Below are 56071 nucleotides of genomic sequence, written 5' to 3'. Positions count from 1 at the left end.
GGCGCCGGGCCACTATTCGGCGGTTCGGCCCGCCTTCTCCTCCAGGCCCGAGGTGCCGAAGCGGCGCGCCAGTTCGGTCCACACCGCCTCCGGCGCCACCCCGGCCTGCGCCCACAGCACCGCGAGGTGATACAACAGGTCGGCGCTCTCGGTGACCACGGCGTCGGGGCCTTCGGCCAGCGAGGCCACCACCACCTCGGTGGCCTCCTCGCCCAGCTTCTGGGCAATCTTGGCGGGGCCGCGCGCGAACAGCTTGGCGGTGTACGACTCCGCCGGGTCCGCGCCCTTGCGGCTATCCACCACCCGACTCAGGTGGTCGAGCACGCGCCCATCGGGCGGCGCCGCGGCGCCGTCAGCTTCGGGGGCTGCCATGATCGTCCTCCCGCACCGCGATGCCGGCGGCGCGCATGTGGGCCTTGGCGTCGGCGATCGAGTGTTCGCCGAAATGGAAGATCGACGCCGCCAGGACGGCTGTCGCGTGGCCGTCACGGATGCCCTCGACCAGGTGGTCGAGCGTCCCGACCCCGCCCGACGCGATGACCGGCACGCGCACGGCATCGGCCACCGCCCGGGTCAGCGGGATGTCGAAGCCCTGGCGGGTGCCGTCGCGGTCCATGCTGGTGAGCAGGATCTCGCCCGCGCCCAGCTCCACCATGCGCTGCGCCCAACCGATGGCCTCGATGCCGGTCGGCTCGCGGCCGCCGTGGGTGAAGATCTCGAAGCGGTCGGGGCCGACCCGCTTGGCGTCCACCGCCACCACGATGCACTGGGTGCCGAACTTCTCGGCGGCCTCGCGCACGAAGTCGGGATTGCGCACGGCGGCGGTGTTGATGGACACCTTGTCCGCCCCGGCGAGCAGCAGCCGGCGCACGTCGTCCACGGTGCGCACGCCGCCGCCCACGGTGAGCGGCATGAAACAGCGGTCGGCGGTGCGGGCGACCACGTCGTAAAGGGTCTCGCGGTTGTCACTGCTGGCGGTGATATCGAGGAAGCACAGCTCGTCCGCGCCGGCGGCGTCGTAGACCGTGGCCTGCTCCACCGGGTCGCCGGCGTCGCGCAGGTTGACGAAGTTCACACCCTTGACGACGCGACCGTCCTTGACGTCCAGGCAGGGAATGACCCGCATCTTCAGCATGGCGCGGCCCCGTTGCCGTCGGTGTCGGCCAGCACCCGCAGCGCCGCCGCCAGGTCGAGGCGGCCGTCATACAGGGCGCGGCCGCTGATGACGCCGACCAGGCCGCTGGCCCGCCGCCGCGCCACCGCGCGCACGTCGTCCAGCGACGCGATGCCGCCGGACAGGATCACCGGCGTGGTCAGGCGCGCGGCCAGGGCGGCGGTGGCCTCCAGGTTGGGCCCCTGCATGACGCCGTCGCGGTCGATGTCGGTGTGGATGATGGCGTCAACGCCCGCGTCCTCGAACCGCAGTGCCAGATCCAGCGCGGTCACGGTGGAGGTCTCGGCCCAGCCCTCGACCGCCACGCGGCCGTCGCGGGCGTCGATGCCGACCGCGATCCGGCCCGGGAACTCGGCGCAGGCCTTGCGCACAAGCGCCGGGTCGCGCAGCGCCACGGTGCCCAGGATGACGCGGGCGACCCCCTTCTCCAGCCAGAACTCGATGGTCGACAGGTCGCGGATGCCGCCGCCGAGCTGCACCGGCACATCACGGTGGCCGGCCGCGGCGAGGATGGCCTCCACCGGCGCCTCGTTGACGGGGTGGCCGGTGAAGGCACCGTTCAGGTCGACGACATGCAGCCAACGGCAGCCGGCATCGACGAACAGCCGGGCCTGGGCGCCGGGGCTGTCGTTGAACACGGTGGCGCGGTCCATGTCGCCCTTGAGCAGGCGCACACACTGACCGTCCTTCAGGTCGATGGCGGGAAACAGGATCATCGCGTCACGGCGTCCAGCGCAGGAAGTTGGCGATCAGCCGCAGCCCGGTGGCCTGGCTCTTCTCGGGATGGAATTGCGTGCCGACCATGGTGTCCCGGCCCACCATGGCGGTGATCGGTCCGCCGTAGTCGGTGGTCGCCAGGGCCTGATCCGGCGCGTCCAGCACCACGGCATAGGAGTGCACGAAATAGGTATGCTGACCGCTGTGCACCCCCGCCAGCACCGGGTGATCGGGCTGTGTCAGGGTCAGCGTGTTCCAGCCCATGTGGGGCACCTTCAGGGCCGGATCGGCCGGCCGGATGGGATCCACCACGCCGTCGATCCAGCCCAGGCCGGGGTGGGTGCCGTGTTCGTGGCCCTCGCGGGCCATGAGCTGCATGCCCACGCAGATGCCGAGGAACGGACGGCCGCGGTCACGGACCGCCTCGGTCAGGGCCTCGGCCATGCCGGCGACCGCGTCCAGGCCGCGCTTGCAGTCGCCGAACGCGCCCACGCCGGGCAGCACCACACGATCAGCCCGGCGCACGTCGTCGGGCCGGCTGGTGACGACGATGCGGGCCGCGGACTTGCTTTCCAGCGCCGCGCGCTCGAACGCTTTGGCGGCGGAGCGCAGGTTTCCGGAGCCATAGTCGATGATGGCGACGCTCATGACGGGACCGTGGACCCTCCGGGCGGGAGACGAACAGCGCCCTGCTTGTATCAGGATGCCGGGGCGGGAGAAAGCCCCTCGCCGGAACGCTGGGATGACGCGACGGACGCCGCGACAATGCCTTGCTCAGGGCGAGTGTAGCCCGCAAAGGGCGTGACAGATGCCATGTTTTGCGTGTACGATAAAAGTCGTATCACCAAAAGGTGCATCTTGGGGGTGCCAATGGGGGTGGATGTGCGCGAGCCGCGCATGTCGCGCGCGCCGAGAGCGGCCGACCGGCGGCGCACCGCGGCCTCCCGGGGGACCTGCCAACGGCGCCCGGGCCGGGTCGGCGCGGTGCTGCTCGTGGTCGGCACCGTCGGCCTGACGGCCTGTGGCGGCGGCTCCGCGGTGCGGGACGCCGGCCCGGCCCCCGACGTGCCCCCGCTGACCCCGGCCCAGGTCGCCGCCGCCGGGACCCTGGCGCTGTCCCACGTGGTGCAGGGCCGGCGCGCCGTCAGCCGGACCTACCGGTCCTCCCTGGTCTGTGCGGCGCCCCGCCAGCCCCCCTCCGACCCCGCCGAGGCCCGCGACGTCACAGCCGCCGTGCGCGGCGCCTTCGTCGATGTCCTGGGCGATGCCCTGGGGTTCCCGCTGGCGGGCCGCCGCGACTCCCTGTTCGACGCGTCGGCCGGGGACGCCGAGTTCGCGCTGGCCGCCCGGATCACGACGCTGCGCTACGCGCTGTGCCGCCACATGACGCTCGCCGGTCGCCACGCCGGCACCAGCGGGCGTGCCGACGCCGACCTCACCGTCGAGGTCCAGGACCGGATCGCCCGGGAGGTCGTCTTCACCGGCACCGTCAGCGCGACCGCGAGGCTGGACGACCCTGTCCCCGGCACCGCCGAAGACGCCCTGCTGGCCCGCCTCTTCACCGATGCGCTGGCGCAGTTGGCGGCCGACAACACGTTCCGGCGCGCGATCGTCACCGGCATTCCCAAGGGCGAAACCCTGCGCCGAGCGGATGCCGACGCCTTCGCCGTCGGCGCCGCGGCGCTCATCCCCGCGGCGGCGTCCCCGGGCGGCGCGGGCCGGCTGACCCTCACCGGACCGGCCCTGTTCCGCGCCCCCATGACCCTGAATGTCGACCGCCTCCGCGCCGCCACGGTCACCGTGCTGGGGCTGTCCGGCCACGGCAGCGGCTTCTTCGTGGCCCCCGATGGCTGGCTGCTGACCAACGCCCACGTGGTCGAGGGCGGAGAGGTGTTCCGGGTCCGCCTTTCCGACGACCGCGAGCTGTGGGCGCGCGTCGAACGGCGCCATCCGGTTCGCGACGTCGCCTTGCTGAAGGTGGCCGGCCGCGGCTTCGAGGCGCTGCCGATCCGCCCCACCCTGGCGCAGGTCTCCGAGACGACCTACGCCATCGGCACGCCGGCCTCGCGCGCCCTCGGCCAGACCGTCAGCCAAGGCATCGTCAGCGCCTACCGGCGCGGCGCGCATAAGGGCCTGGACGTCTACCAGGCCACGACGCCGATCCACGCCGGCAATAGCGGCGGCCCCCTGGTGGACGCGTGGGGCAACGTGGTGGCCGTCTCGGTGGCGATCATCAGCGAGGGGTCGCGCAGGCTGGGCGCGGGCCTCGGGTTCTTCATCCCGATCCACGATGCCCTGGCCCATGTGGGCGTCGAGGTCGCCCCGCAGGCCCCGGCCCCCGCGCCGGCGCCGACGGCATGGCAGGCCTGGGCACACCCGGCCCAGGGTCCGGCCCCGGCGCCCGTGCCGACGTGGGCCTACGGCGCCGCCGCACCCGGCGGTGTCGCCCCGGCCCCGTGGACAGCGGCCCCGCCAGCCCTGGCCGGTCCGTGGCCCGGCCGTCCGGCCGCACCCCCGTCCCCGACACCGCCGGCAGCCGGGGCACCGCCGTACCCCTCTGCGCCGACTTCTGCTGCTCCCCACGCCGGATACACCGATGGACACGCCCCCGGACACGCACCATGGCCCCCCTCCCCGACGCCGCGCCTGTGAGGTCCGCGCGACGGCGGCAGCCGCGCGCGCTACATCGAGCCGCCCAAGACCCCCTTGGTGGAGGGCACGGCATCGGCCTTGCGCGGGTCGATCTCGGTGGCGCGGCGCAGCGCCCGGGCCAGCGCCTTGTAGCAGCTCTCCGCCATGTGATGGGTGTTCTCGCCGTACAGGGTCTCGACATGCAGGGTCGCCCCCGCCGTCTGCGCGAAGGCCTGGAACCACTCCTTGAACAGCTCGGTGTCAAAGTCGCCGAGCTTGGCGCGCGGGAACGCCACCCGCCACACCAGATAGGGCCGGTTCGACAGGTCGATGGCCACGCGCGTCAGGGTCTCGTCCATGGGCACCAGCGCATCCCCGTAGCGCTGGATGCCGGTGCGCTGTCCGAGCGCCTGGGACACCGCCGTTCCGATCGCCAGCGCGCTGTCCTCGGTGGTGTGGTGAAAGTCGATGTGGGTGTCGCCCTCGGCCCGTACGGTCAGGTCCATCAGGCTGTGCCGCGCCAGTTGCTCCAGCATGTGGTCGAGGAACCCGACCCCCGTGGCCACGTCATACTCCCCCGACCCATCAAGATTGACGGTGACGGCGATCCGCGTTTCCTTCGTGACCCGTTCGAGGCTGGCCTGGCGCATGCTGATATCCTGTCTGCTGCTGTCCCGCGTGCCGGCGTCCGACGCATCCGAGCACGTGAGCGCCGTTCTACCAAAGCCCCACCCGTTCCACCAGCGCGCTCAATTCGCTTGTGGGTAGCGCCCCCGAAACGGCAAGAATAAGATGCATGAGACAAGGTCGCTCAACACTTCTTCCTGAGCGGGCATCATGGCCACAATACGTCCTTAGCGGGTTTTGCGACCGCCATGCCGGGACGTCGCGCAGGCGCCATGGAGAGGGGATGGACTTGTGACGGAACAGACCTTTGACGACCCGGGCGGGCGTCGCACGGAGGCGGATCCCGTGGATGTCTACGTCGGCCGCCGGCTGCGCCAGCGACGGCAGCTCCTGAAGATGAGCCAGGAGCAGTTGGCGCGGGCCATCGGCGTGACCTTCCAGCAGATCCAGAAGTACGAACGCGGCGCCAACCGGATCAGCGCAAGCCGCCTCTACGACATCGCCCAGGTCATGGGCGTGCCCATCAACTTTTTCTTCGACTTCATCGAGGAAGAGATCGAGGAGCGCGAGGGGCCGCGCGGCCTCGGCCAGCCCACCGAGCCCGCCCCGCACGACGACCGCTCCACCCACCCCGAGTCCATCATGCTGGTCACCGCCTATTGGCGTCTGCCCAGCGACGACATCCGCCGCAAGTCGCTGTCGCTGCTGCGCTCCATGTCCGGGCTCAAGGACAAGAAGGGCGAGCCGCTGCCGGACGACGACGACCTGCCCGACCTGGAAGGGGTTGATTAGCGACCGACCCCATGCGAAAGCGAGAGTGTCGGTCCGGGGGCGCCGGCCACCGGGACCCGCCGGTCTCGTATCGGGCGGCGGCGTCTCCGCCGGAATGCCCCCAGGCGCCGAGCGAGTCGTGCAGCCAAGCAAGAGGTCGCGCCGCAATGTCTCCTGTTGGCATGCCCCCTGTCGCCACACCCTCCGAACGTTGGCTCGACGGCATCGTCCATGTCATCAGCGTCGCCCTGGCGCTGGCGGCCGTCACCACGCTGCTGGTCCGTGCCGTGCCGATCGGGGACGGCGCCGTGATCGCGGCCGTCACGATCTATGGGCTTGGGCTGTTGGCGAGCTTCGGCCTGTCGGCCGCCTACAACATCACCTGGGCGCCGGCCTGGAAGGCGCGTTTGCGTCGGCTCGACCACGCCGCCATCTTCCTGTTGATCGCCGGGACCTACACGCCGTTCGCCCTGGTCAGCCTGGCCGGTCCGGTCGGCTACACCCTGCTCGCGGTGGTGTGGACGGTCGCGGTCGGTGGCCTGGCGCTGAAGCTCGCGCGCCCGGGCCGATACGAGCGCCTGTCGCTCGCCCTGTACCTCGCGCTCGGCTGGACCGGCCTGGCCGCCGCCGGTTCCCTGGTGGCGGCGCTGCCGCCCGCCGCGCTCGGCCTGCTGCTGGCGGGCGGGATCCTGTACAGCGCGGGCGTGCTGTTCTATGTGGCCAAGCGCCTGCGCTTCAACCGCGCCATCTGGCACACCTTCGTGCTGGCGGCGGCGGTGTGCCACTACGTGGCGGTCAGCGAGTCCGTGTTCGCCGGGTAGAGCGGACCGCGCGACAGCCGACCCACCCGGTCCGGTGCCCGCGCCGATCCGCGCGGCCTTAGCGCCGATCGCTCGAAATCGGAACCACGATGTGGTTCGGATTGATCGCGTGACTCCGCGCGACCTCTATGATTCTCAGCCGATTTTTGCGGCAAACCGAAATCGCGCCGCGAGTCCGGTTTGTCGCAATCGGCTGTATGGCGCGATCTGCCCTAGCTCTTCGGTCGCAGGTCCACGACCCGCTTGGCCTTGCCCATCGAGCGTTCGATGCCGCCGTCCTCGACGACCTTGACGCGCGTGCTGATGCCGATGAACGACTTGATATGGTGTTGCAGGTCACGCGCCGCGGCATCCCGGGCGCTCTCGTCCGCCAGGCCGGGCCGGGTCTCGACGTTGACCGTGACGTGGTCGAGGTGGTTTTCGCGCGTCACCTCGATCTGATAGTGCGGCGACAGGCGCGCGTCCTTCAGGATCATCTCCTCGATCTGCGTCGGGAAGACGTTGACGCCGCGGATGATGAGCATGTCGTCCGAGCGCCCGGTGATCTTGCCCATGCGCCGCATCGAGCGCGCGGTGCCCGGCATCAGGCGGGTCAGGTCGCGGGTGCGGTAGCGGATGACCGGCATGGCTTCCTTGGTCAGGCTGGTGAACACCAGTTCGCCCAGTTCCCCGTCCGGCAGCACCGCGCCCGTCTCGGGGTCGATGATCTCCGGGTAGAAGTGGTCCTCCCAGATGTGCAGGCCGTCCTTGCTCTCGATGCACTCCTGCGCCACCCCGGGACCGATGACCTCCGACAGGCCATAGATGTCGATGGCGTCGATGCCGAGACGGGTCTCCAGCGCGCCCCGCATCTGGCCGGTCCAGGGCTCCGCCCCGAAGATGCCGATGCGCAGCGAGCAGTCGCGCGGGTCCATGCCCTGGCGCTCCATCTCGTCGGCGATCACCAGCATGTAGGACGGGGTGACCATGATGATGTCGGGTTCGAAATCCTTGATGAGCTGGACCTGCTTCTCGGTCTGGCCGCCCGACATGGGGATGACGGTGGCGCCCAGCTTCTCGGCGCCGTAGTGCGCGCCCAGTCCGCCCGTGAACAGCCCGTAGCCGTAGGAAACCAGGACCCGGCTGTTGTGCCGCCCCCCGGCGGCGCGGATCGAGCGCGCCATCACCGTCGCCCACATGTCGATGTCGGCGCGGGTGTAGCCCACCACGGTGGGCTTGCCGGTGGTGCCGGAGGAGGCATGGATCCGCACCACCTCGCTCATCGGCACGGCGAAGCTGTTGAACGGATAGGTCTCGCGCAGATCCTGCTTGGTCGTGAACGGGAAGCGGGCCAGGTCCGAGAGGTCCTTGAAGTCGCGCGGATGCACGCCGTGGGCGTCGCACTTGGCCCGGAAATGCGGCACGTTCTCGTAGGCGTGGCGCAGGCTCCAGGCCATGCGGCGGGTCTGCACGGCGGCGATCTGATCGCGCGTGGCCAGCTCGATCGGGTCCAGTTCGTGTTCGAGCGGGCGCTTGGTCAGGTCCATGGTCTCCTCCCGGAAACGTGCTGTGTTCGTGGCCCGGAGGTCCGGGCGGGTCTGCTGGCGGGCGATGGGGGACGGTCCGGCGGCGCGATCCTAAACCCGCTCCAGGATCATGGCGATACCCTGTCCGACGCCGATGCACATGGTGCACAGGGCGTAGCGCCCCTGGCGACGGTGCAGTTCGTAGAGCGCGGTCGTGACCAGCCGCGCCCCCGACATGCCGAGCGGATGGCCGAGTGCGATGGCGCCACCGTTGGGGTTCACGTGCTCGGCGTCATCGGGAAGCCCGAGGTCGCGCAACACCGCCAGCGCCTGGCTGGCGAACGCCTCGTTCAGTTCGACGACGTCCATGTCGGCCAGCGTCAGGCCGGCGCGGGCCAGAACCTTGCGGGTCGCCGGGGCGGGGCCGATGCCCATGATGCGCGGCGGCACGCCGGCCGTCGCCATCGCGACCACCCGGGCGCGCGGAGTCAGGCCATGGCGGGCGGCGCCGGCCTCGCTCGCCACCAGCAGCGCGGCGGCGCCGTCGTTGACGCCGGAGGCGTTGCCGGCGGTCACCGTGCCGCCGGGCTTGACCACGCCCTTCAGCTTCGCCAGCGCCTCGGGCGTGGTGTCGGGGCGCGGGTGTTCATCGGTCTCCACGACCAGAGGATCGCCCTTGCGGCGCGGCACCGTCACCGGCGTGATCTCCTCGGCCAGCCGCCCGGCGGCCTGGGCGGCGGCACACCGCGCCTGGCTGCGCAGCGCAAAGGCGTCCTGGTCGGCGCGCGCCACACCGAAGTCCTCGGCCACATTCTCCGCCGTCTCCGGCATCGAGTGCGTGCCGTGCCCGGCGTGCATCAGCGGGTTGACGAAGCGCCAGCCGATGGTGGTGTCGTGCACCGCATGGGCGCGGGTGAACGCGGCCTCCGCCTTGGGCATCACGAACGGCGCCCGGCTCATGCTTTCCACCCCGCCGGCGATCATCAGGTCGGCCTCGCCGGCCTTGATGGCGCGGGCGGCGATGCCGACCGCGTCCATGCCGGAGCCGCACAGGCGGTTCACCGTGCTGCCCGGCACCGCCTCCGGCAGACCCGCGAGCAGCGCGCACATGCGGGCGACGTTGCGGTTGTCCTCGCCGGCCTGGTTGGCGCAGCCGTAGATCACGTCCTCGACCGCCCCCCAGTCTACCGACGGGTTGCGGTCCATCAGCGCCCGGAGGGGCACCACGCCCAGGTCATCGGCGCGCACCGGTGCCAGCGCGCCGCCGTAGCGGCCGATGGGGGTCCGGATGGCGTCGCACAGGAAGGCGTCGGTGGTCATAGCGGGGGTTCCTCTCCCTCGGTGACGCGGCCGGAGAGGGTGCGGGAATTGCCCCGGAACAGGGCCAGAACCTCGCCGTCCTGGTTGGTCACGGTAACGTCGGTGATGCCGGCGCGGCCCTTCTTCACCACCTCGACCGCCTCCGCCGTCAGACGGTCGCCCAGCTTGCCGGGCGCCAGGAAGCTGATGGAGCAGGCACTGGCCACCGTCACCACGTCGTGGCTGTTGCAGCAGTAGGCGAAGGCGGTGTCGGCCAGGGTGAAGCACACGCCGCCGTGGAGAATGTCGTGCCCGTTGACCATGAAGTCCCGCACCTCCATGACGGCACGGGCGTAGCCGGGACGGGTCTCCTCGATGGCGATCCCCATGTGCCGCGCGGTGTGATCGCGCGGGTACATGGCGCGGGTGGTGGCCTCGGCGACCGCCCGACGGGTGTCCTTGTCCATGGATGCGGGGTCCTCCCGGCAGCGTACGGCGGACAGCGGGCTGGTCACCGCCCCGTGAAGGCGGGCGGCCGCTTGTCCAGGAAGGCCCGCACCCCTTCCGCGTAGTCCGCGGTACCGCCGGCGAGGGTCTGGAGGTCGCGCTCCAGGTCCAGTTGCTCGTCCAGCGTGTTGCCAGCCGACGCCGCCAGAGCCCGCTTGATGAGCGCGAGGCCGGTCGTGGGCTGCCCCGCCAGATGGCGCGCCAGCGCGGTCGCTTCGGTCATCAGGGTGTCGTCGTCGACCGCCTTCCAGATCATGCCCCACTCCGCCGCCTGCTCGGCCGACACCGCCTCGCCCAGCATCATCAGGGCGGCGGCGCGCGCCGGCCCGACCAGGCGGGGCAGCGTCCAGGTCCCGCCGGAGTCCGGCACCAGCCCGATCTTGCAGAACGCCTGGATGAAGCGGGCGGAGCGGGCCGCCAGCACGATGTCGCAGGCCAGCGCCAGGTTGGCGCCGGCGCCGGCGGCGACACCGTTGACGGCGCAGATCACCGGCATGCGCAAGCCCCGGACGGCCCGCACCATCGGATTGTACCGCCTCTCGATGGACTCGCCGATGTTCGGCGCATCCTCCCCCGGCGCCACGGCGCGGTCGTTGAGGTCCTGGCCGGCACAGAAGCCGCGCCCGGCCCCGGTGATGAGGGTGCAGCGGATGGTGTCGTCGGACGCGATCGCACTGAGGGCATCGGCCAGCGCCGCGTGCATCTCGACGGTGAAGCTGTTGAGTGTGGCGGGGCGGTTCAGGGTCACGGTGGCGACGCCGTCGGCGCGCGCGAACAGAACGGTCGGCTCGGACATGATCGCTGGGGTCCCCTCCCTGTCGGCACAGCGACCGCGCGTCTCGTGACGCTCGCGGCCCGGCCCGTCCCCATGCTGATACGGCGGCATCGTGATACGCCTGTGCGGGGTTGGCGCCGAAAACTGTGTGATGTTTCTTGGTCTCGCTTCTTGGCGCCTCGCCGAAGTCCTGTCGCCCCCAAAATTCCTGCGGGAACCAGCCGCCGGCCGGACCGCGGCGTCGGCCGGGCTCAGGACGGAATGGGCGGCGCGGTCAGGCCGAGGGCGGTCAGCCGGGGATTGATCCCGGCCACCCAGCGGTTCAGCAGCTCCGCATTGGTATGGCGGCGCAGGCCGAATTGCCGGTAGCGCTCGAAGTGCAACGAGTCGACGCGCCCGAAGGTGTGGGCGACGCGCGGATACCAGTAGTCCACCGCCACCTGCGACGCGGCCGTGGTGCGCCCGCGCGCGATGGCCTGGGCGATGCCGGTCTCGCCGGCGGCGGCATGCGCCGCCTCGCGGGCCGCGATGTCGCCCATGACGGCGCACAGCGGGCGGAACGAGCAGTCCGCCAGCTCGCCGAGTTGCACCGACACGGCCGTCCCCATCAGCATGTTCATGGTGACCGCGTCCAGCCATCCCTCCAGCGGCGCGTGAAACACGTTGAGGCGCTTGTCGCCGCCGACCCGGCGGCTGCCCAGGTCGAGGTCCCGGTCCAGGCGCGAGGCCCAGCAGTGCGCGCGCACGTACAGCGTCGGGTTGATGCCGAACGGCGCCATGATCTCCAGCACCGTCTGGGCGTGGTCGAACTTCTCGGCCACGATGCGCGCCGCCGTGGCCCGCTCGCGCAGGCCGGGGGCGCTGTTGATGAAGGGCACCAGCCCGGCCGTCCCGGCCAGCTCGCTGTCCACGAAGACCGCCAGCACGCGCATCAACTCGGCGCGATAGCCGGCGGAGGCCTCGCTCGCATCGGCCAGCTTCTCGCCCCGGGCAATCCGGGCGGTCACATCGGCATCCGTCGTTCCCATGGTGATCGTCTCTCGCGCTGGAGCGTTGCAGAGCGGCGGACGAGCCCCGTCCCGTGGAGCGTCCCCACTCTGTTTAGAAGGGATACAAAAATAGACACAAGAGCCGAAACTTGGTATCGGAATTTTCGGGCCGACCCGCGCCACGGCGACCGCGACCGGTCGTCCCGCGGAGGGAGCGTAGCCAATCGCCGCGCCCGGAACCACCACCTTTGGCGCCGGCGCCCTGGAGACACGCGCGTGAACATTCTCGTCATCGTCGGAACGGAATCGGGCAACGCCCAGATGGTGGGCGAGACCGTCGGGGACGAACTCGCCCGCCTGGGGCACGACGTCACCGTGGTCGAAGAGGACGCGGGCGACCTGGACGCGCTGGCCCTGCCGGCGCGGACGGCGGTGCTGGTCTGCACCTCGACCCACGGGCTGGGCGAGTTGCCCGACAACATCATTCCGTTCGCCGACGCGCTGAAGGCGCAGACGCCGGACCTGTCGCACCTGAAGTACGGGATCATCGCCCTGGGCGACCAGACCTATGGCGAGACCTTCTGCAAGGCCGGCAAGGACATGGACGCCCTGATGGCCGCCAGCGGCGCGCAGAAACGCGGCGAGCGCCTGGAGATCGACGCCTGCACCCAGCCACTGCCGGACGAGGACGCGGTGGATTGGCTGAAGGACTGGCTGCCGCTGCTGGAGGGCTGAGGCCCGCCGATTATCCGCGCGCGCCGAAGCCGCCGCTCGGCAGTCGTCGTCCCGCGCGCGCCCGGAAAAACCCGACCAAACAAGTCAACAATCATTGAGGGAGGATGCGCCCGATGAGCGCCGAGCTGTTCGTCGCCAAACACCGCGACACCCTGAACACGGCCCTGGAGGCCCTCACCAGCCGCGGCTATTGGTCGCCCTACCCGGAGATGCCGAGTCCACGCGTGTACGGGGAGACCGCCGCCGCCGACGGCGAGACCGCCTTCCAGGGCCTGCAGAACCGGCCCTTCGACCTGGACCAGCCGGGGGCCGGCGAGGGCCGCGTCGGCGGCGAACGCTCCCCCTTCGGCTTCGACCTGGGGATCACCTACCCGCGCGTCGATCGCGAGGCGCTGCTGGGCGCCGCCGAGGCCGCCCTCCCCGCCTGGCGAGACGCCGGGCCCCTGGCCCGGGCGGGGGTGTGCCTGGAGATTCTGCATCGGCTCAACGCCCACAGTTTCCTGATGGCCCACGCGGTCATGCACACCACAGGCCAGGGCTTCCTGATGGCCTTTCAGGCCGGCGGCGCCCACGCCCAGGACCGGGGTCTTGAAGCGGTCGCCTGTGCCTACGCGGAGCAGGCCGCCATCCCGGCGTCCGCGCGCTGGGAGAAGCCGCAAGGCAGCAAGGCCCCACCGCTGGTGGTCGACAAGACGTGGCACCTGGTGCCGCGCGGCGTCGCGGTGGTGGTCGGCTGCGCCACGTTCCCGACCTGGAACGGCTACCCCGGCCTGTTCGCTAGCCTGGCGACCGGCAATCCGGTGATCGTCAAGCCGCACCCCAACGCGACGCTGCCGCTGGCCCTGACCGTGCGGGTGGCGCGGGAGGTCCTGGCCGAAGCCGGATTCGACCCCAACACGGTCCTGCTGGCCGCCGACGATCCCGCCGCCCCGATCGCCAAGGACCTGTGCACCGACCCGCGCGTGCGGATCGTGGACTTCACCGGTTCGGCGGCCTTCGGCACCTGGCTGGAGCGGAACTGCCCGCAGGCGCAGGTCTATGCCGAGAAGTCGGGGGTCAACTACCTGGTCATCGAAAGCACCGATGACTTCAAGGGCCTGACCCGCAACCTCGCCTTCACGCTGTCCCTGTATTCCGGGCAGATGTGCACGACCTCGCAGAACATCTTCATCCCGAAGGACGGCATCGAGACCGAGGACGGCCACAAGTCGTTCGACGAGGTGTGCCAGGGTATCGCCACCGCCGTGGACAAGTTCCTCGGCAACACCGAACGGGCCGTGGAGGTTCTCGGCGGCATCTGCAACCCGGACACCCTGGCCCGCATCGACGAGGCCCGCGGCCTGGGGCGCGTGGTGCTGGACAGCCGTGCCGTCGACCATCCCGGCTTCCCCGAGGCCACCGTGCGCACACCGATCCTGGTCGCGCTGGCCGCCGCCGACCGCGCGGTGTTCGAGGACGAACGCTTCGGCCCCATCGCCTTCCTCATCGCCTGCGAGTCGGGCGCGGCCGCGCTGACGCTGGCGGCCGAGACGGTCGAGGCCAAGGGGGCGATCACCGGCGGGGTCTACACCGTCAACCCGGAGATGGAGGCCCGGGCGGTCGACCTGGCGCTGCGCGCCGGTATCAACCTGGCGCTGAACTTCACCGGCGGGGTCTACGTCAACCAGTCGGCCGCGTTCTCAGACTTCCACGCCACCGGTGCGAACCCGGCGGCCAACGCCGCGCTGTCCGACGCCGCCTTCGTCGCCAACCGCTTCCGCCCGGTCTGCATCCGTCGCATGGGCGCCTAGAGCCGATTTCGAACGCGGATCGGCTCTACATTATTGATTTTACAACCGACTATCGCGACAAACCGGAATCGCGGCACGATTTCGGTTTGTCGCACTCGGCTGTCATCGCCTGTGACCGGTCGACGGAAGGCCGACGGAAGAAGGCGGGACCGTTCCGTCGGCCGGTCAGTCGTCGCCGGCACGCGACGGCAGCGCGTGCAGACGCCCGCACACCCCACCGTGCCGCTCTGTCACGGCCCGCTGGAAGGCCGCGTGGCTGCGATGTATCGCCACCGGGAAGCGTTCCCCGAGGATCGCCAGGGTCACCATGACGGCGGAATCGCCTTCGCCGCGGCGCTGTACCAGAGCCTGCAGGGCGCGCATATCGACATGCAGGGCCGCCGCCTCGACCCGCAGGACGGCTTTCGCCCCGCCGTCCAGCAACGGTGCCAGCGCCTCGGCCTGGCGGTCGACGAAGGCCCGGAACGCGGCCACCTCCTCGGTTAGGAACGCGATCTCGGCGGCCACGGTCCCGACCGGCGGGCGCCGACACGCAACGGTATCCATAATGTTCCGCCACCGCGCGATCATGCGGTGATGGTGCAGATCCAGAAGACCGATCAGGTGACCCGCGCCGGGCGCCATCTTCGCTTCCCCTGTGCGGTGTCGATGGAGCATGGACCACGCCCCGACGCCCCGCGATAACGGGGCCTTCCTGTCCGGCATGAGGGGCGTTTTCAATGGGCCGGTAAAACAACAGGGCCTTCCACGGACCGGCCGACCGTGCCCCTGCAAGAACCCTATGAGTGTAGATTGTCGCACTGCGGCATCGCGCGCCATGCGATTTCGCAATGCTGCGCATTTGGAAGCGCGATAGCAATAAACGGCAACAAGAGCCAAGACCGTCCGCATCCAGTCCGCCCCCGAGCCGTTCGGGCGTGCGACCACAGAGGGAGCGTCTCACGCACCCCAGGGACCAAGCGGCGGCGACCACAGGGAGGCAACGCCCGATGATCGACCCAGCCCGTCGCCCGCCCCGGCGACGACGCGGAACGATGGCTATTCTGTGCCTTTGGATGCTCGGTATCGCCGCCGTCGGCGGTCCGGCCGGGACCGGCGCTGCGCGTGCCGCCGACCAGGCCGCCCCCGGCGCCGCGTTGACCGCCCTGCTGGCCACGCCGCTGGTCGCCGACGAGTCCACCGCCGACCACACCGCCTACGACGAACTGGACGGCCCCTTCGAGAGCGGTCCCGAGGTCACGGCCGCGTGCCTGGAGTGCCACGTGAACGCGGCCCGGCAACTGCACGACACCACGCACTGGACCTGGTCGTTCGACAATCCGGCCACCGGTCAGGCCGGTCTGGGCAAACGCAACGTCGTCAACAACTTCTGCATCTCGGTGCAATCCAACTGGCCGCGCTGCACGAGTTGCCACATCGGCTACGGCTGGGAGGACGCCGGCTTCGATCACACCGCCGAGACGGCCGTGGATTGCCTGGTCTGCCACGACACCACCGGGCGCTACGTCAAGACGCCGACCGCCGCCGGCCATCCCGACCCGGCGGTGGACCTTGCCGATGTGGCCCGGAACGTCGGCCCCACCTCCCGCGCCACCTGCGGCGCCTGCCACTTCAACGGCGGTGGCGAGGACGGCGTCAAGCACGGCGACCTCGACACCTCGCTGATCGCCCCGAATTTCGCCCTGGACGTGCACATGGACGCCGCGGGCCTGAACTTCCAATGCGCGACCTGCCACACCACCGGCGGCCATGCGGTGACCGGCAGTCGCTACGCCCCCAAGGCGACCGACACCGTCGGCATCGACGTCCCCGGCCACACCGACGAAACCCGGGCGACCTGCGAGAGCTGTCACGGCCAGACCCCGCACGAGGACCACTCGAAGCTCAACGATCACACCGATCGGGTCGCCTGCCAGACCTGCCACATCCCCGCCTTCGCGCGCGGTGCGCGCAAGACCAAGATGTGGTGGGACTGGTCCACCGCCGGACAGTTGGCCGAGGACGGCACCCCGGTGACCGAGACCGACGCCGACGGCTACACCACCTACACCGCCAAGAAGGGCACCTTCGGCTGGGGCGCCGACGTCACCCCCGAATACCGCTGGTTCAATGGCCTGATCCGCTACACCCGCCCCGGCGAGCCCATCGACCCGTCCGGCGTGGTGACGATCAACGCCGTCGAGGGCGCCGCGTCCGACCCGGACGCCCGCATCTGGCCGTTCAAGGTCATGCGCAGCCGCCAGCCCTACGACGCCGGCCACGGCGTGCTGGCGCTGCCGCACGTCTTCGGGGACGACGACACCGCGTACTGGGGCAACTTCGACTGGCCGAAGGCGCTGGAGGCCGGCATGCGGGCGCAGCCGGTCGCGTTCTCCGGCAGCTACGGCTTCGTCGAAACCGAGACCTGGTGGCCGCTGGCGCACATGGTGGCGCCCAAGGACGACGCTGTCGGCTGCAACGAGTGCCACACCAAACACGGCCGCCTGGCGGCCCTGACCGATTTCTACATGCCCGGCCGGGACACCTACGGGTGGCTGACCCTGGCCGGGTGGGGCCTGGCCGGCCTGACCCTGCTGGCGTGCGTCCTGCACGGCGTGGTCCGCATCGGGGCCGCCATCCGCAGCCGCCTGCGCACCGGCTGACGACCGCATCGAAGGAGACGCACACCATGGTCAAGGAACGCGTGATGGTGTTCAGCCGCTTCGAGCGGTTCTGGCACTGGTCCCAGGCGGTGCTCATCATCGCCCTGATGATCACCGGCTTCGAGGTCAACGGCGCCTACCGGTGGCTCGGCTACGAGCAGGCCGCGCAGTGGCACCGCCTCGCCGCCTGGGTGCTGATCGGGCTGTGGGTCTTCGTGCTGTTCTGGCACGCCATCACCGGGGAGTGGAAGCAGTACATCCCGACCCGGCGCGGCATCCTGGCGGTGGCGCGGTACTACACCACGGGCATCCTCGACGCCTCGGTGCCGCACCCCTACCGCAAGACCCGGATGGCCAAGCACAACCCGTTGCAGCGCCTCGCCTATCTGGCGTTCAACGTGCTGATCTCGCCGGTCATCTGGATCTCCGGCCTGCTCTACATGTTCTACAACGCGTGGGTCCACACCGGCCTGGAGGGGCCGGTGACCCTGGGCACCGTGGCGCTGGTGCACACCGCCGCCGCGTTCGCCATGCTGATCTTCTTCGTCGGTCACGTCTACCTGGCGGCGTTCGCCGGCAAGCCGTTCTACGCCTACCTGAAGGCCATGATCACCGGCTACGACCTGCTCTACATCGACCCCGCCGAGGACCCGTGCCGCGACCGGCGCCCGACCCCGCCGGCGACCTGAGACGGGCGGATACCCCTCCCGGCAAACCTCAAGGAGTGTGCCGCCGGCTGTTGCGGATTGTCATTGTGCTGCCCATAACCGCATTGCCGCTGGGGACATATACGTGATATCTAATATGGGCGGTCTCGGTCGGAGCGGGCCGCCCTGTCTGCGCGATGCGGAGTCCGGACCAGACGTGGGGCCGGCCGCGCACCGTCCCTGGGTCCGTCCCGCCCCGTTCCCGGCACCGCGACGGGCGCCGGATGGGCCGTCGGGTCCGGCGTCCGCCCGTGGGGGACCGGCGGACGAAGGGACACCGGTCCATGAACGGCACCGTTCGACTCCCGCCGGGCACTCTGACCTCCCGGGCTGCCCGGGCCCTGATCTGTTGCATTCTTGCCGCCGTCCTGGTGTGGGCGACCACGGCCCCGGCCCCCGCTCAGGCCGGGTCGGCCGCGGCACAGGGCGCCATCACCGGCACCAGCCGCATCGAGGTCGCGCCGGACTCGACCGCCGACCACACCACGTTCGAGGAGCTGCAAGGGCCGTTCGACAGCGGCCCGGCCGTCACGGCCGCGTGCCTGGAGTGCCATGTCAACGCGGCCGATCAGTTGCACCGCACGACGCATTGGACCTGGGCCTTCGACAACGCGCTGACGGGCCAGACGGATCTCGGCAAGCGCAACGTCGTCAACAACTTCTGCGTCGCCACGGCGACCAATTGGCCACGGTGCACGAGTTGCCACATCGGCTACGGCTGGAAGGACGACGGGTTCGACCTGACCCAGGACACGGCGGTCGATTGCCTCGTCTGTCATGACACCACCGGAACCTACAAGAAGTTCCCCACCGGCGCCGGACACCCCGCGTACGAGGACACCACCTGGCAGGGCAAGCCCTGGCCGGCGGTCGACCTGGCGCGGGTGGCCCAGGCGGTCGGCCGGACCTCGCGCGAGACCTGCGGGGCCTGCCACTTCTATGGCGGCGGCGGCGACGGCGTGAAGCATGGCGATCTCGACTCGTCGATGGCGGACCCGGATTTCTCGCTTGATGTCCACATGGACCGCGACGGGCTCGATTTCCGCTGCTCCACCTGCCACACCACCGGCAGCCATCAGGTCACCGGCAGCCGCTACACGACCACGGCCGTCGACCGCATCGGCATTGACGTGCCGGGCCACACCGACGACACCCGCGCGACCTGCGAGAGTTGTCACGGCATGGCGGCCCACGACGACCACCCGAAGCTGAACGAGCACACGGACCGCGTCGCCTGCACCACCTGCCATGTGCCCGCGTTCGCCCGCGGCGGCCCCAAGACCAAGATGTGGTGGGACTGGTCGACCGCCGGGCAGTTCAACGACGCCGGCAAGCCTTACGTGGTGAAGGGCGAGGACGGCTATCCCCTCTACGTCTCCAAGAAGGGGACGTTCGAATGGGCGGCCGACGTCACCCCCGAGTACCGCTGGTTCAACGGCATCGTGCGCTACACCCAGCGCGGCGAGACCATCGACCCGTCCGGTGTGGTGCCGATCAACGCCATCGAGGGCAGCGCCGCCGACCCTGACGCCCGCATCTGGCCGTTCAAGATCATGCGCGGCCGACAGCCGTACGATTCCGGTCACAACGTGCTGGCGCTGCCGCATCTGTTCGGCAAGGACGAGGCCGCGTTCTGGAAGAGCTTCGACTGGGACAAGGCCCTGCGCGGCGGCATGCAGGCCGAGACGGTCTCGTTCTCCGGGTCGTACGGCTTCGTCGAGACGGAATACGCCTGGCCGATCCTGCACATGGTGGCGCCGAAAGAGGATGCCGTCGGCTGCAACGAGTGCCACACGGTCGGCGGCCGCCTGGCCGGCCTGACCGACTTCTACATGCCCGGGCGCGACACCTTCCCCTGGCTGACCGCAGTCGGCTGGGGCGCCGCCGGCCTTACGCTGCTCGGCGTGCTGGGGCACGGGCTCGCGCGCCTGATCGCCGCCGCGCGCAAGCGCCGCACCGCCGCCTGATGCAGACCGCGAGACACAGGAGTCGTACGCGATGACCAAGGAACGCGTAATGGTCTTCAGCCGCTTCGAGCGGTTCTGGCACTGGTTCCAGGCGGTGCTGATCGTGGCCCTGATGATCACCGGCTTCGAGGTGAACGGCGCCTACGAGTGGCTGGGCTACGAGGCCGCCGCCCAGTGGCACCGCTGGACCGCGTGGGTGCTGATCTGGTTGTGGGTGTTCGCCATCTTCTGGCACCTGATCACCGGGGAGTGGAAGCAGTACGTGCCGACGCCGCGCGGCATGATCGACGTGATCCGGTACTACACCGTCGGGATTTTCGATCCGGGTGTATCGCACCCCTACAAGAAGACCCGGCTCGCCAAGCACAACCCGGTGCAGCGCGTGGCCTACTCCACCTTCAACATCCTGATCACACCGATCATCTGGATCACCGGCCTGCTGTACATGTTCTACAACGACTGGGGCGCCCTTGGCCTCGACGGGCTCATCACCCTGTCCGGGGTGGCGCTGGTGCACACCGCCGCCGCCTTCGCCATGCTGGTGTTCTTCATCGGTCACGTCTACATGGCCGGGTTCACGGCCAAGCCGTTCTACGGCTACCTGAAGGCCATGCTAACCGGCTACGAGGAACTGGAGCCACACCCCGACAACAGCGCCGGACGGCCGGACCGGCCCAACGCGCGGCCGGCACCGTGAGCCGATCGCGCCCGCCCCGACGCCGCGGCGCGATCGGCGCCGCGGCCCCCATCACTCGCCCGCCAGGCAGGATCGCATCGACTCCGCCAGGCCGCGGATCAGGGCCTCGTACAGTCCCGGTCCCGGCTCCAGGTCCGCGCCCAGCGGGTCGAGGGTGCCGGTGCGGGCCGCCGTCCCCTCGGTGACGACGCGCACCAGGCGCGGCTCGAACTGCGGTTCGGCGAACACGCAAACGGCGCCGCTGTCGCGCACCGCCGTCCGGATCTCGGCGATGCGGGCGGCACCGGGGATGGCCGCCGGGCTGACCGTGATGGTGCCCACCGCGTCGACCCCAAAGCGGTGCTCGAAGTACTGATAGGCATCGTGGAACACCAGGAACGGCGCACTGGCGACCGGCGCCAACAGGGCCTCGACCTCCGCGATCAGGGCGTCGATGCGCGCCCGCAGCGCATCGGCGTTGGCGCGGTAGGCGGCGGCATGGTCCGGGTCGGCGGCCGCCAGCCCGGCCGCGATGGCCCCGACCATGGCGCGGGCGTTCACGGGATCGAGCCACAGGTGCATATCCATCGCACCGTGATCATGGTCGCGACCGTGATCATGGCCATGATCGTGATCCGCGTCGGCGGCCGCATGGTCGGCGTGGTCGAACACCCCGCCGCCCCGTGTCGGCAGCCGGGTCAGCCCATCGACCTCCGCCAGCGCCACGACCCGTGCGTTGGTGGCCAGGCTGTCCAGCGGGCCGGCCAGGAACGCCTCCAGGTCGGGCCCGACCCACACCACCACGTCGGCGGTCTCGATCGCCCGGGCGTCGGACGGCCGCAGGCTGTAGCTGTGGGGGGACTGGCCGCCGCGCACCACCAGATGGGGCGTGCCGACCCCCGCCATCACCCCGGCCACGAGCGCATGGATGGGCGGGATGGAGGCGACCACGGCGGGTTGCGCCGCCGCCGCACCGCCGGTCACGATGAGTAGCAGCCCGAAGGCCAGTCCGCACGCGCGTCGCATGGCGTCCCCTCTGTTGGCGCGATGGTCCCCTCGGCCGTCGCGTCGGCCGAGCCCGCATGTTATGATATAACATTCGGCTTGCGCAAGCGGGAGCCGCCATGGGACAAGGACAGCCATGGACACCTCTCAAGCTCCCGCCGCGACCTCGAACGCCGACACGCTCGTCGAAGCCCACGGCATCGGCGTGCACCGGGGCGGCCGCTGGCTCGTGCACGGCATCGACCTGACGGTGCGACGGGGCGAGATCGTCACCCTGATCGGTCCCAACGGATCCGGGAAGAGCACCACCGCGAAGACCGTCGTCGGCGTCCTGGCTCCCGATGCGGGGCGAATGTGGCGCGCCCCCGGACTCCGCATCGGCTACGTACCGCAGAGCCTGGCCATGGACCAGACACTGCCGCTGACGGTCGGTCGCCTGATGACCCTGACCGGACGCCGGCCCCGGGCGGCCGTGCGCGAAGCCCTGGAAGCCGTCGGCATCGCGCCCCTGATCGGCGCCCAGGTTCAGAGCCTCTCCGGCGGCGAATTCCAGCGCGCCCTGCTGGCGCGCGCCATGCTGCGCGACCCCGACCTGCTGGTGCTGGACGAACCGGTGCAGGGGGTCGACTTCCCCGGCGAACTGGCGCTGTACGGCCTGATCCGGGAGATCCGCGACCGCATCGGCTGCGGCATTCTGCTGATCTCGCACGATCTGCATGTGGTCATGGCGGCCACCGATACGGTGATCTGCCTGAACGGTCACGTCTCGTGCCGGGGCACCCCCGAGGCAGTGGTCTCGAACCCGGCCTACCGAAGGCTGTTCGGACATGCGGCGGCGGATACACTGGCGGTGTACCGTCACCGCCACGTGCCGGGGCACGACCACGACCATCCCCCGCCTGACGGCACGGCCGCGGAGTCCGGCGATGCTTGACGACTTCTTCACCCGCGCCCTCGTCGCCGGCATGGGGCTGGCGCTGGCGACCGGCCCGCTGGGCTGCTTCGTGGTGTGGCGGCGCATGGCCTACTTCGGCGCTACCATGGCCCATTCCGCCCTGCTCGGGGTGGCGCTCGCGGTCGCGCTGGAGATGGAGCCGATGGTCGGGGTGTTCGTCGTCGCGGCGCTGGTCTCGGTGGTCCTGCTGCTGCTGGAACGGGTCGGCGCGGTGTCGACCGACACCCTGCTGGGCATTCTCGCCCACGCCGCCCTGGCGCTGGGTCTGGTGGCGGTCGCCGCCCTGAGCTGGCTGCGGGTCGACCTGATGGGGTTCCTGTTCGGCGACATCCTGGCCGTCTCGGTGGGCGACATCGCCGTCATCTACGGGGGCGGCGCGCTGGTGCTGGGGGTGCTGGCGTGGCTGTGGCGCCCGCTGCTGGCCGCCACGGTGAGCGCGGACCTGGCCCGGGCCGAGGGCCTGCACCCGGAGCGCGCCCGCATCGTGTTCATGCTGCTGATGGCGGTGGTGATCGCGATCGCCATGAAGATCGTCGGCATTCTGCTCATCACGTCGCTGCTCATCATTCCGGCCGCCACGGCACGCCGGTTCGCCCAGGGGCCGGAGGGCATGGCCGTGGGCGCCGCCGTGGCCGGGGTCGTCGCCGTCGGGCTCGGGCTGTCGGGCTCGCTGGCCTGGGACACCCCGTCGGGACCGTCGATCGTGGTGGCGGCCTTCGCGCTGTTCCTGCTGGCCCTGGTCCCTGGGGCCTGGCGGCGGCGCCGCGCGCCGGCGGCCGAGGGGGAGACGCCATGACGGTCGCCCCCACGGCCGATGCCCCGCTCACCCGCAATCAGACGCTGGTCCTGGAGGCCCTCGCGGCCGCGCCGGTGCCGCTCGGCGCCTATGCCCTGCTCGACCGCCTGCGCGACCAGGGCCTGCGCGCCCCGGCCCAGGTGTACCGGGCGCTCGACCGCCTGCAGGCGCGCGGGCTGGTGCACCGGTTGGAAACCCTCAATGCCTTCGTCGCCTGCCGCGAGGCCCACCGCGCCGAGGGACCGGTCGTGTTCGTGATCTGCGAACACTGCGGCCGGGCGCGTGAACTGACCGATGAGGTCATCGGCGGCCGCCTGCGCGGCCTCGCGGCCGAGGCCGGCCTCGCGCTGCACTCCAGCAGTGTCGAACTGCGCGGCACCTGCGCGGCCTGCGGCCGCACCGCTGCCGGCACTGACCCGGAGACGCGCTGAACGCCTCCCGCGTTGCGTTTGGACAATTACAATCCGGGCCGCATGGCGGACAACGGGGGGACGCGACACCCGGGAGGTTCGGTCATGCGGAACACCCTGCGCGCGGCCCTGGAAGACGCCCTGGATGATGAGTATCGGGCCGAAGCCGTGTACGAGGCCGCGATCGCCGCGTTCGGTCCGGTGCGACCGTTCGTGCAGATCGTCGAGGCGGAGCGCCGCCACGTGGATGCCCTGCTGCAACTCTTCGAACGCTACGGCTTCGAGCCGCCGCCCAACCGCTGGCGCGGCCGCGTCGACCGCCCGACCGACATGCGCGACGCCTGCCAGGCCGCCGCGCGCGCCGAACAGGACAGCGCGGCCCTCTACGATCGCTTGATCGCCAGCGTCACCGAGGACGACGTCCGGGCGGTGTTCGCGCGCCTGCGCGATGCCTCGCAGGTGCGCCATCTGCCCGCATTCGAGCGTTGCGCCGACCGCACCCGGCACCTTCATCCCGTGTGAACATCGGAACACCTCTCGCTATCGGTCTAAATATAAGGTTTTTATAATATAAAGGCTTGATCCGGAAGCGTCGGGGTCGCCATGGTCGTCCCGATGCCGCGCCCGCCGCGCCGGGCACGTCCCGTCTCTCCCAGCCACAGGAGACCACCGATCATGCCGACCGTGACACCGCACCGCCTGCCCACCCTGGCCCTCGCCGTCGCCCTTGGACTCGGAGTCGGGGCCGTCACCGGCCCCACCACCGCGACCGCCGCCGAGGTGCCGACCAAGGCGACCGCCCAGGTCAAATCCGGCCTGTACGTCACCGCCACCGAGGCCTGGGCACTGATGCAGGCCGAGCCCGACACCCTGCTGATCGACACCCGGGATCCGGTGGAGGTGATGTTCACCGGCTTCGCCACCGAGACCGATATCCACGTTCCCTACCGGGTCGCCGATCCCCGCGATCTGGTCCTCGACAAGGGACGCTGGGAAATGGTCCTGAACCCGGACTTCGCCGATGAGGTGGAGGCCCGTCTGGAGGCGCTGGGGGCCGACAAGGACACCACCAACCTCGTCTTCATGTGCCGGTCCGGCAGCACCCGCAGCGCGCCGGCCGCCGATCTTCTGTACGACCGAGGGTGGCAGAAGACGTACACCATGGTCGACGGGTTCGAGGGCGGCAAGCGCAAGGACGGCCCCTCCGCCGGCGTGCGCGATGTCGATGGCTGGCGCAACAGCGGCCTCCCCTGGAGCTACAAGCTCCCCGCCGATGTGGTTTACATGACGATGGAGTAGCCGGGGCGTATCCGGGGGCGGAGCCGGCCCGGGAGCGTCGGCGCCCCATTTCTCGCGGGCACCGGTTGACAATTGTCAAGGCAGCGTGGCGACTCTCATATTAGTCCTTTCTTATGTACAACAATAAGAACAGCGTGCCGCCCCCGGGTCCACACGGCGGACCGGACGGCACCCCCCAGATACGGAACGGGAGGACCACGATATGGATCCACGCGATACGTCTCCCGGCGGTCCCGGCCTGGATCGTCGCGCGCTGCTGAAGCTGGGGGCCGCGGCCCCCGTGGTGGCGGCTGCGACCGCGTCCGGTGTCCGTCCGGCGCGCGCCGCGCGGCGGGTCGAGACGCGGGCGCGCATCGTCATCGTCGGCGCCGGTGCGGCCGGCCTGGCGACGGCCTCGCGCCTCGCGGAGCGACTGGACGGCGCCACCATCACCCTCGTCGACGCCCGCAAGCGCCACCTGTACCAGCCGGGTTTCACCCTGGTGGCCGCCGGGCTGAAGCCGCGCGACTACCCGATCTCGTCCACATCGAAGTACGTCCATCGCGGCGTCGACTGGATCGAGGAGGCCGCCGCCGAGATCGACCCGGACGCCGGCAAGGTGGTGACGGCGAGCGGGCGCGAGGTGGCCTACGACTACCTGGTGGTCGCCGCCGGCATCCACCTCGACTACGCCGCACTGGACGGCATGGAGGTGGAGCGCATCGGCCGCGACGGCCTGGGCAGCCACTACCACGGCCCGGAAGCCGCCTATGCCACCTGGCAGGCCATGTCGCGTTTCGTCGACGAGGGCGGCACCGGCCTGTTCCTGCGCCCGGCCACCGAGATGAAGTGTGCCGGCGCTCCGCTCAAGTATACCTTCCTGACCGACGACCGCATGCGCCAGCGCGGCACCCGCGGCAAGGCCAACATCGTCTACGCCGCCCATTCCGCCAGCCTGTTCAGCGTGCCCATCGTGCACGAAAAGGTGCGCATGCTGTTCGACGACCGGGGCTTCGACGTGCGTTACAACCACGTCATGACCGGCATCGACCTCGTCAAGAAGGAGGTCGTGTTCGACACGCCGGACGGGCCGCAAGCCGTCGGTTACGACTTCGTCAACGTCATCCCGCCCATGCGCGCCGCCCCGGTCGTGCGCAACAGCCCACTGCCCTGGCAGAGCGGTAAATGGGCGCGCGACGGCTGGGTCGAGGCCGACAAGCACACCCTGCGCCACCCGCGCTATCCGAACGTGTTCGCGGTCGGCGACGTCGCCGGCGTGCCCAAGGGCAAGACCGCCGCCAGCGTCAAGTGGCAGGTGCCCGTCGCGGTCGACCACATCGTGGCCGATATCGCCGGCACCACCAGCGACGCCGCCTACGACGGCTACACCTCGTGCCCGCTCATCACCCAGATGGGCCGCGCGATGCTGATCGAGTTCGACTACAACAACAATCTGACGCCGTCGTTCCCCGGGGTGGTCGCGCCACTGGAGGAACTCTGGATCACCTGGGTGATGAAGACCATTGCCCTGAAGCCGACCTACATCGCCATGCTGCGCGGCGACGCCTGATCCGGAGCGGGGAGGAACGAGACATGCAAGGATTCGACCTGGCCGTCTTCTTGGCGGTGTTCCTGGAGATGATGGGCACCATTCTGTGGGTGCTGGTCGCATTGGCGGTCGTCGGCCTGGCGGGATTCCTGGCCGTGGTCTGGTGCGAACGCACCGTGGTCAGCCGTCGCCTGCTGCGCGCCGAGGTGATCGGCGTGATCGGCGGCTTCGCCGCCCTGGCGCTGATGGCCTATGTGACGGTGTCCGGCTTCACCGATGCCGGCGGCCCGGTGGACTGGCTGCTGATCGGCATCATCTGGGGCATGGGCCTGGTGGGCACCACCATCCTGGCCTACGCCGCCATGGGCCTGTGGGACATGGCGCGCGGCCGCTGCGTGGCGCGGCGAGCGAGGTGACGCGCGTCCACGCGGGAGCGTGGGCAGAAGACCTCATTCGCTCTGGGTCCCACGCTCCGGCGTGGGACCCTTTGCTTGAGCCGGACCCGCCCACGCGGGAGCGTGGGCGGGAGAACGAACCAAGGATCCTCGGTCCCACGCTCCGGCGGGGGACCCTTTGCTTGAGCCGGACCCGCCCACACGGGAGCGTGGGCGGGAGAACGAACCAAGGATCCTCGGTCCCACGCTCCGGCGTGGGACCGCGTAGCGTCGGGACGCCCACGCGGGAGAGTGGGCGTAAGAACCAAGTCGTCTTGGTTCCGCGCTCCGGCGGGGGATCGCGCGGGCGCACCGAACCGGGGTTGCAATTTTTCGCCCAACCGGATCAAGTCGCGCGCCATGCCCCCGCCGGAGCCCGCCCCGTGTCGCCTGCCGCCGACCTCGCCGACCGCACCCGCTGGGGTGTCGTGCTTTCCCTCCTGTTGGGTGGCATCATCGCCGCCCTGCATGTGGGCAAGGTGCCACCCGCCCTGCCCGCCCTGCGGACCGAACTCGGCCTGGATCTGATCCCGGCCGGGTTCGTCGTCTCCACCTTCAATGTGCTCGGGATGTCGCTGGGTCTCGCGACCGGGGTGGTCGCGGACCGTCTGGGCCGGCGCCGGCTGGTCGGTCTCGGTCTCGCCTGCCTGGCGGGCGGCGGCACCCTGGGGGCCACCAGCGCCGGCTTTCCCCTGCTGCTCGCCAGCCGCGTGCTGGAGGGCCTGGGGTTCATGGCCGTCTCGGTCGCCAGCCCGGCGCTGGTGCTGGCCGCCACCGCGCCGCGCGACCGCCCGCTCGCACTCAGCCTGTGGAGCGTGTTCATGCCCGCCGGCATGGCCCTGGCCATGGTGGCCGCCCCGCTGGCGCTCGACGTCGTGGGTTGGCGTGGCCTGTGGTGGACCATCGCCGCCCTGGCCGCCGCCGGGATCGGCGCGGTCCTGGCGGCGACGCGCGGCCTCGCCCTGCATGCCCCACCCGCCGGACCGTCGCGCCGGGCCCTGCTGGAAAGCCTGCGCCGGCCCGCCCTGCTGCTGCTGGCCGGCACCTTCGGCGCCTACGCCTTCCAGTGGATCGCGCTGATGGTGTGGCTGCCCACCTTCCTGCCGGCCGCTTTCGGGGTCGAGGCACGGACCGCCGCCCTGCTGACGGCGCTGGTGGTGGTCATGAACGTGCCCGGCAACCTGTTGGGCGGGTGGCTGTTGCGCCGGGGCCTGCCCGCCTCGCGCGTGATCCTGGTCGCCGCCCTGGGGATGGCGCTGTGCGCGACCGGCCTGATCCTGCCGGTCCTGCCGGACCCATTGCGATTCGCCCTGGTGCTGCTGTTTTCCGGCACCGGCGGCCTCATTCCGGCGGCGCTGTTCGCCACCGTGCCGGGGGAGGCGCCGTCGCCGCGCCACATGGCCGCCGCCAACGGCCTGCTCATGCAGGGCTCCAACATCGGGCAGTTCCTCGGTCCGCCGGTGGTCGCCGCCGCGGTCACCGCCGCCGGCGGCGCCTGGACCGGGGCGCTCGGCCCCATGGTGACGGCCGCCGCCCTGGCCGCCGGAGCCGCCGTGCTGGGCGCCCGCCTGCCGGCCCCGGCGCGCCCGTCCCCGTGACCCAAGGCCCTTGACACCAAGGGGGTTTCGGGCGCTTCCTAGGGGCGTCGACGGTTCCCGGACGCCACGCGTCCGGGTGAAAAGGGAACACGGTGCGGCGTACCCATCAGGGACCTAATCCGTGGCTGCCCCCGCAACTGTGAGCGGCGAGCCGGCTTCACAACGCCACTGGACGTCGGGGGGACACCTCCCGCCCGGGAAGGCGAAGCCCCGGCGACGACCCGCGAGCCAGGAGACCTGCCGCCGATCCGCGCCGCCGGGATGACCGGCGTTGCGGCCTCACCGGACGCCGGGGTGCGCGTCTGGCGTTGGAAGCCGGCGGCACCCGGACTCTCTATCTGTCTCGTCCGACCGCCCCTCTCGGCGCCATCACTCCCCGACCGTCCTTTCATTGACGTCGCGCCCGGACTCCGCGTCCGGGCCGGAAGAAAGGAAGGTCGCCATGCATATCGTCGACGGCGCCCTGAGCGCCCCTGTCCTGATCGGCGGCGGACTGGCCGCCGCCGGCGGTCTCGCGCTGGGCCTGCGGTCCCTGACCCTGGAGAGAATCCCGGCCGCCGGCGTGCTGAGCGCGACCTTCTTCGTCGCCGCCCTGGTGCACGTCCCGCTCGGGCCATCCAGCGTGCATCTCATCATGAACGGCCTGGCCGGACTGGTGCTCGGCTGGGCCGCCTTTCCCGCCCTGTTCGTGGGCCTGCTGTTGCAGGCGGTGTTCTTCGGCTTCGGCGGGGTAACCGTGCTGGGGGTCAACACCGTCACCATCGCCCTGCCGGCGGTCCTGGTCGGACTGCTGCTGCGGCCGCTGGTCACCGGGCCGGACGCCCGCCTGGCGGCGCTGGCCGGGCTGGCCGCCGGTGCCCTGGCGATCGTGCTGACCGCCGTCAGCGTCGCCGCGGTGCTGTGGCTGTCCGGCGACGCCTTCATCCCGGCGGCGAAGCTGGTGGTCCTGGCGCACCTGCCGGTCGCGGCGATCGAGGGACTGGTGTGCGCCGCCGCCGTGACCCTGATCCACCGCGTCAAGCCCGCGCTGTTCGGCGTCCTGCACGCGCCCGCCCGCGCCGCCTGAGAGGGAGAACCCGTCATGCCCCGCCCCGCCGCCACACTCGCCGCCGTCCTGCTGGCCGCTGTCATGCTGGCGCCCCCCGCGCTGGCCCACAAGGTCGTCGCCGCCGCCTATCCATCGGGTGACGTCATCGAGGGCGAGGTGGGGTTCTCCAACGGCGACATGGCCGCCGACACGCCCATCGCCGTGTTCGATCCGAGCGGCACCAGGATGGGCGAAGCCCGCACCGACGCCGACGGGTTCTTCACCTACACGCCGACCCGGGCGGTGACCCACGTCTTCCGCGCCGACCTGGGCGCCGGCCACGTGGTCGAGTTCACCCTGGCCGCCGAGGATGTGCCGGCGGTCGCCGCCGACCCGGCGCCGGCCGGGGGCGCCTGGGCGGCTCAGGCCAGCGAGGCCCGGGGCCTCACCGGCACGACCGCCGGCGCCACCGTCGCCGTGACACCCGAGATCGAGGCCATGATCGCCGCGGCGGTCCGCAACGAGGTCCGGCCGCTGCGCCGGGAGATCGCCGCCTACAAGGAGAAGAACGACCTTCAGACCATTCTTGGCGGCATCGGCTACATCGTCGGGCTGTTCGGGTTGGCGTTCTTCCTGCTTGCACGTCGCCAGACGGCCGGTGGGGGCGCCGCCCCGGCCGCCGCGGAATGAGCCACGTCCTGGGCCAGGACGGCGCCGCGGGCGGCGCGTCGCCGGCGGCGCTGCCACGGGCGCCGGTGCAGGCGCTGGACCCGCGCGCGCGCATCCTCGGCGCGGTCGCCTTCGCGCTGGTCACGGTGGCGCTGGACAGCCTGTGGGTGCTGCTGCTGCCGCTCGTCCTGGCGGGGGTGGCCCTGGCGGCGTCGCGCCTGCCCGTCGGACCGACCCTTAAGCGCATGGCGATGATGGACGGGTTCATTCTGGTGCTGCTGGTGCTGCTGCCGTTCACGGTGCCCGGTCCGGCGGCCGTCACGCTGTTCGGCTGGCCCGCGTCATGGGCCGGGCTGGAACAGGCGGCGGCCATCGCGCTGAAGGCCAACGCCATCGTTCTCATGCTGCTGACCCTGGTCGGCTCGATGGAGCCGACCACCCTCGGCCACGCCCTGGCCCGCCTGCGGGTGCCGCTGACGCTGGTCCATCTGCTGCTGTTCACGGTGCGCTACATCGCGGTCATGGACGCCGAGTACCACCGCCTGCGCCGGGCCATGAAAACCCGCGGCTTCCGCCCGGGCACCAACGGCCATACCTTCCGCAGCTTCGGCTATCTCATCGGCATGCTGCTGGTGCGCGCCTTCGACCGCGGCGAGCGCATCCTGTCGGCGATGAAATGCCGTGGCTTCACCGGACACCTGCCGCTGCTCGACTCGTTGCGCTTCGGCGCCCGCGACGCCGTCTTCGGCGCCGCCCTGGCCGCCGGTCTCGGCCTCCTGCTCACCCTGGACACCCTCCATGCCCCGCCTGTTTGAGGTCGTCGACCTGCGCTTCGCCTACCCGCACCGGCCGCCGGTGCTGGCGGGCGCGCGCCTGCACCTGGACGCCGGCGAGCGCCTCGCGATCACCGGCCCCAACGGCGCCGGCAAGAGCACCCTGCTGCAGGTGCTGGTGGGACTGTTGCGACCACAGGAGGGCCGTGTGGTCGCGTTCGGCCGGGAGCGCCGGGCCGAAGCGGACTTCCACGAGGTGCGCCGGCGCGCCGGCTATGTCTTCCAGGACCCGGACGACCAGCTGTTCTGTCCCACGGTGGCCGAGGACGTCGCCTTCGGCCCACTCAACCTGGGCCAGTCGCGGGCCGAGGCGCTCGCGACCGTCGAGCGGGTGCTCGCCCAGGTGGGCCTGGAGGGCTTCCGCGACCGGGTGACGCACACGCTCTCCGGCGGCGAGAAGCGGCTGGTCTCCCTGGCCTGCGTGCTGGCCATGGACCCGGACGTGCTGCTGCTGGACGAGCCCACCAACGCGCTCGACGAGGAGACCACCGACCGCATGGTCGCGGTGCTGCACGACCTGCCACAGGCCATGATTCTCGTCTCCCACGACCCGCACTTCCGGCGCAAGGTCGCGACCCGCACCCTGCGCCTGTCCCGGGGCCGGCTGGACGTGCCGGACCCGGCCTGCCGGCATGCGGTGCGGGAGCCGGAGGGACGCACGGGTTGACGGCGGCGGCGCCCCGCGCGAGCGTGAGGACGTCGCGCACCGCCCCGGAGCCTCTGTGATGACCGCCCTCGACCCGTCCCTGTCCCGCGAGATCCTGGCCGCCGTGGAGGACGGGTTCGCCGATCAGGTCGCGGTCCTCGAAAACCTGGTGCGCTTCCCCACCCTGCGCGGGCAGGAGCACACGGCGCAGGATTACATGTTCGACGCGCTGGCAGCGCGCGGCTACGCCCTCGACCGCTGGACCCTGGACGTGGAGGCGATCCGCCACCATCCCGGATTCTCGCCGGTGACGGTGGACTACGGCCAGGCCCTCAACGTGGTTGGCACGCATCGCCCGCGCGAGGCCAAGGGCCGTTCGCTGATCCTGAACGGGCACATGGACGTGGTGCCGACCGGACCGGCGGACATGTGGGCCAGCCCGCCGTTCCAGCCGCGCCGCGAGGGCGACTGGCTGTACGGCCGCGGGGCCGGCGACATGAAGGCGGGGCTGTCGGCCAACATCTTCGCCGTGGACGCGCTGCGTCGCCTGGGCTACCAGCCGGCCGCGCCGGTCTACCAGCAGTCCGTGGTCGAGGAGGAGTGCACCGGCAACGGCGCCCTGGCCTGTCTTATGCGCGGCTACCGTGCCGACGCCGCGATCATCCCGGAGCCGGAGGACGACAAGCTGGTGCGCGCCAACGTCGGCGTGATCTGGTTCCAGGTCACCGTCCGCGGCGTGCCGGCGCACGTGCGCGAGGCCGGACGCGGCGCCAATGCCATCGAGGCCGCCTTCCGCCTGATCCAGGGCCTGCGCGGGCTGGAGGCCGCGTGGAACACCCGCAAGGGAGCGCATCGGCACTTCGAGCACCTCGACGCGCCGATCACCTTCAATCCCGGCAAGATCGTGGGCGGGGACTGGGCCTCGTCGGTGCCGGCCTGGTGCACCTTCGACGGCCGCTTCGGGCTCTATCCGGGGATCGACCCGCGCGATGCGGCCCGCGAGATCGAGGCCTGCCTGCGCCGCACCGCAGCGGACGACCCGTTCCTGGCCAACAATCCCCCCGAGGTCACCTACAACGGCTTCATGGCCGAGGGGTACGTGCTGGAGGAGGGCTCGGCGGCCGAACAGACCCTGGGCCGCGCCCACGCCCAGGCGTACGGCCGCGCGCTGGAGGCGTTCACCACCACCAGCTACCTGGACGGCCGGGTGTTCGTGCTCTACCAGGGCATCCCGTGTTTGGTCTACGGCCCCCGGGCCGAGGCCATCCACGGCGTCGACGAGCGCGTGAGCCTGGAGTCGGTGAGGCGCGTCACCGGCGCCATCGCCCTGTTCATCGCCGAGTGGTGCGGGCTGGAACGGGTGACGCGGTAGGCGCTCCCGCGTGGGCGCTTGGGTGGCGTGCGGTCCCACGCCGGAGCGTGGGACCGAGAAAGAGCGGGTCTCGCGCCCACGCTCCTGCGTGGGCGCTTGGGTGGCGTGCGGTCCCACGCCGGAGCGTGGGACCGAGACAGAGGCTCTCGCGCCCACGCTCCCGCGTGGGCGCCATGGAGCGGCGTACCGGTCCCACGCCGGAGCGTGGGACCGAGACAGAGGCTCTCGCGCCCACGCTCCCGCGCAGGCGCCATGGAGTGGCGTACCGGTCCCACGCCGGAGCGTGGGACCGAGACAGAAGCGCTCTCGCGCTCCCGCTCCTGCGGGGGCGCTTGGGTGGCGTGCGGTCCCACGCCGGAGCGTGGGATCGAGACAGAGGCTCTCGCGCTCACGCTCCCGCGTGGGCGCCATGGAGCGGCGTACCGGTCCCACGCCGGAGCGTGGGACCGAGACAGAGGCTCTCGCGCGCCCACGCTCCCGCGTGGGCGCTTGGGTGGTATGCGGTCCCACGCCGGAGCGTGGGACCGAGACAGAGGCTCGCGCGCCCACGCTCCTGCGTGGGCGCGGCAGCGAACCCGGACACGCCCGTAGCCGTCTTCAGGGAGACACGACATGGATCGCTACCTTGGCGGCTGCCTGTGCGGCCGCGTCCGTTTCGCAGCGTCCGGCCGTCCGGTCCGGGTCGGTCTGTGCCATTGTCTCGACTGCCGCAAGCACCACGGCGCCCTGTTCTACGCGGCGGCGGTGTTCCCGCAGGCGGCGGTGACGATCGAGGGCGAGACACGCGACTACCGCGGCCGGCACTTCTGTCCGCACTGCGGCTCGTCCGTGTTCGCCCGCAGCGACAACGAGATCGAGGTGCACCTGGGGTCCCTGGACGCGCCCGACCAGGTCGTGCCGACTTACGAGATCTGGACCGTCCGGCGCGAGGGCTGGTTGCCGCCCTTCCCGCTCGCGCGTCGATATGCTCGCGATCGCGACGCGACGGATGGCGGCGCGGGCTAGCTGGCGCGGCCGCGGCGGTCAGGTGGGGTCCGGGATGGGCACGTAAGTGATGCCGTCGTCGGGGGTCTCGATCACCCGGCCCAGCAGCATGCCGTCCGCCAACGCGACCGCCTCGGGCAGGGGCCGCCCCGCCGTAAGAGTCAAGGCGCCGTCGGCCTCCGTCACGGACCCCGCCGCCGACACCCCCACAGGCGCCGTCAGCCACGGCCGGCCGCCGCTGTCGGTGATCCGCCATGCCATGAAGCTGCGCAGGTCGAGCAGAATGTCGCCCGCCGGATCGGCGAGACGCACATAGGGGCCGTCGCGGCCATCCGCCGGCAGCCAATACACCGCGAGCCCGAAGCGGCGGTCGAGGGGCGCCGGAAACAGCGCGGTGTCGATGATCCGCTGCCCGGCCCGTTCGACCACGACGTGGCGCCGGCAGACGGCCGCGAGCCGGCCGCCGCCGGCCACCGACAGCGCCAGCCGGCCGCCCCGGTCAGGCAGGTCGACCGCCACGGTGGTGCGCGGCGGCTCGATCACCCCGCCCCCGGTCAGCACGCCCACCCGAACGGCAGCCGCCAGCGCGGTTCCGACCACCACGAGCAGCGCGATCAGCCCCAGCCATGCGCGGGTGCGGCGGGTCACGGTCGCCGACCGTCGTTGGACCCGCCATTGGGTCCGCCATTGGGCACAGGCCCACCTTTGGGATCGCGCCGGCGCAGCAGGAACACCGCCTGCGCGCTCAGCAGATTAGCCCACGGCCCGGTGGCGGACAGCCGGTTGACGGTGCCGTTCTCGTTCAAGGCGACCCCCTTCTCGATCACCAGGTCCATGCGGCGCGCCAGCGCAACGAAGTCCTTAATCGTACAGAAGTGGATGTTCGGCGTCTCCCACCATTCTTCCGGTAGGCCCGGCGTCACCGGCATGCGGCCCTTACTGACCAGGTGCCAGCGCGCCTTCCAGAACCCGAAGTTCGGAAACGACACGATCGCATGCGCGGCCACCCGGAGCAGGTGGTCCAGCACCTCGCGCGGACGTTGGGTCGCCTGCAGGGTCTGGCTCAGGATGGCGTAGTCGAAGGCGCCACCGGGATAGTCCGCCAGATCGGTGTCCGCGTTGCCCTGAATGACGGAGACGCCGCGCCGCACGGCGGCCCGCACCCCCGCCATCGACAGTTCGATGCCGCGCCCGTCGACCCCCTTGGTGACGGCCAGGTATTGCAGCAGGGCGCCATCGCCGCACCCCACGTCCAGCACCCGCGCCCCCGGCGTGACCATGTCCGCGATCAGGCGCAGATCGAAGCGCAGATCGCCGTTGCCGCCCGCGGGGCTGACGCCCGGGCCGCCCTCCGGACCGCCCCCCAGGTTGTTCTCCCAGCCGGTCCCTGGGCCGACGACGGGCGCGTGCATCAGACGGCCTCCGGGGCCAGGGCTGGCAGGCCCCGGTGACGCGCCGCCCCGTCGAGGAACCCACGCAGGGTCTCGTGGAACTCCGGCTCCTCCAGGAGGAAGGCATCGTGCCCCTTGTCGCTCTCGACCTCGACGAAGCTGACGTTGGCCGCGACGCTGTTGAGTGCGTGCACGATGGCCCGGCTCTCCACGGTCGGGAACAGCCAGTCGCTCGAAAAGCTGATGACGCAGAAACGCGCCGGCGTGTGTCGGAACGCGTTGGCCAACTTGCCGCCGTGCTCGGTCGCCAGGTCGAAGTAGTCCATCGCCCGGGTGATATAGAGGTAGGCGTTGGCGTCGAACCGGTCGACGAAGGTGGAGCCCTGGTGGCGCAGGTAGCTCTCCACCTGAAAGTCGGCATCGAAGCCGTAGGTGATGGCCTCGCGGTTCTGCAGCCGGCGCCCGAACTTGCGATGCAGGGCGGTCTCGGACAGGTAGGTGATATGGGCGGTCATGCGCGCCACGGCGAGGCCGCTGTGCGGCGTGACCCCATGCTCGTGATAGGCCCCGCCGTGCCAGTTCGGGTCCGCCATGATGGCCTGTCGCCCGACCTCGTGAAAGGCGATGTTCTGCGCCGAGTGCCGGTAGGAGGCGGCAATCGGCACGGCCGCGAACACGCGCTCCGGATACGCGGTGGCCCACTCCAGCACCTGCATGCCGCCCATCGACCCGCCGATCACGCAGAACACCTGGTCGATCCCGAGCGCGTCCAGAAGCCGGGCCTGGACCGTGACCATGTCGCCGATGGTAATGACGGGAAAGCCCAGACCCCAGGGCCGGCCGGTCGCCGGGTTGATGTCGCGCGGTCCGGTGGTGCCCATGCAGCCGCCCAGCACATTGGCGCACAACACGAAGAACCGGTTGGTGTCGATCACCTTGCCGGGCCCGACCAGCCGGTCCCACCAGCCGGGCTTGCCGGTGACGGGATGGATCCCGGCGACGAACTGGTCACCGGTCAGGGCGTGACAGATGACAATGACGTTGGACCGGTCCGCGTTCAGGCGGCCCATCGTCTGGTAGGCGACGGTCACCGGCCCGAGTTCCAGACCGCTATCCAGGCGGATCGGCTGGTCCTCCCCAACCCGGATGGTCATGTTCTGCGGAGTGTCCACCGGCATCACTCACGGGTTGGGATGGTCGGGACGGGCCGGATCCGCGCCGGACCGACCCGTCAGGCGGTCGGCGGACAGCGGTCGGAGGACAGCGGGCGGCGCCTTGCGGGCGGCGCCCGCCCCCACACGGCCGGCGACCACGGCGCCACCGCCGCGCCGGCCACGGCGCGCGGGCATGGGTCGTCACCAGCCTTCCTGAGCGCCGCAACACCTAGGGCCGGCGCCGTCGAGTGTCAACGTTTTCTTTGATTTCGGGGGCTTTGGCGCTTACACCTGAGCCGCCTCCGCCCACACGGGAATCACCCTCCATGAGTCGCTCCGACGATACGCTTGAAACACTGCGGCGAGACATCGACTCCCTGGACGACCAGATCCTCGACCTGTTGATGCAGCGCGACGCGGTCACCGCGCGCGTCGCCGCGCTCAAGCAGGGCGGACCGACGCTGCGGCCAGGGCGCGAGGCCATGATCCTGCGCCGCCTGGTCGGGCGCTGGCGCGGCCGCCTGCCGAAACGCACGCTGGTGCGCATGTGGCGCGAACTGCTCGCCGGCGTCGTCAGCACCCAGGGGCCGTTCGGCCTGGCGGTGTGGATGCCCGAACGCGGCGCCGGCTACCTGGAGGTCGCCCGCAACCAGTACGGCGCCTTCACGCCGGCCACCAGCCATCAGTCCGCCACCCAGGTCGTGCGCGAGGTGACCGGCGGCACCGCCACCCTGGGCGTGCTGCCGTTGCCGCGCTGGGAGGACGAGGCCCCATGGTGGACCCAGATCCTGTCACGGGCCGCCGACGCTCCGCGCATCGTGGCCCGGCTGCCGATCACCGGGCCGGGACCGCAGGGCATCGAGGCCCTGGTGATCGCCCGCATGGCGCCCGAGGCCACCGACGACGACCGCTCGGTGATCGCCGTCGAGACCGGCCGCGACATCAGCCGCTCGGCCTTCACCGACGCCCTTGGCGCCGCCGGCCTGCCGCCGCGCGCGGTCTGGGACGCGCGCGCCACCGGAGACGAGACCCGCCACCACCTGGTCGAGGTGCGTGGCTTCGTCGAGCCGGCCGATACCCGGCTCCAGGCCCTTGCCGGTGCCGCCGATGCCGGCGGCATTCGCGCCGCGCTGCTGCTGGGCGCCTATGCGGCGCCGCTGTCCGCCGAAAGCTTGACGGACTGAACGCAAATGGCCGAAGACAGGGACGCGGGGCCGCACCGCGGTGCCGTCCCGCGCCTGTGGTTCTGAGTCCGTTCCCTCCGTCCCGATCCGGATCCGTGTCATGAAACAGCCCGTCGTCCGCCCCGGCATCCTCGACCTCAAGCCCTATGTCGCCGGCGAGTCCGCGATCGCCGGCCACAATCGGGTGATCAAGCTGTCCTCGAACGAGGGCGCGCTCGGCGCCAGCCCGCAGGCGGTGGCCGCCCTGCGCGCCGCGGCGGCCGACGTGCACCGCTATCCGGACGGCGGGGCGGTCGCGCTGCGCGAGGCCATCGGCCGACGCCACGGGCTGGATCCGGCGCGGCTGCTGTGCGGAGCCGGCTCGGACGAGTTGATCTCGCTGCTGGTGCGCGCCTACGCCGGGCCGGGCGACGAGGTGCTGTTCACCGAGCACGCCTTTCTCATGTACCGCATCTACGCCCAGGGCGCGGGTGTCACCCCGGTGGCGGCCCCGGAAAACGGCCTGGTGGCGGATGTCGACGCCCTCTTGGCGCACGTCACCGAGCGCACGCGCATCCTGTTCCTCGCCAATCCGAACAACCCGACCGGCACCTACCTGCCCGAGTCCGAGGTGCGGCGCCTGCGCGAGGGACTGCGGGAGGACGTGCTGCTGGTGCTCGACGCCGCCTATGCCGAGTACGTCGAGAAGAACGACTATGAACCCGGGATCGGCCTGGTGGACGGCCAGCCCAACACGGTCATGCTGCGGACGTTCTCCAAGATCCACGGCCTGGGCGGCGCGCGGCTGGGCTGGGCCTACGGCCCGGACCATGTCGTTGATGTGCTGAACCGGCTGCGCAGCCCGTTCAACGTCTCGGCCCCCGCGCTGGCCGCCGGCGAAGCCGCGATCACCGACCACGCCTTCACCGACCTGGCGCGCGAGCACAACGACTACTGGCTGGCCTGGACCACGCAGCGCCTGCGCGCGCTCGGTCTCGACCTGACCGACAGCGTCGGCAACTTCGTGCTGGTGACGTTCCAGACCGAACCCGGCCGCACGGTCAACGACGCCGACAGCTTCCTGCGCGGCAAGGGCATCATCGCCCGCGCCATGGGGGCCTACGGACTGCCGGACAGCCTGCGCATCACCATCGGCACCGGCGAGGAGATGCAGGCCTGCGCCGATGCGCTGGCGGAGTTCGTCGCCGGATGACCGCCCCCTTCGAGCGCATCGCCATCCTCGGCATCGGCCTGATCGGCTCGTCCCTGGCGCGCGCGATCAAGGCCGAGGGACTGGCCCGTAGCGTCGTCTGCGCCGACGCCAACCCGGAGCACGCCCGCCGCGCCGAGTCCCTCGGCATCGTCGACGCCGGCGTCACCGACCCGGCCGAGGCGGCCGCCGGGGCCGACCTGGTGATGCTCTGCACCCCGCTGGGCGCCTATGCGGCGGTGGCCGAGGCCATCGGGCCGGCCCTCAAGCCCGGCGCCATCGTCTCCGACGTTGGCTCGGTCAAGCAGGCGGCCATCGACGCCATCGCCCCGCACTTGCCGGCCGGCGTCCACCTGGTGCCCGGCCACCCGGTGGCGGGCACCGAGAAGTCCGGCCCCGATGCCGGCTTCGCCGCCCTGTTCCCGGGCCGCTGGTGCATCCTGACGCCGGTGCCCGGCACCGACGAGGCCGTCACCCGCCGGGTCGCAGACCTGTGGCGGGGCTGCGGCATGAAGGTCGAGCGCATGTCGGCCGACCACCACGACCGCGTGCTGGCGATCACCTCCCACCTGCCGCACCTGATCGCCTACACCATCGTGGGCACGGCCACCGACCTGGAGGACCATCTCCGGCAAGAGGTCATCAAGTACTCGGCCTCGGGTTTTCGCGACTTCACCCGCATCGCCGGCAGTGACCCCACGATGTGGCGCGACGTGTTCCTGAACAACCGAGAGGCGGTGCTGGACTGCCTGCAACGGTTCAACGAGGACCTGACCGCGCTGCAACGGGCCATCCGCCGCGGCGAGGGCGACGTGCTGTTCGACCTGTTCACCCGCACCCGCGACATCCGCCGCGGCGTGCTGGAGGCCAAGCAGGCGTAGCCGCATGACGACGCCCGAATCCCTGGATGGAGTCCTGACCTTCATCGAGGCCGCCGGCGCGCTCAAGGACACGCTGCGCAGCGGATGCACCGCCGGCGGGCGCGTCGAGAGCGTGGCGGAGCATTCGTGGCGGCTGGGACTGCTGGCCCTGGTGCTGGGGCGCGACCATCCCGAACTGGACCTGATGCGGGTGCAGAGCCTGTGCCTCGTCCACGACCTTGGCGAGGCGCTGCACGGCGACATCCCCGCCATCGATCAGGCCGACGATCCGGACCGCACCGCGCGGGAGCGGCGCGATTTCCGCACCCTGGTGGCCCCCCTGCCCGAGGCGACGCGGGCCGACCTGACCGCTCTGCACGACGAGTACGAAGAGGTCGCAAGCCCGGAAGCCCGATTCGTCAAGGCGCTGGACAAGCTGGAAACGCTGATCCACCACACCGAGGGCGCCAACGGTCCGGACTTCGACTACGCCTTCAACCTGGACTACGGCCGCACCGCCACCGACCGGGTGCCGCGCGTTGCGGCCCTGCGGGCGATGGTGGACGAGAAGACCCGCACCCGACTTCGCCACCGCGGCGACCGATAAGGGCGCCAGCGCCCCCGGGGGTTGGGTGGGGTGGGGGTCGCTACGCTCACCCCAACCAACCCGTCGATCGCTTTGATCGCCGCTGACCCCAGCCTCCCGGCATGGTATCGTGCATTGGCCAGATGCGCACCGAAGAGGCTCGGACATGCGGTATCGAAGACTGCGGATTCCGGCCGCAACATGGTTTTTTACGGTCGCCCTTGAGAATCGCCGCTCCTGCCTCCTGACGGAGCACATTGAGGCTTTGCGACGGTCCGTTAGGGGCGTGCACAGCGCTCACCCGTTCTACATAATCGCCTGGGTTGTTCTGCCGGACCACATCCACACGGTCTGGCGGCTTCCGGAAGAGGACTCCGGCTATGCGATGCGGTGGGGATTGATCAAGGCCGGCTTCTCCCGGCAAGTCGCCAAGACCGAAGATAGAGGCCCCAGCAGGCGAGAGAAAGGGGAGCGGGGGATATGGCAGCGTCGCTTCTGGGAGCACATGATCAGGGACGAAAGGGACCTGAACACCCATATCGACTACATTCATTTCAATCCGGTGAAGCATGGCCTGGTGAACCAGGCCAGGGGCTGGCCTTATTCGACATTCCACCGCTATGTTGCGCGCGGTGACCTCGATCTTGATTGGGGATGTACGGATAGTACATCGCATGGTTTCGGAGAGCCGTCGCCGTAGGTTGGGGTGACGTCCGCAGGGCGGAACCCCAACACGGTCTCCACGCGTTGGGGTTCGCTCCGCTCACCCCAACCTACGAATCGGACTTTGTGTCGGACGGGTTCGACGCTGCTTCCGTGTCCAGCAGCGCGCGCTTGCGCGCGGGCCCCCAGCGGTAGCCGCCCAGGCCGCCGTCGGTGCGCACCACCCGGTGACAGGGCACGACGAGGGCGACCGGATTGTCGGCGCAGGCCCGGGCCACCGCGCGGGTCGCCGTGGGCTGGCCGATGGCGGCGGCGACCGCGCTGTAGGTGCGGGTCTCGCCGGCGGGAATACGCCGCAGTTCGGCCCACACCCGGCGCTGGAACGCGGTGCCCGCCAGATCCAGCGGCACCTCCGGCGCCGTGCCGGGGGCTGCCGCCAGCGCGAGCACCGCCGGCAGCACGGCATGGGCGGCGGCGCCGTCGGCGCGCAGCGTCGCGTTGGGGAAGCGTGCGCGCAACGCCGCCAGCAGCGCCGCGTCGTCCTCCCCCATCGCCACCGCGCACAGGCCGCGCGGCGTCGCCGCCACCAGCAGCCGGCCCAGCGCGCTGTCCACGATGACGTGGTCGATCTGCACCCCGGCCCCACCCCTGCGGTAGGCCGAGGGCGTCATGCCGAGGGCGGCGTCCGCGTCGGCATGGGCCCGGGCCGGACCACTGTAGCCGGCCTCGTAGGTGGCGTCGGTCACGCTCGCTCCCTCCTCCAGGGCGGCCCGCAGGCGCGCGGCGCGCACGGTGCGGGCATAGGCTTTCGGGCTGAGGCCCACCTGGGCCTTGAACACACGGTGGAAATGCGACGGGCTGAACCCGGCGGCGGCGGCGAGGTCGGCCAGAGCCGGCTCGGCCTCCGCGGTGTCCTCCAGACGGGTCCGGGCACGGGCGATGCGCGCCGCCAGATCGGCCCCGGGGGCCTCGTCGGGGCGACAACGCTGGCAGGGCCGGAACCCGGCGGCCCGGGCCGCCGCCGGTCCCTCGAAGATACGCACGTTCTCGCGCTTCGGCCGCCGCGACGGACAGCCCGGGCGGCAGTAGATGCCGGTGGTGACGACGGCATAGACGAAGACCGATCCCTCGGGCGGGCGGCGGTCCACCACCGCCCGCCAGTGGGCATCGTCCGCCGGCCGCGCCACCGATCCCCTATGCATGCCCGCCTCCCTTGCCGGACGACCACCGAACCGGGGCCATCCTAGCGCCCCTCGCGCCGCGACCACATTCCGGTTCTTGCGATCGAATTCCGCCCGCACCGGCACCACCCAGCCGGGCGCTTCGCTCTTCCCAAACCCGGGAGGGTGGGTCAGAAATAGGGACGGCCCCACCCGGTGCCCGTGGTCCCCACCATATCGAGTCGCCCATGACCCCGCCCGCCGCCTCCGACGCGTCCGCCCTCCCCGCCGCGCTGCCCACCCGGTCGACGGCCGAATGGCGCGCCCTCGATGCCGCGCACGCCCTGCACCCGTTCACGGACTACAAGGCGCTGGCGGCCGAGGGCAGCCGCATCATCACCCGCGCCGACGGCGTCTACCTGTGGGACTCGGAGGGCACCCGCATCCTGGACGGCATGGCCGGCCTGTGGTGCGTCAACGCCGGCTATGGCCGGCGCGAGTTGGTGGACGCGGCGGCGCGGCAGATGACCGCGCTTCCCTACTACAACCTGTTCTTCAAGACCGCGACCCCACCGGCCATCGAACTGGCGCGCAAGCTGGTGGAGCTGACCCCGGCCGGACTGAACCACGTCTTCTTCACCAACAGCGGCTCCGAGGCCAACGACACCGTCATCCGCATGGTGCGCCAGTACTGGGCGCTGGAGGACCAGCCGGAGCGGCGCGTCATCATCGGCCGGCACAACGGCTACCACGGCTCCACGGTGGCCGCGACGGCGATGGGCGGCATGGGCGCGATGCGCCGGCAGGGCGGCCTGCCCCTGCCCGACTTCGAGCACATCCGCGAGCCCAACCGCCTGCGTTACGGACCGGACCAGAGCCCGGAGGACTTCGGCCGCGCGGCCGCCGGCTGGCTTGAAGAGGCCATCCAGGCCATCGGTCCGGGCCGGGTGGCCGCCTTCATCGGCGAGCCGATCCAGGGGGCCGGCGGGCTGATCGTGCCGCCGCCCGGGTACTGGGCCGAGATCCAACGCATCTGCGCCAATCACGGTATCCTGCTGATCGCCGACGAAGTGATCTGCGGCTTCGGCCGAACCGGCCGCTGGTTCGGCAGTCAGACCTTCGATATCCGCCCCGACATCATGACCCTGGCCAAGGGGCTGTCGTCGGGCTACCTGCCGATCGCCGCCGTCATGGTGGGCGACCGCGTCAGCCGCACCCTGATCGACAAGGGCGGGGAGTTCATCCACGGGTTCACCTATTCCGGCCACCCGACCGCTTGCGCCGTAGCGCTGGAAAACATTAGCATCCTGGAACGCGAGGGCTTGGTGGATCGCGTGCGGGAGGACATCGGCCCCTTCCTGATGGAGCGCCTGGAGGGCCTGCGCGACCACCCCCTGGTCGGCGAGGTGCGCGGCAAGGGCCTGATGGCCGGGGTCGAGTTGATCCGCGACAAGGACCAGCACAGTTTCTTCGCGCCCGTCGGCCGGGTCGGAACGCGCTGCCGGGATCACTGCTTCAGCAACAACGTGGTCATCCGCGCCGTCGAAGACACCATGGTGATGGCCCCGCCCCTCATCATCACGCGAGACCAGATCGAAACCATGGTCGACACCCTGGCGCGCGCGCTGGACCGGACCCAGCGCGACCTGCCGCGCCTGATGTCGTCCTGACCGGCCGCCGCCGGCATCCGCCGGCGTAGGGTGGCCCCCGCCAACATCCGGGATGGAGGGACTGTATGCCCGACCTTCGCACCGCCCTTGTCGCCGGCCTCGCCGCCGTCGCCGCCACCGCTTCGCCGGCAGCCGCGGAAGAGTTGCATTTCTACAATTGGTCGGACTACATCGCCGAGGACACGATCCCGAGCTTCGAGGCCAAGACCGGCATCGACGTGACCTATGACGTGTTCGATTCCAACGAGGTGCTGGAGGCCAAGCTGCTGGCCGGCAACACCGGGTACGACCTCGTGGTGCCGACCGGCATCTTCATGGAGCGTCAGGTCCGGGCCGGCATCTTCCAGCCGCTCGACAAGGCCAAGATCCCCAACATCGAGCATCTGAACCCGCAGCTCATGGACTACCTGGCCCAGCTCGATCCCGGCAACGAGCATGCCGTGATCTACATGTGGGGCACCACGGGCATGGGCTACAACGTGGACATGGTGAAGGAGCGGCTGGGCGAGGACGCGCCGCTGGACAGCTATGACATCTTCTTCAAGCCGGAGTACCTGTCCAAGCTGGCCGACTGCGGCGTCCACGTCCTGGACGCGCCCACCGAACTGCTGCCGATCGGGCTGCACTACCTGGGTCTCGACCCCAACACCGGGGACCGCGCCGACTTCGACGCCCTGACCGAGCTGCTGATGCCGATCCGGCCCTACATCACCAAGTTCCACTCCTCCGAGTACATCAACGCCCTCGCCAACGGCGACATCTGCTTCGCCATCGGCTGGTCGGGCGACGTGCTCCAGGCCGCCGACCGCGCCGCGGAGGCCGACAACGGGGTCACCGTGACCTACGTGATCCCCGAGGAAGGCACCCTGATGTGGTTCGATACCCTGGTGATCCCGGCGGACGCCCCGAACCCCGATGCCGCGCATGCGATGATCAACCACCTGCTGGAGCCGGAGGTGACCGCCGCGATCTCCAACTACGTCGCCTACGCCAACGCCAACGATGCGGCGAAGGCGCACATGGACCCCGAGATCCTCAACGATCCGCGCATCTATCCGACCGACGAGGTGCTGGCGCGGCTGTTCCCGGACCAGGCCTCCTCGCAGGCCGTGGACCGCCTGCGCACCCGGCTGTGGAACCGCTTCAAGACCGGGATCTGAGGAGCGCCGCGAACGCCTGATGGGCTACCTTCACGCATCCGTGACGCCGGCATCCCTTCCCCAGTCCTCCGGTTCACGGGGAGGATTGGGGAGGGGGGTGGGTGCGTGGCGGGACTGAAAGGACCCCGGTGACATGACCGAGACCAGGGCGCCGGGCGCCGCGACCGGGGCTGCGCCGCGCCCGGAGGGCAGCCGGCCGGGCGCGGTGCTGCGTCGGGCCGAGGCCCGGCCGATCATCGAGATCGACGACGTGGTCAAGACCTTCGGCGAGTTCCTCGCCGTGGACCATGTCTCGCTGACCGTCCGCGAGGGCGAACTGTTCGCCCTGCTGGGCGGCTCCGGCTGCGGCAAGACCACCCTCTTGCGCATGCTGGCCGGGTTCGAGCGGCCCACCGCCGGACGCATCCTGATCGGCGGGCAGGACATGACCGAGGTGGCGCCCTATGACCGCCCGGTCAACATGATGTTCCAGTCCTATGCCCTGTTCCCGCACATGACGGTCGAGGCCAACATCGCCTTCGGGCTGCGCCAGGACCGGGTGCCGAAGGCCGAGATGCGCGACCGCGTGGCCGAGATGCTGGAGCTGGTCAAGCTGACCCCGTTCGCCAAGCGCAAGCCCCACCACCTGTCCGGCGGCCAGCGCCAGCGCGTTGCCCTGGCCCGCTCGCTGGCCAAACACCCCAAGGTGCTGCTGCTGGACGAGCCGCTGGCGGCGCTGGACAAGAAACTGCGCGAGGAAACCCAGCTCGAACTGGTCGGCATCCAGGAGCGCGTCGGCACCACCTTCGTGGTCGTCACCCACGACCAGGAGGAGGCCATGACCATGGCCGACCGGGTGGCGATCATGGAGTCGGGACGCATCATCCAGGTCGACACCCCGCATGCCCTGTACGAGTACCCCAACACCCGATTCGTCGCCGAGTTCTTCGGCACCGTGAACATGTTCGAGGGGGTGCTGGTGGAGGACGAGCCGGATCACGTGCTGATCCGCTGCGACGCGCTCGCCAACCCGGTCTACGTCGGCCACGGCATCAGCGCCCGCGAGCAGGCCACGGTCTGGGTTGCCCTGCGCCCCGAGAAGCTGGCGATCTCCAGGACCCGACCCGACGCGGCCCACAACTGGGATCGCGGCATCGTCGAGGACATCGTCTACCTGGGCGGCATCTCCACCTTCCACGTGCGGCTGGACAGCGGTGCGCTGGCGCGGGTGACGACCCAGAACCTGGAGCGCATGTCGGCGCCGGAGATCACCTGGGACGACGTGGTCTACGTCTGCTGGCGGCCCGACAACGTGGTGGTGGTGACGTCATGAGCGAGGACAACCGCGCGCTCGGCCCCGGCGGGTCGGCCAGCCGCGCCGAGGCCGAACAGGCGTGGACCCAGGCCGGCGGCGGGGGCGACCACCGCCGATTGACCCGGCTCCAGCGCCTGACCGCCCGCTTCGGCCGCGGCACGGTCATCGGCGTGCCCTACCTGTGGCTGTTGCTGTTCTTCCTGCTGCCGTTCCTGATCGTGCTGAAGATCAGTTTCGCCGAGTTCCGCATCGGGGTGCCGCCCTACACGCCGCTGCTGGCGTGGCTGGAGGGCGGCTATATTCAGGTCAAGCTGGCGATCGGCAACTACCTGTTCCTGCTCCAGGACCCGCTCTACGTCACCGCCTACCTGAATTCGCTCAAGGTGGCCTTCTTCTCGACCGTGTTCGCCCTGCTGATCGGCTACCCGATGGCCTACGCCATCGCCCGGGCCTCGCCGTCGTGGCGGGCGGTGTTCCTGCTGCTGGTGATCCTGCCGTTCTGGACCTCGTTCCTGATCCGGGTCTATGCCTGGATCGGCATCCTCAAGAACAATGGCCTGATCAACAATGCCCTGATGGCGCTGGGCCTGATCGACGATCCGTTGCCGCTGCTGAACACCGAGTTCTCGCTCTACGTCGGCATCGTCTATTCCTATCTGCCGTTCATGGTGCTGCCGCTCTACGCTACCCTGGAGAGGATGGACGTCTCCCTGCTGGAGGCCGCGGAGGACCTGGGCTGCCGCCCGTTCAAGGCGTTCCTGACCGTCACCCTGCCGCTGTCGATGCCCGGTATCGTGGCCGGCTCCATGCTGGTGTTCATCCCGGCGGTAGGCGAGTTCGTCATCCCCGACCTGCTGGGCGGCGCCGACACCCTGATGATCGGCAAGGTGCTGTGGAGCGAGTTCTTCAACAACCGAGACTGGCCGGTGGCCTCGGCGGTGGCCATCGCCATGCTGGTGCTGCTGGTGATTCCCATCGTGATCTTCCAGCACTACCAGCAACGCCAGGCGGAGCGGGCGGAGGCGTCGTGACATGGGCACGCGGTCGGTCTTTCTCGTCTCGGCGCTCGCCTTCGGCTTCGCGTTCCTGTACGTGCCGATTCTGTTGCTCATCATCTTCTCGTTCAACGAGAGCCGGCTGGTGACCGTGTGGGGCGGCTTTTCGACCAAATGGTACGCCGAGCTGTTCCGGAACGAGCAGATGCTGGAGGCGGCCCTGGTCAGCCTGCGCGTCGCCGTCACCTCGGCCACCATCGCAACCGTTCTGGGCACCCTGTCGGCGCTGATGATGGTGCGCTTCGGGCGCTTCCGCGGCCGGCTGCTGTTCACCGGCATGATCACCGCGCCCCTGGTCATGCCGGAGGTCATCACCGGCCTGTCGCTGCTGCTGCTGTTCGTGTCGCTGGACACCATGATCGGCTGGCCGGCCGGGCGCGGCGTGGACACCATCACCATCGCCCACACCACGTTCTGCATGGCCTACGTCAATGTGGTCGTGCAGTCCCGCCTGGCGGGCCTCGACCGTAGCGTCGAGGAGGCGGCCATGGACCTGGGCGCGCGCCCCTTCAAGGCGTTCATGGTCATCACGCTGCCGATGCTGGGGCCGGCGCTGGTCTCCGGGTGGCTGCTGTCGTTCACCTTGTCGCTGGACGATCTGGTGATCGCCAGCTTCGTCGCCGGGCCGGCCGCGACCACCCTGCCGATGGTGGTGTTCTCCTCGGTACGCCTGGGCATCACGCCCGAGATCAACGCGCTGGCGACCCTGCTGGTGCTGGTCGCCACGGTCACCATCCTGATCGCGGCCGGCGTCATGTGGCGCCAGGAGCGCGAGCGCGAACGCGCGGTCACCAAGGCCCTGCGAGCAGAGCGGGGGGACTGATCCCGGCCGGCATGACCCGCGGCGCCGACGCTCCGAGACCACGGCCTTGCGATTTTCACTTGCGTCGCGGCATGGAACCCGTATCGTGCCCGGCCGTTCCGGACGCACCAGGCGCCGCAAGGATCCGCTTGGTGCGTTCGATTTTTTTTAGTAGCAACCAATGATGAGGCTTGTTCGACGAAACAAGACCCTTCGGGTTCAACGCTGGTTAGAGGGAGCTGGAACGATGCGCTATGCGTCCCCCCAATTGGCGGTGAATACTGAAGCGGAGGCCCCCGAAGCCCGAGCAGAAGTAAGATCCGTTCCGTCTGTCCACCTCAAGGCCGTTCCCAACGACGTTCCGGTGAGTGACGACAGACTCGACCACTTCATTACCGAGAATGGGCTGACATTCGCGGGCCGACATCTGATCCTCGACCTTTGGGAGGCCAAGGGCATCGACGATCTGGAGCGCGTCGAACAGGCCATGCGGGAGGCCGTCCGGATCGCCGGCGCCACCCTGCTGCACATCCACCTGCACCACTTCTCGCCCAACGGCGGGGTGTCCGGGGTGGCGGTGCTGGCCGAATCCCATATCAGCATCCACACGTGGCCGGAGTGCGGCTACGCGGCCCTGGACATCTTCATGTGCGGCGACGCCCAGCCCATGAAGACCATCCCGGTGTTCCGCCGAGCCTTCGAGACCGATCAGAGCCAGATCACCGAGCACAAGCGCGGCGTGGTCTGAGCCGGCCTGATCGAACCCGACCCCGGTCCGGTCGCGGGCAGACCCGCGACCGGCCCCTGTTGTGCTCCGTGGAGGTGGCCATGCCCCCCGTTGCCCTGCGCGCAGACCCCGTGTCCGCGCCGGCGCCCGCGTGCCGTCTGGAGAGCCCGGCCGGGGCGCGCGCGTTCAGCGTCGTGCCGCCCGCCCCCGACTGGGTGGCGCCCGGCGTGACACGCAAGATCGCGGCGGTCCTCGCCGAGCGCCCCGCCACCCCGTGCCTGGTCGTCGACCTGGACGTGGTGGAGGCGAACTACCACGCCCTGCGCGCCGCCCTGCCCGAGGCGGCGGTGTACTACGCCGTCAAGGCCAACCCGGCGCCGCCGCTGGTGGCCCGGCTGGTGGCGCTGGGATCGAGCTTCGACACCGCCAGCCTGCCCGAGATCGACCTGTGCCTGTCACTGGGCGCCGATCCGGCGCGGCTGTCCTTCGGCAACACGATCAAAAAGGCACGCGACATCGCCGCCGCCCATGACCGGGGCGTCGATCTGTTCGCCTTCGACGCCGAGGAGGAGTTGCGCAAGATCGCCGCCCACGCGCCCGGCGCGCGGGTGTTCTGCCGCCTGCTGATCGACAACGCCGGGGCCGAGTGGCCGCTGTCGCGCAAGTTCGGCTGCTCTCCCGCCATGGCCCGCGACCTGATGCGGCTGGCGGACCGGCTGGGCCTGCGCCCGGTGGGCCTATCGTTCCACGTCGGCTCGCAGCAGACCGACCCGGCGCAGTGGGATCCGGCGCTGGAGGCCGTCGCCCGCCTGTTCGCGGATCTGCGGGCGGACGGGCTGGCGCCGACACTGGTCAACCTGGGCGGCGGCCTGCCGACCCGCTACGGCCGGCCGGTGCCGGAGGCGGCGGTCTACGGCGCGCGCATCCGCGACACCGTGGCGCGGCTGTTCGACACCGCCCCGGACCTGATCGTGGAACCGGGGCGCGGCCTGGTGGGCAACGCCGGGGTGCTGGAGACCGAGGTGGTGCTGGTCGCCCGCAAGGACGCGGCCGAGACGCGGCGCTGGGTCTACCTGGACGCCGGGCGCTTCAACGGCCTGGCCGAGACCGAGGGCGAGGCCATCCGCTACCCCATCGCCACCGACCGCGACGGTGACGGCGCGGGCTGCGGGCCGGTGGTGCTGGCCGGGCCGACCTGCGACAGCGTCGACGTGCTGTACGACCGGGCGGATGTCCACCTGCCGCTGTCCCTGGCGGCCGGCGACCGGCTGCGGCTGCTGTCGACCGGGGCCTACACGACCACCTACGCCTCGGTCGGCTTCAACGGCTTCGCCCCCCTGGAAGCGCATTACGTCTGAGGCGCCCGCGCCTGACGTCCTGACCCGTCAGGACGTCAGCGCCGCACGGCGGCGCCAAGACGGCCGCCCGCCGCCAGTGCATGGCTGCCATGCGGGGCCACGTCGCGGCTAGCCGGCGCTGGACGGTCCTCGCTAGAAGACCGCCTTCGTCCGCGTCCCGGCCCGCCCGTCAGGGCCGGCCCGTGCCCGCTTCCCCCCAACCAGGAGGCCCCGCTTGAGCGCTGCCCATCGTATCGGTCACGCCGGCCTGCGCGCCCGGGTGATGAGCCCCGAGGACGCCGCCGGCCTGATCGCCTCCGGCTCCACCGTCGGCATGAGCGGCTTCACCGGCTCCGGCTACCCGAAGCGGGTGCCGCTGGCCCTGGCCCGCCGGATCGAGGCCGAGCAGGCCGCCGGACGGCCGTTCCGCGTGCGCATCTGGACCGGCGCCTCGACCGGCCCGGAACTGGACGGCGCCCTGGCCAAGGCCGACGGCATCGAGTACAGGCTGCCCTACAACTCCGACCCCATCGCCCGCGAGAAGATCAACAGCGGGCGGATGCACTATGTAGACATGCACCTGAGTCAGGTGGCGCCGGTCGCCTGGCAGGGCTTCCTGGGGCCGCTGGACACCGCCCTGGTCGAGGTCTCCGGCATCACCGAGGACGGCGACCTCATCCCCTCCACCTCCGTCGGCAACAACAAGACCTGGCTGGAGCGCGCGGGGCAGGTGATCCTGGAGGTCAACCGCTGGCAGAGCGAAGCCCTGCACGGGATGCACGACATCTACTACGGCGCCGCCCTGCCTCCGAACCGGGTGCCGATTCCCCTGGTCCGCCCCGACCAGCGCATCGGTCAGCCCACGTTCCGTTGCGACCTGGACAAGGTGGTGGCGGTGGTGGAAACCGACGCGCCCGACCGCAACCAGCCGTTCTCGACGCCGGACGCGGTGGCCGAGGCCATCGCCGGGCACCTGCTGGCGTTCTTCCGCCACGAGGTGGCGCGCGGGCGCCTGCCGGCCTCGCTGCTGCCGTTGCAGTCCGGGGTGGGCAATGTCGCCAACGCCGTGCTTGCCGGCTTGATGGATGCCCCCTTCGACACCCTGACCGCCTACACCGAGGTGATTCAGGACGGCATGCTGGATCTGTTGGAGAGCGGCAAGCTGTCCCTGGCCTCGGCCACCTCGCTGTCGCTGAGCCCGGCGGCGGTGGAGCGGTTCAACCGCGATGCCGCGCGCTTCCGCGACCGGGTGATCCTGCGCCCGCAGGAGATCTCCAACCATCCGGAACTGGTGCGCCGCCTGGGCTGCCTGGCCATGAACGGGCTGATCGAGGCCGATATCTACGGCAACGTCAACTCGACCCACGTCATGGGCTCGCGCATTCAGAACGGCATCGGTGGCTCCGGCGACTTCGCCCGCAACGCCTATGTGTCCATCTTCATGACGCCCTCGACCGCCAAGGGCGGCGCCATCTCGGCCATCGTGCCGAAGGTCAGCCACGTCGACCACATCGCCCAGGACGTGCAGGTGCTGGTCACCGAGCACGGCCTGGCCGACCTGCGCGGCCTCGCCCCCCGGCAGCGCGCCCGGGCGATCATCGACACCTGCGCCCATCCGGATTATCGCCCGGCCCTGGTCGACTACCTGGAGCGGGCCGAGGCCGGCTCCTTCGGCGGCCACACCCCGACCCTGCTCGGCGAGGCGTTCGCCTGGCACCGACGCTTCATCGAGACCGGGTCGATGCGGCCCGCCGACGGCGGGGCGCGCTGACCGGCCGTCCGCCCTCCCTGGTGACGGGGCGGCGTGGGGGGCGCCCGCCCCCTACCCCGCCGCCACCGCCGCCAGATCGCTCATCAACCGGTACAGCCCCTGCAGGCGATGCGCGGCCTGATGCCAGTCGCGCTTGACCACCAGCTTGTGGTCCGGACGCAGCTTCACCGTGGCCGGGTTCTGGCCGATGAACCGCACCAGCCCGGCCGGATTGGGGAAGTCGTTGCCCCGGAAGGCGATCACCGCGCCCTTCGGCCCGGCGTCGATCTTCTCGGCGTTGGCGGCGCGGCACAGCACCTTGATGCGGATCACCTTGAGCAGGTTCTCCACCTCGGTCGGCAGCGGCCCGAAGCGGTCGATCATCTCGGCGGCCAGGGTCTCCACCTCGTCGTCGGCGGTCACCTCGCCGATACGCCGATACAAGGACAGCCGCACCCCCAGGTCGGGCACGTAGCGCTCGGGGATCAGGATCGGGGAGCCCAGCGTGATCTGGGGCGACCAGGTCTCGTCCAGCGCCTCCATCCCCTCGCCGGCCCGGGCGGCGGCCACCGCCTCTTCCAGCAGATGCTGGTAGAGTTCGATCCCGACTTCCTTGATGTGGCCCGACTGTTCGTCGCCCAGCAGGTTGCCGGCGCCGCGGATGTCCAGGTCGTGGCTGGCGAGGGTGAAGCCGGCGCCCAGGGTGTCCAGGGTCTGCATCACGTCCAGGCGCTTCTCCGCCGCCTTGGACAGTTTCCGGTTGGGCCGGATGGTCAGATAGGCATAGCCGCGCGTCTTCGCCCGTCCCACCCGGCCGCGCAACTGGTAGAGCTGGCCCAGGCCGAACATGTCGGCGCGGTGGATGATGATGGTGTTGACGCGCGGCATGTCGAGGCCGCTCTCGATGATGTTGGTCGCCAGCAGGATGTCGTACTGCCCGTCGGCAAAGGCGGTCATGACCTCCTCAAGCTGGGTGGCCGCCATCTGGCCGTGCGCGACCGCGAGCTTGACCTCGGGCACCAGGGCCTCCAGGCGCTCGGCCACCTCGTCGATATCCTTCAGGCGCGGGCAGACGTAGAAGCACTGTCCGCCGCGGTAGCGCTCGCGCAGGATGGCCTCGCGGATCACCACCGGATCGAACGGCAGCACGAAGGTCCGCACCGCCAGCCGGTCCACCGGCGGGGTGGCGATCAGGCTCATCTCGCGCACCCCGGTCAGCGCCAGTTGCAGGGTGCGCGGGATCGGCGTCGCCGACAGGGTCAGCACGTGGACATCGCTCTTGAGCTGCTTGAGCCGCTCCTTGTGCGCGACGCCGAAGTGCTGCTCCTCGTCGATGATGAGCAGGCCCAGATGGCGGAACGACACGCCCTTGGCCAGCAGGGCGTGCGTGCCCACCACCACGTCCAGGGTGCCGTCGGCCAGCTCCCTCTTGACCGCCGTCGCCGCCTTGCCGGTGACGAGGCGCGACAGGTGTCCGACCCGCACCGGCAGCCCGGCGAACCGCTCCTCGAAGGTGCGGTAGTGCTGACGCGCGAGCAGGGTGGTGGGGACCACCACCGCCACCTGCTGCCCCGACAGCGCCGCCACGAAGGCCGCGCGCAACGCCACCTCGGTCTTGCCGAAGCCGACGTCACCGCAGATCAGGCGGTCCATCGGCTTGCCGCTGGTGAGGTCGTCCAGGGTCTCACCAATGGCGCGGAGCTGGTCGTCGGTCTCGGCGTACGGGAAGCGCGCCGCGAACTCGTCATAGAGGCCCTCGGGCGGCGCGTACGCCTCGGCCGTCTTCAGGTGGCGGGCGGCGGCCACCTGGATCAACCGCTCCGCCATGTCGCGGATGCGGTTCTTGAGCTTGGCCTTGCGCGCCTGCCAGCCGACGCCGCCCAGCTTGTCGAGCTGCACGCCGGCGGTCTCGGAGCCATAGCGCGACAGGACCTCGATGTTCTCCACCGGCACGAACAGCTTGTCCTCGCCGGCATAGATCACCCGCACACAGTCGTGCGGCGCGCCCCCCACGCTCAGGGTCTCCAGGCCGTCGTAGCGGCCGATGCCGTGGTCCACATGCACCACCAGATCGCCCTCGGTCAGGCTGGTGGCGTCGCGGATGAAGCCGTCGGCCTTGCGCTTCTTCTTCTGCGGCCGCGCCAGGCGGTCGCCCAGCACGTCCTGTTCGGCGATCACCGCCAGATCCGGGGACTCGAAACCGCGGTCGAGGCCGAGCGCGATCACCGCCACCGCGTCCCGGGGCACGCCGGCCAGATCGCCCCACGCCTCCACCGTCTCCACCCGGGCGGCGCCGTGGTCGCGGATCAGCCCGCCCAGCCGGTCGCGCGAGCCCAGGCTGTAGGCCGCGAGCACGACCCGCCGGCCCTTGTCGATGCGGTCGGCGGCGTGGCCGGCGACGGCGGCAAACAGGTTCTCGCCGGTGCGGGCGCGTACGTCGGCGAAGTCGCGCCCCGGCCGGCCCTCCATGTCCAGGGTCTCGGGGGCGGTCTCGGCCGGGGCATAGGGCGACAGGTCGAACACCCGCGGCGCCGCCGCCAGCATGCGGCGCCAGTCCTCCTCGGTCAGGTAGAGCCGCGCCGGCGGAATCGGATTGTAGAGAAGGCCCCCCTCGGCAGAACCCGACTCGGCGATGTCCCGGCGTGCGCTGTAATACTCGCTGACCTGCTCCCAGCGCGAGACGCGCGCCCCCTCGGCATCGGGGTCCAGGGTGAGCACGGCCTCCGGCACATAGGCCAGCAGGGTGTCCATGCCGTCGTGGAACAGCGGCAGCCAATGCTCCATCCCCGGCATGGCCTGCCCGGCGGAGACGGCCTCGTACAGGGCATCGTCCCGCTTGGGCGTTCCGAACAGCTCCCGGTAGCCGGAGCGGAAGCGGGCGATCGACTCGTCGTCCAGCGTCAGCTCGCTCATTGGCCGCAGGACCAGGCGCTCGGCCTCGCCGGTGGTGCGCTGACTGACCGGATCGAACACGCGGATCGAATCGACCTCGTCGCCGAACAGGTCGAGGCGCAGCGGGTCCGGCTGGCCCGGGGGGAACAGGTCCACCAGACCGCCGCGCACGGCGTATTCGCCCGGCTCCATCACCTGCTCGGCGCGGACGTAGCCGGTGCGCCCCAGGAAGGCCAGCAGGGCGTCCATGTCCAGGCTCTCGCCCATGGCGACCGTGAAGGCAGCCCCCGCGAGCGACTCGCGCGGCGGCACCCGCTGGGTGACGGCGTTGACAGTAGTGACGACCAGCAGCGGCGCCGGTCCCGGTCCCTCGACCGGCAGCGCGGCCAGCGCGGCCAGGGCGTCGACCCGCCGCGCCAGGATGTCGGCATGGGGCGACACCCGGTCATAGGGCACGCAGTCCCAGGCCGGCAGGTCCAGCACCCGCAGGTCCGGCGCCAGGAAGCGGACGGCGTCGACCACCGCGGTCAGGCGCACGTCGTCGCGCGCCACGTGCAGCACGGGCCGGCCCTTGCGCGCACGCGCCATCGCCGCCAGCACCAGGGCGTCGTACCCCTCCGGCATGCCGGCGAGGGTGACGCGGCCCCGCGTTTCATGCAGGGCCTTCTCGATCTGTCGTTTCAGCACAGGCCGGATCTTGTGTTGCTGGGGAGCCGCCGTCGGGACAGGCCGAATAGCGCCCGGCCCGGCGCGCTGTCAATGCGACGGACGGCGAGCAGCTGGCCGTCGACGGTCGCTCGGCGGCACACCCGGTCGCGATCGGTTCGGGAGGACGTGGCGCACCCCGTCGGACGACGTCCGGTCCACGCAAGACCGAGGGCAAGCCGTTTCGACGTCGGGAGAAATGGCGCGCCCGTTCGAACTGTGTTCGAACTTCTTTTCAAGGAAGACGGCCGCCATTCCTGAAGGAATGGCGCGCCCGAGAGGATTCGAACCTCTGACCTTCGGCTCCGGAGGCCGACGCTCTATCCGGCTGAGCTACGGGCGCATCGGCGGCGCGTCGGCCATCGGGGCCGCGCCGCGAAGAGGAGGGACACTAGCCCATCCGCCGCCGCCGTGCAACGGGCGTTTCGCGCTCGCGCAGGGCTATCGCATTTGGCCGATGATGGTTCTGGCGAAGTCGTTGGTCCAACCACAGCGCTTGCGTTTGCGACGGATGGAGATGCCGGGCCGGGCGCGGCGGAGGACGTTGAGGGCCAGTTTGCGCAGGATGGCGAGGTTTTCGGGGCCGTGATCCTTGCGGTTTCG

Annotated in this window: 53 protein-coding genes, 1 tRNA gene, 1 pseudogene and 1 riboswitch; of the genes and pseudogenes, 36 read left to right on the top strand and 19 right to left on the bottom strand. The window is 70.7% G+C overall.

Features of this window, described 5'->3' with window-relative positions:
- Positions 1-12: 12 nt before the first annotated feature.
- The 4 genes from GGD88_RS05205 to hisH are packed head-to-tail and all read right to left on the bottom strand — an operon-like array spanning position 13 to position 2539.
- Positions 13-372: a phosphoribosyl-ATP diphosphatase gene (locus GGD88_RS05205; protein ID WP_184432425.1), complete on the bottom strand. Its 360-nt coding sequence runs from the start codon at positions 370-372 to the stop codon at positions 13-15.
- Positions 353-1135 (bottom strand): imidazole glycerol phosphate synthase subunit HisF, encoded by a 783-nt coding sequence (gene hisF, locus GGD88_RS05200; protein ID WP_184432423.1) that lies wholly within the window; start codon positions 1133-1135, stop codon positions 353-355. The genes GGD88_RS05205 and hisF overlap by 20 nt, the downstream gene beginning before the upstream one ends.
- The gene (gene hisA / locus GGD88_RS05195; RefSeq protein ID WP_184432421.1) at positions 1129-1890 is read right to left on the bottom strand and encodes a 1-(5-phosphoribosyl)-5-[(5-phosphoribosylamino)methylideneamino]imidazole-4-carboxamide isomerase; all 762 of its coding nucleotides are present in this window, start codon (positions 1888-1890) and stop codon (positions 1129-1131) included. The genes hisF and hisA overlap by 7 nt, the downstream gene beginning before the upstream one ends.
- Positions 1891-1894: 4 nt before the next feature.
- Positions 1895-2539, bottom strand: a complete 645-nt coding sequence (gene hisH, locus GGD88_RS05190) for an imidazole glycerol phosphate synthase subunit HisH (RefSeq protein WP_184432419.1) — start codon at positions 2537-2539, stop codon at positions 1895-1897.
- Between the two features lie 249 nt (positions 2540-2788).
- Between hisH and GGD88_RS05185 the strand changes: the two genes are divergently transcribed.
- A complete protein-coding gene (locus GGD88_RS05185; protein ID WP_184432417.1) occupies positions 2789-4543 on the top strand; it encodes a S1C family serine protease in 1755 nt (584 codons plus the stop codon).
- A gap of 29 nt (positions 4544-4572) precedes the next feature.
- On the opposite strand, the gene hisB is transcribed toward GGD88_RS05185, so the two are convergent.
- Complete coding sequence (gene hisB / locus GGD88_RS05180; RefSeq protein WP_184432415.1) at positions 4573-5172, bottom strand: imidazoleglycerol-phosphate dehydratase HisB; 600 nt, start codon at positions 5170-5172, stop codon at positions 4573-4575.
- Positions 5173-5494: 322 nt separating this feature from the next.
- Here hisB and GGD88_RS05175 point away from each other — a divergent pair, with 322 nt between their 5' ends.
- Both GGD88_RS05175 and trhA read left to right on the top strand, forming a co-directional pair.
- Complete coding sequence (locus GGD88_RS05175; RefSeq protein WP_343056277.1) at positions 5495-5941, top strand: helix-turn-helix domain-containing protein; 447 nt, start codon at positions 5495-5497, stop codon at positions 5939-5941.
- Positions 5942-6102: 161 nt separating this feature from the next.
- The gene (gene trhA / locus GGD88_RS05170) at positions 6103-6741 is read left to right on the top strand and encodes a PAQR family membrane homeostasis protein TrhA (RefSeq protein WP_184432413.1); all 639 of its coding nucleotides are present in this window, start codon (positions 6103-6105) and stop codon (positions 6739-6741) included.
- A gap of 212 nt (positions 6742-6953) precedes the next feature.
- Here trhA and paaK read toward each other — a convergent pair whose 3' ends face one another.
- The 5 genes from paaK to GGD88_RS05145 all read right to left on the bottom strand — a co-directional run bounded on the left by paaK (position 6954) and on the right by GGD88_RS05145 (position 11855).
- Positions 6954-8267, bottom strand: a complete 1314-nt coding sequence (gene paaK / locus GGD88_RS05165; RefSeq protein ID WP_184432412.1) for a phenylacetate--CoA ligase PaaK — start codon at positions 8265-8267, stop codon at positions 6954-6956.
- 90 nt (positions 8268-8357) lie between these two features.
- Complete coding sequence (gene pcaF, locus GGD88_RS05160) at positions 8358-9566, bottom strand: 3-oxoadipyl-CoA thiolase (RefSeq protein WP_184432410.1); 1209 nt, start codon at positions 9564-9566, stop codon at positions 8358-8360.
- On the bottom strand, positions 9563-10012 hold the full coding sequence (gene paaI, locus GGD88_RS05155) for a hydroxyphenylacetyl-CoA thioesterase PaaI (protein WP_184432408.1): 450 nt from the start codon (positions 10010-10012) through the stop codon (positions 9563-9565). The genes pcaF and paaI overlap by 4 nt, the downstream gene beginning before the upstream one ends.
- Positions 10013-10056: 44 nt before the next feature.
- Positions 10057-10848, bottom strand: a complete 792-nt coding sequence (gene paaG, locus GGD88_RS05150; protein WP_184432407.1) for a 2-(1,2-epoxy-1,2-dihydrophenyl)acetyl-CoA isomerase PaaG — start codon at positions 10846-10848, stop codon at positions 10057-10059.
- A 230-nt stretch (positions 10849-11078) separates the two neighbouring features.
- Complete coding sequence (locus tag GGD88_RS05145) at positions 11079-11855, bottom strand: Phenylacetic acid catabolic protein (RefSeq protein ID WP_184432406.1); 777 nt, start codon at positions 11853-11855, stop codon at positions 11079-11081.
- Positions 11856-12092: 237 nt separating this feature from the next.
- Here GGD88_RS05145 and GGD88_RS05140 point away from each other — a divergent pair, with 237 nt between their 5' ends.
- Both GGD88_RS05140 and paaN read left to right on the top strand, forming a co-directional pair.
- Positions 12093-12551 carry a flavodoxin domain-containing protein gene (locus GGD88_RS05140; RefSeq protein WP_343056276.1) on the top strand — a complete coding sequence of 153 codons (459 nt, stop codon included), beginning with the start codon at positions 12093-12095 and terminating at the stop codon, positions 12549-12551.
- A gap of 113 nt (positions 12552-12664) precedes the next feature.
- Positions 12665-14341, top strand: coding sequence for a phenylacetic acid degradation protein PaaN (paaN, locus tag GGD88_RS05135; RefSeq protein ID WP_184432405.1), 1677 nt, complete (start codon positions 12665-12667; stop codon positions 14339-14341).
- A gap of 165 nt (positions 14342-14506) precedes the next feature.
- Here the strand turns inward: paaN and GGD88_RS05130 are convergent, their stop codons facing one another.
- Positions 14507-14965: a hypothetical protein gene (locus tag GGD88_RS05130; RefSeq protein WP_184432404.1), complete on the bottom strand. Its 459-nt coding sequence runs from the start codon at positions 14963-14965 to the stop codon at positions 14507-14509.
- Between the two features lie 410 nt (positions 14966-15375).
- Between GGD88_RS05130 and GGD88_RS05125 the strand changes: the two genes are divergently transcribed.
- The 4 genes from GGD88_RS05125 (at position 15376) to GGD88_RS05110 (ending at position 20354) form a co-directional block, all read left to right on the top strand.
- Positions 15376-16983 carry a tetrathionate reductase family octaheme c-type cytochrome gene (locus tag GGD88_RS05125; protein ID WP_184432403.1) on the top strand — a complete coding sequence of 536 codons (1608 nt, stop codon included), beginning with the start codon at positions 15376-15378 and terminating at the stop codon, positions 16981-16983.
- 26 nt (positions 16984-17009) lie between these two features.
- Positions 17010-17672 carry a cytochrome b/b6 domain-containing protein gene (locus tag GGD88_RS05120; RefSeq protein ID WP_184432402.1) on the top strand — a complete coding sequence of 221 codons (663 nt, stop codon included), beginning with the start codon at positions 17010-17012 and terminating at the stop codon, positions 17670-17672.
- A gap of 302 nt (positions 17673-17974) precedes the next feature.
- The gene (locus tag GGD88_RS05115) at positions 17975-19657 is read left to right on the top strand and encodes a tetrathionate reductase family octaheme c-type cytochrome (protein ID WP_184432401.1); all 1683 of its coding nucleotides are present in this window, start codon (positions 17975-17977) and stop codon (positions 19655-19657) included.
- A 31-nt stretch (positions 19658-19688) separates the two neighbouring features.
- Positions 19689-20354, top strand: a complete 666-nt coding sequence (locus GGD88_RS05110; protein ID WP_184432400.1) for a cytochrome b/b6 domain-containing protein — start codon at positions 19689-19691, stop codon at positions 20352-20354.
- A gap of 51 nt (positions 20355-20405) precedes the next feature.
- Here the strand turns inward: GGD88_RS05110 and GGD88_RS05105 are convergent, their stop codons facing one another.
- On the bottom strand, positions 20406-21359 hold the full coding sequence (locus GGD88_RS05105) for a zinc ABC transporter substrate-binding protein (protein WP_184432399.1): 954 nt from the start codon (positions 21357-21359) through the stop codon (positions 20406-20408).
- A 115-nt stretch (positions 21360-21474) separates the two neighbouring features.
- Between GGD88_RS05105 and GGD88_RS05100 the strand changes: the two genes are divergently transcribed.
- From GGD88_RS05100 to GGD88_RS05035, 14 genes are all read left to right on the top strand, one after another.
- Entirely contained in the window at positions 21475-22272 is a 798-nt protein-coding gene (locus GGD88_RS05100; protein WP_184432398.1) for an ATP-binding cassette domain-containing protein, read from the top strand.
- Complete coding sequence (locus tag GGD88_RS05095) at positions 22265-23089, top strand: metal ABC transporter permease (protein WP_184432397.1); 825 nt, start codon at positions 22265-22267, stop codon at positions 23087-23089. The genes GGD88_RS05100 and GGD88_RS05095 overlap by 8 nt, the downstream gene beginning before the upstream one ends.
- Positions 23086-23520, top strand: a complete 435-nt coding sequence (locus tag GGD88_RS19090) for a Fur family transcriptional regulator (RefSeq protein ID WP_184432396.1) — start codon at positions 23086-23088, stop codon at positions 23518-23520. Before GGD88_RS05095 ends, GGD88_RS19090 begins: the two co-directional genes overlap by 4 nt.
- 84 nt (positions 23521-23604) lie before the next feature.
- On the top strand, positions 23605-24021 hold the full coding sequence (locus GGD88_RS05085) for a ferritin-like domain-containing protein (protein ID WP_184432395.1): 417 nt from the start codon (positions 23605-23607) through the stop codon (positions 24019-24021).
- Positions 24022-24174: 153 nt separating this feature from the next.
- On the top strand, positions 24175-24798 hold the full coding sequence (locus GGD88_RS05080; RefSeq protein ID WP_221237009.1) for a rhodanese-like domain-containing protein: 624 nt from the start codon (positions 24175-24177) through the stop codon (positions 24796-24798).
- Positions 24799-25000: 202 nt separating this feature from the next.
- Positions 25001-26347 carry an NAD(P)/FAD-dependent oxidoreductase gene (locus GGD88_RS05075; RefSeq protein WP_184432394.1) on the top strand — a complete coding sequence of 449 codons (1347 nt, stop codon included), beginning with the start codon at positions 25001-25003 and terminating at the stop codon, positions 26345-26347.
- A 23-nt stretch (positions 26348-26370) separates the two neighbouring features.
- The gene (locus GGD88_RS05070) at positions 26371-26742 is read left to right on the top strand and encodes a DUF5368 domain-containing protein (RefSeq protein ID WP_184432393.1); all 372 of its coding nucleotides are present in this window, start codon (positions 26371-26373) and stop codon (positions 26740-26742) included.
- A gap of 401 nt (positions 26743-27143) precedes the next feature.
- A complete protein-coding gene (locus GGD88_RS05065; RefSeq protein WP_184432392.1) occupies positions 27144-28358 on the top strand; it encodes an MFS transporter in 1215 nt (404 codons plus the stop codon).
- A gap of 34 nt (positions 28359-28392) precedes the next feature.
- Positions 28393-28617: riboswitch (cobalamin riboswitch) on the top strand.
- Between the two features lie 183 nt (positions 28618-28800).
- Entirely contained in the window at positions 28801-29424 is a 624-nt protein-coding gene (gene cbiM, locus GGD88_RS05060; RefSeq protein ID WP_184432391.1) for a cobalt transporter CbiM, read from the top strand.
- Between the two features lie 15 nt (positions 29425-29439).
- Positions 29440-30075, top strand: a complete 636-nt coding sequence (locus GGD88_RS05055) for a cobalt ABC transporter permease (RefSeq protein WP_184432389.1) — start codon at positions 29440-29442, stop codon at positions 30073-30075.
- Positions 30072-30869, top strand: a complete 798-nt coding sequence (cbiQ, locus tag GGD88_RS05050; RefSeq protein ID WP_184432387.1) for a cobalt ECF transporter T component CbiQ — start codon at positions 30072-30074, stop codon at positions 30867-30869. Before GGD88_RS05055 ends, cbiQ begins: the two co-directional genes overlap by 4 nt.
- On the top strand, positions 30853-31554 hold the full coding sequence (locus tag GGD88_RS05045) for an energy-coupling factor ABC transporter ATP-binding protein (protein ID WP_184432385.1): 702 nt from the start codon (positions 30853-30855) through the stop codon (positions 31552-31554). Before cbiQ ends, GGD88_RS05045 begins: the two co-directional genes overlap by 17 nt.
- A 58-nt stretch (positions 31555-31612) precedes the next feature.
- Positions 31613-32905: an ArgE/DapE family deacylase gene (locus GGD88_RS05040; protein ID WP_184432383.1), complete on the top strand. Its 1293-nt coding sequence runs from the start codon at positions 31613-31615 to the stop codon at positions 32903-32905.
- A 612-nt stretch (positions 32906-33517) separates the two neighbouring features.
- Positions 33518-33910: a GFA family protein gene (locus GGD88_RS05035; RefSeq protein ID WP_184432381.1), complete on the top strand. Its 393-nt coding sequence runs from the start codon at positions 33518-33520 to the stop codon at positions 33908-33910.
- An 18-nt stretch (positions 33911-33928) separates the two neighbouring features.
- Here GGD88_RS05035 and GGD88_RS05030 read toward each other — a convergent pair whose 3' ends face one another.
- The 3 genes from GGD88_RS05030 to metX all read right to left on the bottom strand — a co-directional run bounded on the left by GGD88_RS05030 (position 33929) and on the right by metX (position 36434).
- Positions 33929-34537 carry a hypothetical protein gene (locus GGD88_RS05030; protein ID WP_184432379.1) on the bottom strand — a complete coding sequence of 203 codons (609 nt, stop codon included), beginning with the start codon at positions 34535-34537 and terminating at the stop codon, positions 33929-33931.
- The gene (gene metW / locus GGD88_RS05025; RefSeq protein ID WP_246423582.1) at positions 34534-35169 is read right to left on the bottom strand and encodes a methionine biosynthesis protein MetW; all 636 of its coding nucleotides are present in this window, start codon (positions 35167-35169) and stop codon (positions 34534-34536) included. Before metW ends, GGD88_RS05030 begins: the two co-directional genes overlap by 4 nt.
- Positions 35170-35300: 131 nt before the next feature.
- On the bottom strand, positions 35301-36434 hold the full coding sequence (gene metX / locus GGD88_RS05020) for a homoserine O-acetyltransferase MetX (protein WP_343056272.1): 1134 nt from the start codon (positions 36432-36434) through the stop codon (positions 35301-35303).
- 326 nt (positions 36435-36760) lie between these two features.
- Between metX and GGD88_RS05015 the strand changes: the two genes are divergently transcribed.
- From GGD88_RS05015 to GGD88_RS04995, 5 genes are all read left to right on the top strand, one after another.
- Positions 36761-37618 (top strand): chorismate mutase, encoded by an 858-nt coding sequence (locus tag GGD88_RS05015; RefSeq protein ID WP_184432374.1) that lies wholly within the window; start codon positions 36761-36763, stop codon positions 37616-37618.
- 100 nt (positions 37619-37718) lie between these two features.
- Positions 37719-38810 (top strand): histidinol-phosphate transaminase, encoded by a 1092-nt coding sequence (gene hisC, locus GGD88_RS05010; protein ID WP_221237008.1) that lies wholly within the window; start codon positions 37719-37721, stop codon positions 38808-38810.
- The gene (locus GGD88_RS05005; protein ID WP_184432372.1) at positions 38807-39688 is read left to right on the top strand and encodes a prephenate/arogenate dehydrogenase family protein; all 882 of its coding nucleotides are present in this window, start codon (positions 38807-38809) and stop codon (positions 39686-39688) included. Before hisC ends, GGD88_RS05005 begins: the two co-directional genes overlap by 4 nt.
- A 4-nt stretch (positions 39689-39692) precedes the next feature.
- Positions 39693-40274, top strand: a complete 582-nt coding sequence (locus GGD88_RS05000; RefSeq protein WP_184432370.1) for an HD domain-containing protein — start codon at positions 39693-39695, stop codon at positions 40272-40274.
- Positions 40275-40419: 145 nt separating this feature from the next.
- Positions 40420-40953 (top strand): REP-associated tyrosine transposase, encoded by a 534-nt coding sequence (locus tag GGD88_RS04995; RefSeq protein ID WP_184432368.1) that lies wholly within the window; start codon positions 40420-40422, stop codon positions 40951-40953.
- 73 nt (positions 40954-41026) lie between these two features.
- Here GGD88_RS04995 and ada read toward each other — a convergent pair whose 3' ends face one another.
- The gene (ada, locus tag GGD88_RS04990) at positions 41027-42118 is read right to left on the bottom strand and encodes a bifunctional DNA-binding transcriptional regulator/O6-methylguanine-DNA methyltransferase Ada (protein WP_184432366.1); all 1092 of its coding nucleotides are present in this window, start codon (positions 42116-42118) and stop codon (positions 41027-41029) included.
- Between the two features lie 206 nt (positions 42119-42324).
- On the opposite strand from ada, the gene GGD88_RS04985 reads away from it, so the two are divergent.
- From GGD88_RS04985 to scpC, 8 genes are all read left to right on the top strand, one after another.
- Entirely contained in the window at positions 42325-43746 is a 1422-nt protein-coding gene (locus tag GGD88_RS04985; protein ID WP_184432364.1) for an aspartate aminotransferase family protein, read from the top strand.
- A 65-nt stretch (positions 43747-43811) separates the two neighbouring features.
- Complete coding sequence (locus tag GGD88_RS04980) at positions 43812-44906, top strand: polyamine ABC transporter substrate-binding protein (RefSeq protein WP_184432362.1); 1095 nt, start codon at positions 43812-43814, stop codon at positions 44904-44906.
- A 133-nt stretch (positions 44907-45039) separates the two neighbouring features.
- Complete coding sequence (locus GGD88_RS04975) at positions 45040-46218, top strand: ABC transporter ATP-binding protein (protein WP_184432360.1); 1179 nt, start codon at positions 45040-45042, stop codon at positions 46216-46218.
- Entirely contained in the window at positions 46215-47231 is a 1017-nt protein-coding gene (locus GGD88_RS04970; RefSeq protein WP_184432358.1) for an ABC transporter permease subunit, read from the top strand. Before GGD88_RS04975 ends, GGD88_RS04970 begins: the two co-directional genes overlap by 4 nt.
- Before the next feature lies 1 nt (position 47232).
- Positions 47233-48078, top strand: coding sequence for an ABC transporter permease subunit (locus GGD88_RS04965; protein WP_184432356.1), 846 nt, complete (start codon positions 47233-47235; stop codon positions 48076-48078).
- A gap of 343 nt (positions 48079-48421) precedes the next feature.
- Entirely contained in the window at positions 48422-48805 is a 384-nt protein-coding gene (gene speD, locus GGD88_RS04960; protein WP_343056270.1) for an adenosylmethionine decarboxylase, read from the top strand.
- Positions 48806-49011: 206 nt separating this feature from the next.
- Positions 49012-50142 carry a type III PLP-dependent enzyme gene (locus tag GGD88_RS04955; RefSeq protein ID WP_425502572.1) on the top strand — a complete coding sequence of 377 codons (1131 nt, stop codon included), beginning with the start codon at positions 49012-49014 and terminating at the stop codon, positions 50140-50142.
- A gap of 214 nt (positions 50143-50356) precedes the next feature.
- A complete protein-coding gene (gene scpC, locus GGD88_RS04950; protein WP_425502571.1) occupies positions 50357-51892 on the top strand; it encodes a succinyl-CoA:acetate CoA-transferase ScpC in 1536 nt (511 codons plus the stop codon).
- Between the two features lie 51 nt (positions 51893-51943).
- Here the strand turns inward: scpC and mfd are convergent, their stop codons facing one another.
- From mfd to GGD88_RS04935, 3 genes and pseudogenes are all read right to left on the bottom strand, one after another.
- Positions 51944-55387: a transcription-repair coupling factor gene (gene mfd, locus GGD88_RS04945; RefSeq protein WP_184432568.1), complete on the bottom strand. Its 3444-nt coding sequence runs from the start codon at positions 55385-55387 to the stop codon at positions 51944-51946.
- Between the two features lie 347 nt (positions 55388-55734).
- Positions 55735-55811 (bottom strand) — tRNA-Arg (locus GGD88_RS04940).
- Between the two features lie 98 nt (positions 55812-55909).
- A pseudogene (locus GGD88_RS04935) lies at positions 55910-56071 on the bottom strand (ISAs1 family transposase); the annotation flags it as partial.

The organism is Roseospira goensis, assembly GCF_014197795.1.
In the GTDB taxonomy this organism is placed as follows: domain Bacteria; phylum Pseudomonadota; class Alphaproteobacteria; order Rhodospirillales; family Rhodospirillaceae; genus Rhodospira; species Rhodospira goensis.
This window is presented reverse-complemented; position numbering and strand designations above follow the sequence as displayed.

Coding starts and splice junctions, on each gene's coding strand:
- GGD88_RS04980 (WP_184432362.1), top strand. CDS start 43,812: ATGCCCGACCTTCGCACCGCCCTTGTCGCCGGCCTCGCCGCCGTCGCC.
- hisA (WP_184432421.1), bottom strand. CDS start 1,890: ATGATCCTGTTTCCCGCCATCGACCTGAAGGACGGTCAGTGTGTGCGC.
- paaN (WP_184432405.1), top strand. CDS start 12,665: ATGAGCGCCGAGCTGTTCGTCGCCAAACACCGCGACACCCTGAACACG.
- GGD88_RS05055 (WP_184432389.1), top strand. CDS start 29,440: ATGCCCCGCCCCGCCGCCACACTCGCCGCCGTCCTGCTGGCCGCTGTC.
- cbiQ (WP_184432387.1), top strand. CDS start 30,072: ATGAGCCACGTCCTGGGCCAGGACGGCGCCGCGGGCGGCGCGTCGCCG.
- GGD88_RS05040 (WP_184432383.1), top strand. CDS start 31,613: ATGACCGCCCTCGACCCGTCCCTGTCCCGCGAGATCCTGGCCGCCGTG.
- hisH (WP_184432419.1), bottom strand. CDS start 2,539: ATGAGCGTCGCCATCATCGACTATGGCTCCGGAAACCTGCGCTCCGCC.
- GGD88_RS05105 (WP_184432399.1), bottom strand. CDS start 21,359: ATGCGACGCGCGTGCGGACTGGCCTTCGGGCTGCTACTCATCGTGACC.
- metW (WP_246423582.1), bottom strand. CDS start 35,169: ATGGTCACGCCGGGGGCGCGGGTGCTGGACGTGGGGTGCGGCGATGGC.
- GGD88_RS05115 (WP_184432401.1), top strand. CDS start 17,975: ATGAACGGCACCGTTCGACTCCCGCCGGGCACTCTGACCTCCCGGGCT.
- GGD88_RS05205 (WP_184432425.1), bottom strand. CDS start 372: ATGGCAGCCCCCGAAGCTGACGGCGCCGCGGCGCCGCCCGATGGGCGC.
- metX (WP_343056272.1), bottom strand. CDS start 36,434: ATGACCATCCGGGTTGGGGAGGACCAGCCGATCCGCCTGGATAGCGGT.
- GGD88_RS05035 (WP_184432381.1), top strand. CDS start 33,518: ATGGATCGCTACCTTGGCGGCTGCCTGTGCGGCCGCGTCCGTTTCGCA.
- GGD88_RS19090 (WP_184432396.1), top strand. CDS start 23,086: ATGACGGTCGCCCCCACGGCCGATGCCCCGCTCACCCGCAATCAGACG.
- paaG (WP_184432407.1), bottom strand. CDS start 10,848: ATGTCCGAGCCGACCGTTCTGTTCGCGCGCGCCGACGGCGTCGCCACC.
- paaK (WP_184432412.1), bottom strand. CDS start 8,267: ATGGACCTGACCAAGCGCCCGCTCGAACACGAACTGGACCCGATCGAG.
- GGD88_RS05085 (WP_184432395.1), top strand. CDS start 23,605: ATGCGGAACACCCTGCGCGCGGCCCTGGAAGACGCCCTGGATGATGAG.
- GGD88_RS05120 (WP_184432402.1), top strand. CDS start 17,010: ATGGTCAAGGAACGCGTGATGGTGTTCAGCCGCTTCGAGCGGTTCTGG.
- mfd (WP_184432568.1), bottom strand. CDS start 55,387: ATGCCGGAGGGGTACGACGCCCTGGTGCTGGCGGCGATGGCGCGTGCG.
- GGD88_RS05015 (WP_184432374.1), top strand. CDS start 36,761: ATGAGTCGCTCCGACGATACGCTTGAAACACTGCGGCGAGACATCGAC.
- GGD88_RS05130 (WP_184432404.1), bottom strand. CDS start 14,965: ATGGCGCCCGGCGCGGGTCACCTGATCGGTCTTCTGGATCTGCACCAT.
- trhA (WP_184432413.1), top strand. CDS start 6,103: ATGCCCCCTGTCGCCACACCCTCCGAACGTTGGCTCGACGGCATCGTC.
- GGD88_RS05080 (WP_221237009.1), top strand. CDS start 24,175: ATGCCGACCGTGACACCGCACCGCCTGCCCACCCTGGCCCTCGCCGTC.
- GGD88_RS05095 (WP_184432397.1), top strand. CDS start 22,265: ATGCTTGACGACTTCTTCACCCGCGCCCTCGTCGCCGGCATGGGGCTG.
- GGD88_RS04965 (WP_184432356.1), top strand. CDS start 47,233: ATGGGCACGCGGTCGGTCTTTCTCGTCTCGGCGCTCGCCTTCGGCTTC.
- cbiM (WP_184432391.1), top strand. CDS start 28,801: ATGCATATCGTCGACGGCGCCCTGAGCGCCCCTGTCCTGATCGGCGGC.
- paaI (WP_184432408.1), bottom strand. CDS start 10,012: ATGGACAAGGACACCCGTCGGGCGGTCGCCGAGGCCACCACCCGCGCC.
- GGD88_RS05005 (WP_184432372.1), top strand. CDS start 38,807: ATGACCGCCCCCTTCGAGCGCATCGCCATCCTCGGCATCGGCCTGATC.
- hisC (WP_221237008.1), top strand. CDS start 37,719: ATGAAACAGCCCGTCGTCCGCCCCGGCATCCTCGACCTCAAGCCCTAT.
- ada (WP_184432366.1), bottom strand. CDS start 42,118: ATGCATAGGGGATCGGTGGCGCGGCCGGCGGACGATGCCCACTGGCGG.
- GGD88_RS04995 (WP_184432368.1), top strand. CDS start 40,420: ATGCGGTATCGAAGACTGCGGATTCCGGCCGCAACATGGTTTTTTACG.
- GGD88_RS05045 (WP_184432385.1), top strand. CDS start 30,853: ATGCCCCGCCTGTTTGAGGTCGTCGACCTGCGCTTCGCCTACCCGCAC.
- GGD88_RS04975 (WP_184432360.1), top strand. CDS start 45,040: ATGACCGAGACCAGGGCGCCGGGCGCCGCGACCGGGGCTGCGCCGCGC.
- GGD88_RS05070 (WP_184432393.1), top strand. CDS start 26,371: ATGCAAGGATTCGACCTGGCCGTCTTCTTGGCGGTGTTCCTGGAGATG.
- GGD88_RS05110 (WP_184432400.1), top strand. CDS start 19,689: ATGACCAAGGAACGCGTAATGGTCTTCAGCCGCTTCGAGCGGTTCTGG.
- hisF (WP_184432423.1), bottom strand. CDS start 1,135: ATGCTGAAGATGCGGGTCATTCCCTGCCTGGACGTCAAGGACGGTCGC.
- pcaF (WP_184432410.1), bottom strand. CDS start 9,566: ATGACCACCGACGCCTTCCTGTGCGACGCCATCCGGACCCCCATCGGC.
- GGD88_RS05185 (WP_184432417.1), top strand. CDS start 2,789: ATGTCGCGCGCGCCGAGAGCGGCCGACCGGCGGCGCACCGCGGCCTCC.
- GGD88_RS05145 (WP_184432406.1), bottom strand. CDS start 11,855: ATGGGAACGACGGATGCCGATGTGACCGCCCGGATTGCCCGGGGCGAG.
- GGD88_RS05125 (WP_184432403.1), top strand. CDS start 15,376: ATGGCTATTCTGTGCCTTTGGATGCTCGGTATCGCCGCCGTCGGCGGT.
- GGD88_RS05000 (WP_184432370.1), top strand. CDS start 39,693: ATGACGACGCCCGAATCCCTGGATGGAGTCCTGACCTTCATCGAGGCC.
- GGD88_RS04970 (WP_184432358.1), top strand. CDS start 46,215: ATGAGCGAGGACAACCGCGCGCTCGGCCCCGGCGGGTCGGCCAGCCGC.
- GGD88_RS05100 (WP_184432398.1), top strand. CDS start 21,475: ATGGACACCTCTCAAGCTCCCGCCGCGACCTCGAACGCCGACACGCTC.
- hisB (WP_184432415.1), bottom strand. CDS start 5,172: ATGCGCCAGGCCAGCCTCGAACGGGTCACGAAGGAAACGCGGATCGCC.
- GGD88_RS04985 (WP_184432364.1), top strand. CDS start 42,325: ATGACCCCGCCCGCCGCCTCCGACGCGTCCGCCCTCCCCGCCGCGCTG.
- GGD88_RS05075 (WP_184432394.1), top strand. CDS start 25,001: ATGGATCCACGCGATACGTCTCCCGGCGGTCCCGGCCTGGATCGTCGC.